Source organism: Pseudomonas sp. GM25 (assembly GCF_000282255.1).
In the GTDB taxonomy this organism is placed as follows: domain Bacteria; phylum Pseudomonadota; class Gammaproteobacteria; order Pseudomonadales; family Pseudomonadaceae; genus Aquipseudomonas; species Aquipseudomonas aphyarum.
Genome location: NZ_AKJQ01000054.1, coordinates 1 through 57,671, shown reverse-complemented (window position 1 = coordinate 57,671; position 57,671 = coordinate 1). Strand labels below are relative to the sequence as shown.

Sequence of the window (57,671 nt, the reverse complement as noted above, 5' to 3'; positions counted from 1 at the left end):
CTTCGCGGGACTCGCGGAGGCGTTCGTCGCACCAACACATTCCGTCCAGAAGTGACACAAATGGTCACTCACCATCCAGTCCATTCCTAAGCATTCGCCATATCGTTATTCGTTAACAGTATTTAAATTCCGCTTCTTATAGCTATAAAGTCAGCCTCCTGCGTACCTGCCGACCAATCGGCGCGCCGCACGACACGAACCAACACGCAATCCAGCGTGAGTTTCTGATCGACGCGCGCGCCCTTGAGCGCGCCGTGCGTGGGAGATTGATTGATGTCCGCAGCTACTGCTACCCCAAGCGCCGCGACTGTCGCGCCGCAAACCTTCGAGATCCGTCCGTTCAGCGGTGCCGTCGGCGCCGAAATCATCGGCCTCGACCTGACCCGTCCGGTCAACGATGAAGACTTCGCCCGCATCCACCGCGCGCACCTCGATCACCACGTCGTGGTGTTCCGCGACCAGCGCATCACCCCGCAACAGCAGATCGATTTCAGCCGCCGCTTCGGCGTGTTGCAGATCCACGTGCTCAAGCAGTTCCTGCTGGCCAATCACCCGGAAATCCTCATCGTTTCCAACATCGTCGAGAACGGCCAGAACATCGGCCTCGGTGATGCCGGCAAATTCTGGCACTCGGATCTTTCCTATAAGGAGCTGCCGAGCCTCGGCTCGATGCTGCACGCTCAGGAGCTGCCGTCCGAAGGCGGCGACACCCTGTTCGCCGACATGCACAAAGCCTGGGACAGCCTGCCCGACGCGCTGCGCAAAGCCGTCGAAGGCCGCTCGGCTGCGCATTCCTACACCGCGCGCTACAGCGAAACCAAATTCGAAGGCAACTGGCGCCCGACCCTGACCCCGGAGCAATTGGCTCAGGTCGCCGAGGTCGTGCACCCGGTGGTCCGCACCCACCCGGAAAACGGCCGCAAGGCGTTGTTCGTCAGCGAAGGCTTTACCACCCGCATCGTCGGCCTGCCGGAAGACGAGAGCAAACAACTGCTCGACGAGCTCTACGCCCACAGCGTGCTGCCGCAGAACATCTACCGCCATCAATGGCAGCCCCACGACATGGTGTTCTGGGACAACCGCTCGCTGATCCACCTTGCCGCCGGCTGCCCCGCGCACCTGCGCCGCAAGCTGTATCGCACCACCATCCAGGGCGACGCGCCTTTCTGATTTGCCGGAGATCCGATCATGTCCAAACGTCTTCCATTCGCGCCGCTGGCAGCGGCCATCGGCCTCGGTTTCAGCCTGATCGCCGGCAGCCTGGTGGCGCCGACCGTGGCCCACGCCGAAGGTGAAATCCGTATCGCCGAACAGTTCGGTATTGTCTATCTGTTGCTCAATGTGGTGCGCGATCAGGGTCTGATCGAGAAGTACGGCAAGCAGGAAGGGCTCGACATCAAGGTCGACTGGACCCAACTGTCCGGCGGCGCGGCGGTCAACGATGCGCTGCTTTCCGGTTCCATCGACATTGCCGGCGCCGGCGTCGGGCCGCTGCTGACGATCTGGGATCGCACCCACGGCAAGCAGAACGTCAAAGCCGTGGCCTCGCTGGGCAACTTCCCGTACTACCTCGTCAGCAACAATCCCAAGGTCAAAACCATCGCCGACTTCACCGAGAAGGACCGCATTGCGGTGCCGGCGGTGGGCGTTTCGGTGCAGTCGCGTTTCCTGCAATACGCGGCGGCCAAGCAGTGGGGTGACAAGGAATTCAATCGCCTCGACAAGTACACCATCGCCGTTCCGCACCCGGACGCCACTGCGGCGTTGATCGCCGGCGGCACCGAGCTGACCGGGCACTTCTCCAACCCACCGTTCCAGGATCAGGCGCTGGAAAATCCGAACGTGCACGTGGTGCTCAACTCCTATGACGTGCTCGGCCCGAACTCGCCGACCGTGCTGTTCGCCACCGAGAAATTCCGCAACGAGAACCCGAAAACCTACAAGGCGTTCGTCGAAGCCCTGACCGAAGCCGCGCAATTTGCGCAGAACGATAAAGGCGCGGCGGCGGACACTTACATCCGCGTGACCAAGGCCAAGATCGACCGCGCCGCGTTGCTGAAAATCATCGACAACCCGCAGTTCGAATTCAGCGTCACGCCGAAAAACACCTACCCGCTCGCCGAATTCCTCTACCGCGTCGGCGCGATCAAGAACAAACCCGAATCGTGGAAGGACTACTTCTTCCAGGACGCCAAACCGCTGCAAGGGAGCTGATCGACATGAACGCCCCTTTGCAAGGCCACGCGGCCAGCAACCCGATCGCCACCGCGCAGGCGCTGCTGGCGGTCGACCAGGTCAGCCTCGAATACCGCACGCCGCAGCGCGTCGTGCGGGCCACCCACCAGGTCAGTTTCGAAGTCGATCAACAGGATCGCTTCGTGCTGCTCGGCCCGTCCGGCTGCGGTAAATCCACGTTGCTCAAAGCCGTCGCCGGGTTCATTGCGCCGTGCGAGGGCGAGATCCGTCTGCAGGGCCAGCGTGTCGACGCGCCGGGGCCAGACCGGATCGTGGTGTTTCAGGAGTTCGATCAGCTGCCACCGTGGAAAACCGTCAAACAGAACGTGATGTTTCCGCTGCTGGCCTCGCGCACGTTGAAGAAAAAGGAAGCCGAAGAGCGCGCGCTGCACTATCTGGAAAAGGTCGGCCTGGCGGCGTTCGCCGATGCCTACCCGCATACCTTGTCCGGCGGCATGAAAGCACGGGTGGCGATTGCCCGGGCGCTGGCGATGCAGCCGAAAATCCTGCTGATGGACGAACCGTTCGCCGCGCTGGACGCCCTGACCCGGCGCAAGATGCAGGAGGAATTGCTGCTGCTCTGGGAGGAGGTGCGTTTCACCTTGCTGTTCGTCACCCACTCGATTGAAGAAGCGCTGGTGGTGGGCAATCGCATCCTGCTGCTGTCGCCGCACCCGGGCCGGGTGAGGGCGGAAGTACACAGCCATCAATACGATCTGCACAGCCTCGGTGGTGTGGCGTTTCAGGAGTCGGCACGGCGTATTCACCGTTTGCTGTTCGATGAAGGGCAGTCGCCGGAAACCGAGCGCGAACTGGATTTCACCGATATCCGCATCGCTTATTGAGCCGCCTGGAGGATTGCCCGATGAGCCATTCATCATCCGTACGTCAAGAATTCGAAAACGATCTGCAACCGCTGACCAGCGTGCCGGTGGAGCGCGAACTGCCGCTCGGCCAGCGCCTGTGGCAACAGGGCTGGCTGCGCAAAAGCGTGATCCTGATTTTGCTCGCCGTGCTCTGGGAGGTGGTGGCCCGGGTGCAGAACAACGACCTGCTGCTGCCGAGCTTTTTGCAGACCAGTCATGCGCTGTATGACGGTCTGCTCAGCGGCGAACTGCTGGGCAAGGTGTGGATTTCGCTGGTGGTGCTGCTCAAGGGCTACCTGATCGGCATCGTCCTGGCCTTCGCCCTGACCACGCTGGCGGTCTCGACCCAATTAGGCCGGGACTTGCTAAGTACGCTGACCTCTATGTTCAACCCGCTGCCAGCGATTGCGCTGTTGCCGCTCGCATTGCTGTGGTTCGGCCTGGGGCAGAACAGCCTGATTTTCGTGCTGGTGCATTCGGTGCTGTGGGCATTGGCGTTGAACACTTACGCCGGGTTTCTCGGCGTCTCGGAAACCCTGCGCATGGCCGGCCGAAACTACGGATTGAAGGGCATGCGCTTCGTGCTGTTCATCCTGATTCCGGCGGCGCTGCCGTCGATCCTCGCCGGGCTGAAAATCGGCTGGGCTTTCGCTTGGCGCACCCTGATCGCCGCCGAACTGGTGTTCGGCGCCACCAGCGGCAAGGGTGGCCTGGGTTGGTACATCTTCCAGAACCGCAACGAGCTGTACACCGACAAAGTGTTTGCCGGTCTGGCCGTGGTGATCCTCATCGGCTTGCTGGTGGAGAACCTGGTGTTCGACACGCTGGAGCGGGTGACGGTGAAACGCTGGGGGATGCAGCGCTGATTTTCTGATCTGCTAGCATTGCGTGCGAATCAATCCTGATTGGTCATGAGTGCTCAGCATGCAACTCCCGGACATGAACCTGTTGGTCGCCCTCGACGCCTTGCTCGACGAGGGCAGCGTGGTCGGCGCCGCACGGCGGATGAATCTCAGTTCGGCGGCCATGAGCCGCACGTTGACGCGGATTCGCGAAGCCATTGGCGATCCGATTCTGGTGCGTGCCGGTCGCGGTCTGGTGCCGACGCCCAAGGCGCTGGAGTTGCGCGAGCAGGTGCGCGATGTGGTCGAGCAGGCGGCGCTGCTGTTTCGCTCAGCCGATGCGGTGGAACTGGGGACGTTGCGCCGGCGCTTCAGCATTCGCGCCAACGACTTCTTCGTTGGCGTGTACGGCGGCAAGCTGTTCGACACCCTCGATCAACTGGCGCCGCACTGTGAGTTGCGTTTCGTTCCCGAAGGCGACGGCGACGATGAAGCCTTGCGTGAAGGGCGGATCGATCTGAGTGTCAGCAACACCCGCCCGGTGACCCCGGAAGTCAAAATACAGAACCTGTTTTCCACCCACTTCGTCGGCCTGGTGCGCGAGGATCATCCGCTACTGGATGGCGAGATCACCGCCGAACGTTACGCCGGTTTTTCCCACATCAGCATGTCCCGCCGGGGCATTGCCCGTGGGCCTATCGACACCGCGTTGAATGCGCTGGGCCTGGAGCGGCGGGTAGCGGTGATCGCGCCGAGTTTCCATGCGGCGATGTTCGCCCTGCCGGACTCCGATCTGATCCTGCCGGTACCCAAGGAAGCGTTGCTCAGTGTACGGCGGCTGGGCTTGAAGCTGCGCTCGTTCGACCTGCCGATCCCGCTGCCGACGCTGATGCTGACCCAGGCCTGGCACCCGCGTTTCGACAAGGATCCGGCCCACCGCTGGCTGCGCGAAACCCTCAAGACCTGCTGCGACGAAACCTGGCTGGCAGCCCAACCCTGAGGATTGCGTCTGGCGCAACTATAAGCTGCCGACAAGTCAATTTTCGTCAGCCGTAAGCCTGACTAAGATGCTCCGGTATTTTTCCCTCCGGAGTTTGCTTGCATGACATCCTTGACGGTCACGGCACCGATTGCCGCTGCCGCTCCGATGGCAGCCGCGCCACCGGTGTTCGGGGCGCGGATCATCATCGGTCTGGTCGGCGTGCTGCTGGCGGTGCTGGTGTCGGGTCTCAACGAGATGGTGACCAAGGTCGCCCTGGCCGACATTCGCGGCGCCCTGAGCATCGGCTACGACGAAGGCACCTGGCTGGTCGCCAGCTACACCGCGACCTCGGTGGCGGCCATGGCGTTCGCGCCGTGGTGCTCGGTGACCTTTTCCCTGCGTCGTTTCACTCTGTGCGCCATCGGCGTGTTCACCCTGCTCGGGGTGCTTTGCCCGTTCGCCCCGAACTACGAAAGCCTGCTGCTGATGCGCATCCTGCAAGGTCTGGCCGGCGGCGCGTTGCCGCCGATGCTGATGACCGTTGCGCTGCGGTTTCTGCCGGCCAACGTCAAGCTTTACGGTCTGGCCGGTTACGCCCTGACCGCCACCTTCGGCCCCGGTCTCGGTACGCCGCTGGCCGGGTTGTGGACCGAATACTTCGGCTGGCAGTGGACGTTCTGGCAAATCATCGTGCCGTGCCTGATCGCCATGGCCGCTGTTGCGTACGGCTTGCCGCAGGATCCGTTGCGTCTGGAACGCCTCAAGTCGTTCAACTGGAAAGGCCTGCTGCTGGGCTTTCCGGCGATCTGCATGCTGGTGATCGGCCTGTTGCAGGGCAATCGCCTGGACTGGTTCGAGTCGAACCTGATCTGCGCTTTGCTCGGCGCCGGTTCGCTGTTGCTGGTGGCGTTTCTGATCAATGAATGGTCGCAGCCGATTCCGTTTTTCAAGCTACAGATGCTCGGCATTCGCAACCTGTCGTTCGCGTTGATGACGTTGGCCGGCGTGCTGGTGGTGCTGCTGGCGGTGGTACTGATTCCGTCGAGTTACCTGGCTCAGGTGCAGGGTTACCGCCCGGTACAGACCGCGCCGATCATGCTGATCGCGGCATTGCCGCAGTTGATCGCGCTGCCGCTGGTGGCGGCGTTGTGCAACTTGCGTTGGGTCGATTGCCGCTGGGTGCTCGGCATCGGTTTGAGCATGTTGACGCTGTCGTGTCTGGGTGGTTCGCAGCTGACCTCGGAATGGATTCGCGACGACTTCTATGTCCTGCAATGGCTGCAGATTTTCGGCCAGCCGATGGCGGTGTTGCCGTTGCTGATGCTGTCGACCGGCAGCATCCAGCCGCAGGACGGGCCGTTCGCTTCGGCGTGGTTCAACACCGTGAAAGGCCTGGCGGCGGTGGTCGCCACTGGCGTGATCGAGGCGCTGACCACTTCGCGCCTGCATTTTCACTCGACGATGCTGGTCGATCGCCTCGGCAACTCGCCGCTGGCCGCGAGCAACGACCCCGGCCTCGCCCATCGCCTGCACGAACAGGCGGTGGTGCTGACTTCTTCGGATCTTTATCTGTGCATGGCTGGCGTCGCGGTGGCGCTGATCCTGCTGATTTTCTGGCTGCCGACGCGGATCTTTCCGCCGCGCGCGCCGACCTGACTGGAACAGAAGGTTTTTATGACGACTCAAGCAAAGCAAAAACTCGCGGTGGCTGTGGCCGCTGCGCTGGCGGTCGGTGTGCTGGTGTATCTGGCGATGCCGGGCCTGTTCGGCAAGCGCACCCAGCAGAACACCAACGATGCATTCGTTTCTGCCGACTTCACCCTGGTGGTGCCGCGTGTGGCGGGGTTCATCAAAGAAGTGCTGGTGGAAGACAACCAGCAGGTCAAGGCCGGGCAGTTGCTGGCGCTGATCGATGACCGCGACTTGCGCGCTGCTGCCGAGGCCGCCGACGCGCAAACCCTGGTGGCCCGCGCGCAGTTGCAGAACGCCAAAGCCACCCTGGAGCGCCAGACTTCGGTGATCGCTCAGGCGCAGGCTTCGGTGGTTTCGGCCAAGGCTGAAATGGCCTTCGCCCAGCAGGAATTGAACCGCTATAACCACCTCGCAGGCGTCGGTGCCGGCACCGTGCAGAACGCGCAACAGGCGCGCACCCGGATCGATCAGGCCTCTGCGCGGCTGGACACGGCCACGGCAAAACTGGCAGCGGAACGTAAGCAGGTCGAGATTCTGACGGCGCAGCGCGATGCCGCCGAAGGCAGTTTGAAACACGCTCAGGCCGCGCTGGAAATCGCCAGTTTCGAGCTGTCCTACACGCGCATCACCGCGCCCCAGGACGGCATGATCGGCGAGCGCGCCGTGCGGGTTGGCGCCTATGTGACGCCGGGCAGCAAACTGCTGGCGGTGGTGCCGTTGAAGCAGGCCTATGTGGTCGCCAACTTCCAGGAAACCCAGCTCACCGACGTACAGCCGGGGCAGGACGTTATCGTGCGGGTCGACAGCCTTGGCGGCGAAGCCCTCACCGGCCGCGTCGAGAGTATTGCCCCGGCCACCGGCGTGACCTTCGCGGCGGTCAAACCGGACAACGCCACCGGCAACTTCACCAAGGTTGTGCAGCGGATTCCGGTGAAGGTTTTGCTGGATCCGGGCCAGCCATTGGCCGAACGCTTGCGGGTGGGGATGTCGGTGGAGGCGAGCATCGACACCGAAAGCTCGATGACGTCGGTGCGTGAGGTGACGCAGCGATGAAGCGCTTTCAGTCCATGACGGTTGTCCTGAGTCTGTCGGCGTTGGCGGCCTGCACCGTCGGCCCGGATTTCCAGAAACCCGAAGCCACGCAGATTGCCGGGTGGGCCAAACCGTCAAAAAGCGCACCCAGCCAAGCCGTCAGCGAACCCTTGAACGAGCGCTGGTGGGAAGTCTTTCACGACGCGCAACTCTCGGCCCTGACCCAGCGCGCCTTGCGCAGCAACCTTGACCTGCAACTGGCCAGCAGCCGCCTGCAACAAAGCCGCGCCGCCCGTCAGGTGATCACCGCCGACCGTTATCCGGCGACCGCCGCCACCGGCAGCTACGCCCGCAAGCGCAACAGCGGCGAAGGCCTGAACGATCCGTCCGGGCACAACGGCGATTCTGCCTTCAACCTGTGGGATGCCGGTTTCTCCGCTTCCTGGGAACTGGACTTCTGGGGCCGCGTGCGCCGGGAAACCGAAGCCGCCGATGCCAACCTCGAAGTCGCGGAAAATGATCGTCGCGGCGTGCTGTTGGCGGTACTCGCGGATACCGCGCAGAACTACATTCAGCTGCGCGGCGTGCAGAACACCCGCGCCGTCACCGAGCAGAACCTCGATGTCGCACGGCACAGCCTGAAGCTCTCGCAACTGCGCCTCAACGACGGCGTGGCCACCGATCTCGACGTCGCCGAAGCGGCCGCGCAAGTGGCAGCCATCGAATCACGGTTGCCGGCACTGGAACAACGTCAGGCGCAACTGATCAACGCCATCAGCCTGTTGATGGGCGAACCGCCGCAGGCGCTGGCGAAAGAGTTATCCACAGACGCGCCAGTGCCGCAGTCGCCGCTGACCGTCGCCATCGGCCTGCCGTCGCAACTCGCCGAGCGCCGGCCGGACATCCGCCAGGCCGAAGCCCGGTTGCATGCCGCCACCGCCAACATCGGCGTGGCCAAGGGCGATTTCTATCCGCGTATCACCCTGTCCGGCAATCTCGGCTCGCAAGCCATGCAGCTCAGTGATTTCGGTTCCTGGGGCTCTCGCGCCTTCGGCATCGGCCCGCAATTCAGCCTGCCGCTGTTCGACGGCGGCCGCCTGCGCGGCGTGCTGCAACTGCGCGAAGCCCAACAGCAGGAAGCGGCAATCGGTTATCAACAGACCGTCCTGCGCGCCTGGCACGAAATCGACGACCAACTGACCGCCTACAACGCCAGCCAGCGCCGCCGCGACAGCCTCGCCGAAGCCGTGCGCCAGAACCAGATCGCCCTGCGCACCGCGCAACAGCAATACGTCGAAGGCGTGGTCGACTTCGTCAACGTCCTCACCGTGCAAGGCGCACTGCTCGCCACCCAGGAACAATGGGTGGAAAGCTCCACCGGCGTTTCACTGGCGATGGTCGGGTTGTACCGGGCGTTGGGCGGGGGATGGGAGTCGGTGTATCCGGTGGGGGAGATGGCGCAGCGTTGAGTGTATGAGCGCAAAAAATAAAAAAACCGGCCGAGGCCGGTTTCTTTACCCCAACTGCCAGCGAACTGAATCGCTACGTATGGGGTTGAGTGCGGCGAGAGTAAGCAACGAACGATAAATCGGCAATAACGGCCCTTTGGAAAGACGCGTAGGAAACTTCCCTAAAGTTTGTAAGCGACGAAAGCGCCCACCTCGAGACGAATGATGGCCTTTCGCTTGACGCTAATCCCCGCTGTCGTAGACTCCGAGCATCCGTCAGGGAGTAACGGTTATGCGGCGTTTTCGTGATTGGGTTGTCGGATTGACCTTTGTAACGTGTGCAGTTCAGGCTCAAACGCCCGCGCCAGACGATCCGCTGCTGGATAGCGGCGGGGCGGCGAATGCGTCGGCCAGCAGTGAAGCGCGCGGTGTGTTGCGGGCGCGGGATCAGGCGACGCTGGCCAGCGAGTTGTCGGGGCGAATTGTCGAGTTGCCGTTCAGCGAGGGCGAGTCGTTCAAGAAGGGCGATACGCTGGCGCGGTTCGACTGTTCGGCCTATCAGGCCCAGTTGAATGCCGCGCAGGCCGCCAGCCGTGGCGCCGGTGAAGAGCTGGCGCACAACCGGCAACTGGCGGCGCTCAATTCCGTCGGGCGTTTCGAAGTGGCCCGGGCCGAGGCCAAGGTCAGCGAGACCCAGGCGCAATCCCAGGTTTATCAAGTCCAGGTCAAACGCTGCAGCGTGGTCGCGCCGTTCGACGGGCAAGTGGTCGAACGCAAGGTGCAGCGTTATGAAAGCGTGCCGGCCGGTGCGCCGCTGCTCGATGTGGTCGACAACCGCACCCTGGAAATCCATCTGTTGGTGCCGTCGCGCTGGATGGCCAGGCTCAAGCCCGGTCAGTCGTTCAGCTTCGTGCCCGATGAAACCGGTCAGCCGATCGACGCCACGGTCAAACGCCTCGGTGCGCGGATCGATGAAGGCAGCCAGACCCTGTTGCTGGTCGCCACACTCCCCGAAGCCAAAGGCCTGCTCGCCGGCATGAGCGGCACCGCGCGCTTTCCGGAGCTTAAGTGAACGCCCCGGTGAGCGGCGCCGCCGAGCAAGTATTCGCGCGGTTTCTCGATCTCGAACGGCAGACCCGCGCCGCCCAAGACATTTCGCAACTGGCCTACAGCCTGGTCAATGACGGCCAGTCGCTGTTCGGTTTCCGCCATGCGGCGCTGTTGATCGCCGGCAAGGTGCAGGCGGTGACCGGGGTCAGCGCGGTGGAGCCGAATGCGCCGTTCGTTGCGTTCGTCGAGCAGGCTGTGGCGCAGTTGTTCAAGCAGGATGTGCTGAAACAGGCGCGGGTGATCTCGACGGAAATGGTCGGCGAATCGATCCAGGCCGACTGGCGCAGTCTGTCGGCCATGCAAGTGTTCTGGCTGCCGTTGATCGACCGTCAGGGTCAGGTGTTCGGCGGTTTGTGGCTGGCCCGTGATCTGCCGTGGAACCCTTCTGAACAAGTGTTGCTGTCGCAATTGGGCGACACCTACAGCCATGCCTGGCTGGCGTTGCAGCCGCGCAAGCCATGGCGGCTGCGCTGGACCCGCAAACGTCAGGTGGCGCTGGTCGCGGTGTTGTTGCTCGGGCTGTTGATCCCGGTGCGCCAGTCGGTGCTGGCGCCCGCCGAAGTGGTGCCTCAGGGCGGGCGCGTTGTCGCCGCACCGCTGGACGGGGTGATCGCCGAGTTTCTGGTCAAACCCAACCAGAGCGTGAAAACCGGTGATTTGTTGCTGCGCTTTGAAAGCACGACGCTGAAGGCTCAGGCCGATGTTGCCGAGCGTGCGCTCGGGGTCGCCGAAGCGGAACTCAAAGCCAATTCCCAGCGCTCGTTCGTTGATGCTGAATCCAGCTCCCGGGTCGATCTGCTGGCCGCCCGCGCCGAACAGAAGCGCGCCGAACGCGACTACGCCCGCGAACTGCTCAACCGCAGCGAAGTGCGCGCCGAGCGTGACGGCATTGCGGTGTTCGCCGATGCCGAGCGCTGGACCGGCAAACCGGTGCAGACCGGCGAACGGCTGATGGAAATCGCCGACCCGAGCCAGGCCGAACTGCGTATCGAGCTGGCCGTGGGCGACGCCATCTCACTGGAGCCGGGCGCCGAAGTCGCGCTGTTTCTCGACAGCGATCCGCTGCAACGCCACCTCGCCACCCTCGAACGTTCGGCCTACGAGGCGCAGCCCACCGCCGGCGGGCAATTGGCCTATCGGCTGGACGCCAATTTCGCCGACGCCCCGCCGCGTATCGGCCTGCGCGGCACCGCCAAAATTTTCGGCGACCGCGCGCCGCTGGCCTTGTACCTGCTGCGGCGTCCGCTCGCCGGGCTGCGTCAGAGCGTAGGCCTGTAAATGACCCTGCCGAGCCTGCGTGCCGACCTGCAATTGTCGCCCGCGGCGCCTGCATTGGACGGTTCGCCGCGCTGGACCCTGGCCGACCCGGTGCGCGGGCGCTACTTCAAACTCGGCGCGGCGGCCATGCGCCTGTTGCGCCACTGGTCGCTGGGCGATCCCGAACAAGTGCTGCGCGCCGCCAACCGTGAACCGGGTTTGCCTCTGGACGGCAACGAGCTGGCGCAACTGCTGGAGTTCCTGCGCGGTCACGACCTGATCAGTGCCCTCGACGAGCAACAGCGCGCCAGTTATCGGCTCAAGGCCCTCGTACAACGCCAGAGCCTGTGGAAAATCCTGCTGCATCAATACCTGTTCTTCCGCATTCCACTGTGGCGCCCGGACGCTTTTCTCAACCGTGCCTGGCCGTGGCTGGAACGCTTCGGTCCCAAGGTTTTGCGCTACGGCCTGCCGGCGACGCTGGCACTCGGGGTGTTTCTGGTGTCGCGGGACTGGCAGCGGTTCGTCGGCACCTTTCCGCATCTGTTCAGCCTGGGCGGCGCGATCGCGTTCGGCATCGCGCTGTTCTTCGCCAAGCTCTGTCACGAGTTCGGTCATGCGTTCATGGCCAAGCGCGCCGGGTGTCGGGTGCAAAGCATGGGCGTGGCGTTCATGGTCTTGCTGCCGATGTTCTACACCGATGTCAGCGATGCCTGGCGAGTCAATGACCGACGTGCGCGACTGCTGATCGGTGCCGGTGGCGTGCTGGCGGAATTGTTGCTGGCGAGCCTTGCGCTGCTGGTCTGGTCGTTCCTGCCGGACGGGCCCGGTCGCACGGCGGCGTTCATGCTCGCCAGCGCGACGTGGATCACCACGCTGGTGGTCAATCTGAACCCGTTCATGCGCTTCGATGGTTACTTTCTGCTCAGCGACTTATGGGAAGTCGACAACCTGCAGGGCCGGGCGTTTGCCCTGTGTCGCTGGCGGTTGCGGGAGTTTCTGTTCGGCTATGGCGCTCCGGCGCCGGAGCCTTGGTCGCCGACGATGCAGCGGCGTTTGCTGATCTGGGGGTATGGCTCGTGGTTATGGCGTGCGGCGTTGTTTTTCGGGATCGCGCTGGCGGTCTATCACTTGTTCTTCAAGGTGTTGGGGATCTTCCTGATGCTGGTGGAACTGGTGTGGTTCATCTTTCTGCCGATCATGAGTGAGTGGCGCCAGTGGTGGAGCCGCCGCGAACAGGCTCACGGTCCCCGGGTATTGCTCAGCAGTCTGGCGGTACTCGGCCTGTTGCTGGTGCTGATCGTGCCGTGGCGCAGCTCGGTGGAATTGCCGACGATGCTCGAGGGCGGTCGCGCCAGTGCCTTGCACGCGCCGACGGCGGCGCGGGTCAAAGCCGTGAAGGTGGCGGATGGTCAGACCGTGGCTCAGGGCGACGTGCTGATCGAGCTGGAATCACCCGATCTCGATTCGCGGCAGGCCATCGTCCGCCGGGAAATCCGCATCCAGCAATTGCTGATGCGCCGTCAGGCTGGCCGCAGTGAGACCGCTGCCGACGCCGGCATCGTCGAGCAACGCCTTGCCGAAGCGGTGGCGGAATACAGTGGCCTGACTGCTCAACGTGAACGCCTTTTGTTGCGCGCACCTCATGCCGGCACCGTGCGTGACCTGCTGCCGAACCTGACGTCGGGCCGCTGGCTGTCGAGCAAGGACGCGCTGGCGCGGGTGGTCGAGGACGGCACGCGACTGCGCGGTTACCTGCCCGAAGCCGAACTGTGGCGGGTCAAGCCCGGCGCCACCGGGCGGTTTATCGCCGACGACCCGATGCATGCCGCCATCGCGGTGCAACTCAATGAAATCGACACCAACGGTGTGGCCTATGTCGATCAGGAAGCGCTGACTTCCGATCACCACGGGCCGATTGCCGTGCGCCGCGATCAGCAGCAACGGGCAGAACCGGTGCAGGCGCAATACGGCGTGCGTTTGACTACGCTGGATCAGGCACCGACCCCGGTGCAGCCGCTGCGCGGCGTGGTGGTGTTGCAGGGCAGCGGCGAATCGGTGCTCGGCGTGGCCTGGCGCCGGATGGCGGCGCTGGGGGTCAGGGAAAGCGGTTTCTAGGGAGCATGAAGATGACGGAAAACCTGGCGGCGGACGGATTGGTGGTGCGGCCTTCGCGGGCGACTGACGGCCCCTTTCTGCACAGCCTGTATCAATCGGCGCGGCCGGATCTGCAATGGATCGACGGCGAGCAGGAACAGGTGCAGCAAATCGTTGCCCAGCAGTTTCAGGTGCAGGAGCAGGGCATGGGTGAAAATCATCCGAATGCCATGCACTACATCGTGGAAAAACTCGGCACATCCATCGGCGCACTCAGCACCGATTTCGGCGTCAATGAAATCCGCGTGTTATACCTCGCCTTCATTCCCCAGGCCCGGGGCAAGGGTTACGGACGAACCGTGTTGCAAGGCGTGCAAAAAGCCGCGCAGCAAGTGCGCTGCCCGGTGGCGACGGTGGTCTGGGCCAACAACCCCCATGCGCGCCAGCATTACCTGGCGCTGGGGTTTGCCGTGGAAGAGCGCAATCCGGCGGCGGAGCGGTTGGTGTGGTACCCGCAGTGAGGCGGGATCTCAGTTGAAGGAAATGCAGAAATAACCCAGTTGCGGATCCCGGCCCATCGCCGGCACCCGCGACACGAAAATGTCCTCCACCCGGCCGAGTTCCGGCAGCTCCAGCGCGCATAAACCGTCGACGAACCCGGTCGGCACCAGGCTGTTGAATTCGAGACAGAAGGGCATGCGTTCGCTGTAGCGGGTTTTCGCGGCGGGGACCTCATCAAGGTGCTCGATCCGAATCGGCAATGCCGTGCCATCGGGCAGGTGCAGCGTGCGTTGTTGTCCGAGCAACGGCTGGACGTGTTGAATCTGAACCGCTTGCAGCATGGTCTGACTCCAGTGAAAAAAGAACGGCCGGGGGCGGTGAAGCCCCCGGCGTTTGATCAGTTGCGCGACGGGAACAGGCCGTTCAGGGCAACGCTGAAGTTGAGGACCAGGGCCGGGTTCAAGACTTGCAGTGGCTGACTGCCGCCGGTGGAGGAAATGTCCCCGGTGACGGTGGTGGTCACGCCCTTGAGTGGCACCGGTGTGGCGCCTTGGGCGTCGGAGTAAATGTTCGCCGAACCAGGGCCGCCGCCGGACGCGCCGAGGTACGAGTTGGTGGCGGTCGGCACCGTCGCCGGATTGCTGGCGGGTACGGCCAGCGACAAGGCCGTGTTGGCCGTGAGCCCGGTCATCGCGTGAGTGTGGTTGGGCATGTTGGCGATGGTGGCGGTGACGCTTTCGGTGCCGTACACCTGACCGATGACGCGCGGTGTCAGGCCCAGTCCGGTGCCTTGTGCGACGGCCACGCGACCTTGCAGGTTGGGCAGTTGAAAGTTGGTCGTGCCATTGCCGCCGTAGTAAGTGCCCAGCAAGGCGAACAGCGCCTGGTATTGCGAGATGCCCAGGATTTGCCCGTTGCACAAGGCCCAGCCACTCGGGGCGAAGTTGAAGGCGAACGGTTGAATCGTACCCATAAAGACTTCCATGGTTCCTCATCCTTCTGTTGTGTGGTCGGCGCGCCGCGCGGTCGCCCTTGTTGTCGGGCCGGTCGAAACGTTTTGCTGACTCCTTCCTTTTGCGCGGGCAGGTCACGCCAAGCCGTAGCGTAGACCCGGATCGACGGACTTGCCGGACGTCGTCACGGCCGCGCGTCGACTTCGGCGCTGGCCTACAGTGTTCGCAGTCAATGACGCAAATCGAGTTCGCAAAAAACGCTGAGGGGAGGTTGATGGAGGTCCTTCGCGAGACACCGCTGGGGGATACCCAGGACCCGTTCGCTGCACCGAATGCCGGTGTCCGGCGCCTGTTGCGCTGGGCGCGCGAGCACTGGTTGATACCGATCCTGTTGCTGGCCACCGTGGTGCGCTTTTATGACCTGACCGCTGCCGCGATCTGGGGCGATGAAGGTTCGAGCCTGCTGCTGGCGCGCTATTCGCTGGGCGGGATCTGGACACACGCCGCGTTCGACGTGCACCCGCCGCTGTATTTCATGCTGCTGCACGGCTGGATCGGCGTGTTCGGCGACGGCCTGCTGGCCATTCGCAGTTTCAGTGCGCTGGCCGGCATCGCCACGGTCGGGCTCGGCGTGAGCCTGGTCGACCGGCTGGCCACCCGCCGCGCCGCAATCATCGCCGGGGTGTTGCTGGCGCTGCTGCCGACGGCGGTGCGCTACAGCCAGGAAGTGCGCATGTATGCGTTGCTTGGCTTGCTGCTGATCGGCGCGACGCTGGTGCTGGTCAAGTGGATCCGGCGCCCGCAGCGTCACCGCTATCTGTTGATCTACGCGCTGCTGATGACGGCGGCGTTGTACACCCACTATTTCGCCGTGCTGGCGGCGCTGAGCCATTGGCTGTATCTGGGGCTGATCCGGCTGTTGCCGGGTTATCGCCTGAAGCATCTCCAGCGCAAAGACTGGTGGCTGGCCAATCTGGCCATCGTCGTGCTCTACCTGCCGTGGTTGCCGAACCTGATTGACCTGCTGCAACACATGGACGCGCTCAAGGCCGGCGGCGATGTGGGCTGGGAAGATCCGGTGACCCTGTCTTCGCTGCCGTCGATGATCTGGCTGTGGCTGATCCAGGATGAGGGCGAGCAGTTGCCGTTGCTGCTGTTCGGCGGTGTGCCGCTGGCCTTGCTGGTGCTGGCGGCTGTCGCCGTCGCCCGGGATCGCAGCGTGAACCATGGCAGCGTCCTGCTGGCGGTCTACACCGGCGTGCCGTTGTTGCTGGTGTTCGCCGTGTCCTTCGTCACGCCGGTGTTCATCGAGCGTTACCTGACCGCCTACGCGCTGGGCCTGCCGATGCTGGCAGCGCTGGCCATCGACCGGCTCTACACCAGCGTGCGCGTGATGGCGGTGGCGGTGCTGCTGTCGCTGGTCGGGGTCGAGATGATCGGGTTGAACAACAACGCCACGGTCGATCGCAACGATCAGTTCAACGTCATGGTCGATTACGTCAACCGCCACTTCACCAGCGGCGACCGGATCGTTACCAGCGACATGCTCTGGTACCTCAGTTACGTCTATTACAACCGTACAGACGCTCAAGTCCGGCTGTTTACGCCGCCCACCGTCGAGGGGCGCTCGACCCGCCCGAACCACTACGGCTTTGGCACGCTGGTGTCCGATGGGGTTTATCTGGATCGGTTGGGAGACCTGCCGAAGGACAGTGCCCGGGTCTGGTTGATTGGTGATCTGGACGTGGAAGTACCCGATCCATTTCTGCCCCTGCCTGCGACCTGGCAGCTGCGGGACCAGGTGCAGGCGGGCGGGGCGAAAGCGCGACTTTTTTCGTTGCAGGCGCCCAATGGATCGGGAGAAAACTGACTTAAACGCTTCACCATTTTATTCGCGATAAATACGAGGTTTTTAAGTCCGTTTTGCTCTGTTTTGATATCAAAACACTACTAGTCGAAAGGGTATTGTTGGACTACGCTCGTGGGACAAAAGGACTTACAAATACGGTGAAGGGATTGCAGCAGTTCCACTTTATCTCCGGCTTGCCGCGCTCAGGTTCTACCCTCCTTTCTGCAATCCTCCTGCAGAACCCGCGCTTTCATGCCGGCATGACCAGTCCGGTTGGCGCGCTGTTCGCCGGGGTCCTTGAACAATGCAGTGCCGGCAGTGAATTCGGCGCGGTGATCGACACCGACATGCGCCGCCGCCTGTTGCGCGGCCTGTTCGATTCCTACTACGCCGACAAGGCCGCCAAACCGGTGGTGTTCGACACAAACCGCCAGTGGTCCGCGCGACTGCCGGCCATCAACGACCTGTTCCCTCAAGCCAAGGTCATCGCCTGTGTGCGCAACGTCGCCTGGGTGATGGACAGCCTCGAGCGGCTGTACCGCGCCAATCCTTTTGAAAACACCAAACTGTTCGGCGATGCGGTCGAGCGCAACACTGTCTACAGCCGCTGCGAGACTTTGGCTCAGCGCAATCGTTTGGTGGGTTTCGCCTGGGCGGCGCTCAAGGAAGCCTATTACGGCGAGCACGCCGATTCGCTGCTGATCGTCGATTACGACCTGCTGACCCAGGCCCCGGAGCGGGTGCTGCGGCTGGTCTACGACTTCATCGGCGAACCCTGGTTCGAGCACGATTTCGAGCACCTGGCCTATGACGCGCCGGAGTTCGACCAGGCCCTGGGCGTGGCCGGCCTGCACAAGGTCAAGCCCAAGGTCGCCCTTGAGTCGCGGCGCACGATTCTGCCGCCGGACCTGTTCAAGCAATACGCCGATTTGTCCTTCTGGCTCGATGGCTCAGCCAGCGCTGCCAATGTCATTCGTATGAAGTCCGACGCCGCGATCAGCTGATCGCGGCGTTTTTCATTGATGCGTCAACAACTGTGTTCGAGTCCGGGTGAGCAACATGTGGTGGAGCAAGCAGAAGTCGCGGGTTACCGAAGGCCAACGGACGCTGGCGGCGCCCATGATCATGTCGCTGGAACCGCGCATGCTGTTCGACGGCGCTGTCGCGGCCACCGTGGCCGACACCGCCGCCCAGGCTGACAGCCATGCCACCGCCGATGCCGCGAAAGCGCCGGCCGCCGATCACCCGAGCGCCAGCAAGGACACCCACGGCCAGGCTGATGCCACGCCCGCCGCCAGCCCGGTCGCGGTGCCGGGGCAGAGCGTGGTGTTCGTCGATTCCCGAGTCAAGGATGCCGACAGCCTGCTCAAGGGCGTGGCCCCCGGCACGCAAGTGGTCAAGCTCGATGCGGGCAAGGATGGTTTGCAGCAGATCGCCGATTACCTCGACCAGCATCAGGGCGTCAGCTCGGTGCAGATCATCGCCCACGGCAACGCCGGTGACCTGTGGCTGGGCAACAGTTATCTGTCGGCCGACAACGTCGCCCAGCGCAGCGCGATCCTGGCGGAAATCGGCAAAGACATGAACGTCGGCGGCGACATCCTGATCTACGGTTGCTACACCGCCGAAGGCGATCGTGGCCTGAGCTTCGTCGACTCGCTGGCGCAATTGACCGGCCGCGATGTGGCCGCCTCGAACAACCGCACCGGCGTGGGCGGCGACTGGGATCTGGAGATCGCCACCGGCAACATCGAAAGCGCCAACGTGCTGTCGACCCGGGCGATGAGCGAATACCAGTGGGGCCTGGCCACCTGGACCGCCACCAACAATGCCAACACCGGAGTCGGCTCGCTGCGCGCAGCGCTGGCGTCGGCGCAGAACGGCGACATCGTGACCTTCAGCAGCGGCATGACGGTGCAGCTCACCTCGGAATTGCTGATCAACAAGAACATCACCGTCGATGGCGACCTGAACAACGACGGTGTCGCGGACGTTACGCTCGATGGCCAATACCGGACCCGAGTGGTGGAAATCACCTCCGGTAGCACGGTGACCCTGGATGGTCTGGTCATCACCCGGGGCCTGGTCTCGGGCAACGGTGGCAATGGCGGCTACGGCGCAACCGGCGCCATGGGCGGCGGGATCTTCAACGCCGGCATCCTGACCCTGAACAACGTTTCGGTCACCGGCAACGCGGCGGCCGGCGGTGGTGGCGGCGGTGGTGTCACCGGTGCGTTTTACGGCGGTGGCGGCGGCGGTGGCGGTGGTCTTGGCGGTCAGAGCGGCGGTCATGGCGGCACGGCCGGGCCGGGCACCGGTACGCTGGGCGGCCAGGCCGGCAGCGGCGGTGTCGGCGGTTACGGCGGTGGCTACGACGCGACGCACATGGGCGGGCGCGGCGGCTCGACCACGGGCGGCGCGGGCGGTGTGGGCGTGTCCTATTACAGCAACGGCGGCAATGGCGGCACGGCCAGCAACGGCACGATTTCCATTGGCGGCGGTGGTGGCGGCGCTGGCTGGGACAAGGTTGGCGGCGTCGGCGGCAATGCAGCCGGCGGCATTTACAACGCTTCCACCGGCACGCTGAAAATCGTCGGCACCTCGGTCATCAGCAACAACATCGGTGCGGGTGGCGGTGGTGGTGGCGGCAGCGGCCAGGGCAGCAACAACCTGAACGGCGGCGACGGTGGACGGGGTGTCGGCGCGATCTGGAACCAGGGCGGCACGGTACTGATCACCGCTGCCAACTTCAGCGCCATCAGCGGCAACGCGGCCGGCAGCGGTTCCGGCGGCGCAGAACTGGGTGGTGGCGTGACGGGCTCTGTACCGCTGGCCTTCGCGGCGATCTACAACAACGGCGGCACACTCAACACCGCCTATGTGGAACCGCCGACCGCGACCATCGTGATGGCCGACACGGCTCTGAAAATCGGCGAAACCTCGCTGGTGACCATCACCTTCAGCCGGGCAGTCACCGGGTTTACCAACGCCGACCTGACCATCGCCAACGGCACGCTGACATCGGTCAGCAGCAGCGATGGCGGCCTGACCTGGACCGCGACTTTCACGCCGACCAACAACATTACCGACAGCACCAACCTGATCACCCTCGACAACACCGGAGTGACCGCCATCAGCGACGGCGTGGCGGGCGTCGGCACGACCAGCTCGGTCAATTACGCGATCGACACCGCACGGCCGACCGTGACTATCGTGATGTCCGACACGGCGTTGAAGATCGGCGATACCTCGCTGGTGACCTTTACTTTCAGCGAGGCGGTGACCGGCTTCACCAACGCCGACCTGACCATCGCCAACGGCACGCTGAGCGCCGTGAGCAGCAGCGACGGCGGCATCACCTGGACCGGAACGTTCACCCCGACGGCCAGCATCACCGACACCACCAACCTGATCTCCCTGGACAAGACCGGTATCGCTGACCTTGCCGGCAACGCCGGCAGCGGCACCACCGATTCGGCCAATTACGTGATCGATACCGTGCGGCCGACCGCGACCATTGTTGTGGCCGACACCAATCTGGCAGTGGGTGAAACGTCGCTGGTGACCATCACCTTCAGCGAAGCGGTCAGCGGCTTCACCACCGCCGACATGACAGTGGCCAACGGCACCCTGACCGGCCTGAGCAGCAGTGACGGCGGCATCACCTGGACCGCCACGCTGACGCCGACCACCAACATTACCGACACCACCAACCTGGTCACCCTGGATAACACCGGGGTCGTCGATCTGGCCGGCAACGCCGGCAGTGGCACCACCAATTCCAACAATTACGCGATCGACACCGCGCGTCCGACCGCGACCATCGTGGTGGCGGACAACGCGCTGAAAATTGGCGAAACCTCGCTGGTGACCATCACCTTCAGCGAAGCGATCACCGGTTTCACCAACGCCGACCTGACGATTGCCAACGGCACGTTGACGGCGGTCAGCAGCAGCGACGGCGGCATTACCTGGACAGCAACCTTCACGCCGACCGCCAGCATCACCGACGCGACCAACCTGATCACGCTGAACAACACCGGCATCGCGGATATGAACGGCAACGCCGGCAGCGGCACCACCGACTCCAACAACTACGCCATCGATACCGTGCGCCCGACCGCGACCATCGTGGTGGCCGACAACAACCTGCGGATCGGTGAAACCTCGCTGGTGACCATCACTTTCAGTGAAGCGATCAGCGGTTTCACCAACGCCGACCTGACGGTCGCCAACGGCACGTTGAGCGCGGTCAGCAGCAGCGACGGCGGCATCACCTGGACCGCGACGTTCACCCCGAGCGCCAGCATCACTGACACCACCAACCTGATCACCCTGGACAACACCGGCATCGTCGACCTGTCGGGCAACGCCGGCAGCGGTACTACCGATTCCAACAATTATGCGATCGATACGGTGCGGCCAACCGCGACCATCGTGGTCGCCGACAGCAACCTCACTGCCGGCGAAACCTCGCTGGTGACCATCACCTTCAGCGAAGCGGTCAGCGGCTTCACCAACGCCGACCTGATCATCGCCAACGGCACGTTGACGGCGGTAAGCAGCAGCGACGGCGGCATCACCTGGACGGCGACGTTCACGCCGAACGTAGGCGTCAACGACGCGACGAACCTGATCGTGCTGGCCAATACCGGCATCGCCGACCTTTCGGGCAACGCCGGCAGCGGCACGACCAACTCCAACAACTACACCATCGACACTGTGGTGCCGACCGCGACCATCATCATTGCCGACAACGCGCTGAAAATCGGCGAGTCCTCGCTGGTGACCATCACCTTCAGCGAGGCGGTGACCGGTTTCACCAACGCCGACCTGACGATTGCCAACGGCACGCTCAGCGCGGTCAGCAGCAGCGACGGCGGGATCACCTGGACGGCGACCTTCACACCGACCACCAACATCACCGACGCCACCAACCTGATCACGCTGGACAACTCTGGCATCCAGAACCTGTCGGGCAACGCCGGCAGCGGTACCACCGATTCGAACAACTATTCGATCGATACCGTGCGTCCGACCGCCACCATCGTGGTCGCCGACACCGCACTCGGCGTCGGCCAGACCAGCCTGGTGACCATCACCTTCAGCGAAGCGGTGACCGGCTTCACCAATGCCGACCTGATCATCGCCAACGGTACGCTGAGCGCGGTGAGCAGCAGCGACGGCGGCATCACCTGGACGGCGACGTTCACGCCGGCGGCGGGCATCACCGATACCACCAACCTGATCACCCTGGACAACACCGGCATCTCCGATCTGGCGGGCAACGCTGGCAGCGGCACTACCGACTCCAACAACTATGCGGTCGACAGTCAGCGCCCGACGGCGACCATCGTCATGACCGACAGCGACCTGCGGCCCGGCGAAAACGCGCTGGTGACCATCACCTTCAGCGAGGCGGTCACCGGTTTCGACAACTCCGACCTGAGCGTTGCCAACGGCACCCTGAGCAACGTTTCGTCGAGCGACGGCGGCATCACCTGGACGGCCACCTTCACGCCGAACATCGGCGTTACCGATCTGACCAACCTGATCGTCCTGAACAACACCGGCATCACCGACCTGGCCGGCAACACCGGCACCGGCACCACCAGTTCGGCCAACTATCAGGTGCAGACTCAGGTGCCGACCGCCACCATCGTGGTTGCCGACACTTCGCTGAAGGCCGGGGAAACTTCGCTGGTGACCATCACCTTCAACGAAGCGGTCAGCGGTTTCGACAACAGCGACCTGACCATCGCCAACGGCACGTTGAGCAACGTCAGCAGCAGCGACGGCGGTATCACCTGGACCGCGACCTTCACGCCCACCAACAACATCACCGACAGCAGCAACCTGATCACCCTGAACAACGCCGGGGTGGCCAACCTGTCGGGCAACAGTGGCGTCGGCACCACCGATTCCAATAACTTCGCGATCGACACCGCGCTGCCGACCGCCACCATCGTGGTCGCCGACAATCGCCTGGGCATCGGTGAAACCACCACCGTGACCATTACTTTCAGCGAAGCAGTGAGCGGTTTCGACCTGTCGGACATCAGCGTCGCCAACGGTTCGCTGTCGAACCTGACCAGCAGCGACGGCGGCGTGACCTGGACCGCGACCTTCACGCCGACAGCCAACGTCAACGACCCGACCAACCTGATCCTGATCGACACCGCCGGCGTCCAGGATCTGGCCGGCAACCTCGGGGCGAGCATCGCCATCTCCAACAACTACATCCTCGATGCGACCCGGCCGACGGTAAACATCGTGGTCGCCAATCCAAATCTGGGCATCGGCCAGAGCACCACGGTGACCTTCAGCTTCAGCGAGGCGGTGAGCAATTTCGACCTGTCCGACCTGAGCGTGACCAACGGCGACCTGAGCAATCTGAGCAGCAGCGACGGCGGCAAGACCTGGACCGCGACCTTCACGCCGACCGCGAATGTCACTGACCCGAGCAACTTCATTGCGCTGGACACCAGCAACGTCACCGACCTTGCAGGCAATGCCGGCAGCACGGTGGCGGTGTCGAACAACTACGCCCTCGACAGCGAACGGCCGACCGCCACGGTGGTGATCGCCAATCCGAACCTGGGCGTCGGTCAGACTTCGCAGGTAATCATCACCTTCAATGAAGCGGTGAGCGGTTTCGACCTGTCGGACCTCAGCGTGGCCAACGGCACCTTGTCCAACCTGAGCAGCAGCGACGGCGGCAAGACCTGGACCGCGACCCTGACGCCGAATGCCAACGTCAACAGCGCCAGCAATGCGATCAGCATCAACACCGCCGGGGTCAGCGACCTGTCGGGCAACAGTGGCAGCAGTGTCAGCAGCTCCGGCAATTACGTGATCAACACGGTGCCGGTGGTGCCTGTGCCTCCTGTGACACCGACTTCTCCGCTGATCGTGGTAACGCCGGATCCGGAATTCCGCAGCAGCGATCCGGTCGCGCCGCCACCACCGCCGAATGTTCCGCTGCAACCGATCGTCTTCACGCCGCCCACGGGCGACCTCGGTTCACCGCTGACTTTCGCGCCGTTGTTCGAGCAGCGGGTGATCGGCAACGGTATCCGTCCGCTGGGGGATATTTTCATCAACCGCGGTGCATTGAGCCCGAGCTTCATTGCCCAGGTTTTCAGCAGCAGCGACAACCTGGGTGACGGTTCCGGTCATGGCTTCCTCGGGTTTGGTGGCGGCGATGGCGGGGTGTTCGGCAGCAGCACGCTGTCGAGCCTGTTCAATCAGGACAGCAGCGCCGAGCGCGATTCGCTGAATGCCTTCGGCAGCCAGTCGATCAAGGGCGGCGATATTTCCCAGGGCCTGCGCGGTGTGTTCGGCGCGCCGACCCTGGGCCAGCAACTGCAACAGATCAAGGACAGCGAGCAGCACCGGGTCGACAACCTGGCGGCAGCACTGCAACAGGTCGGCATCAGCGAAATGCCGGCCTGACAACACACAACAACTCACATATGTGCGGGACCTAGGGGCGATCCAGGGATGAAGAAAAGTCAGAAGTTGTTCGGCGCCAGCCTGCTGGCGCTGGCGATCAGCGGATGTGCAGTGACCAGTGAACCGATCGAACGCAGTGTCAGTGAACAAAGGGCCCGGGCCGACCTGCAAAGCATGTACAAGGGCCAGGAACCGCTGAGCGGTCCGCTGACCCTGCACCAGGCCATGGCCCGCGCGGTGAAATACAACCTCGAAGGCCGCTTGAAAATCATGGAGGAAGCGCTGGCCAAGCGGCAGCTCGACCTCGCCAGTTTCGACATGCTGCCGCGCATGGCGCTGGACGCCGGTTACGTCGGACGTAACAACGTCAGCGCCTCCAGCAGCCAGAGTGTGCGCACCGGCACCCAGTCCCTGGAACCGTCGACCTCTCAGGACCGCGACCGCGACGTTGCGGACCTGACCATGGTCTGGAACGTCCTCGATTTCGGCGTCAGCTACATCAGCGCCAAGCAGCAGGGCGACCAGCGTCTGATCGTTCAGGAACGCCGGCGCAAGGTGATCAACACCATCGTTCAGGACGTGCGCTCGGCCTATTGGCGGGCAATGGCCGCCGAACGTCTGCTCAAGCAGATCGACAGCCTGATGGCGCGGGTCGACACCGCCCGCCGCAACAGCGAAAGCATGAGCGAACAGCGCATCGGCGATCCGGTGCAATCGCTCGGTTATCAGCGTTCGCTGATCGAGGCGACCCGGCAACTGGAAGAGCAACGCCGCGCGCTGTCGCTGGCGAAAACCGAACTGGCGACCCTGATCAACCTGCCGCTGGGCACCAACCTGACGTTGGCCACCGATGACGGTTATCAGATCCCGGAACTCAAGGTCGATCTGAGCAAACTCGAACAGGAAGCTCTGACCAGCCGTCCGGAATTGCGCGAGCAGGATTACCAGACCCGGATCAGCGCCGCCGAAACCCGCAAGGCCATGCTGCGTCTGCTGCCGGGCCTGGAGTTCTCCGCCGGCGGGCATTACGACAGCAACTCGTTTCTGGTCGAGCAGGGCTGGGCCGACTACGGCGTGAAGGTCACCTGGAACCTGTTCAACGTGATCTCTGCCCCGGCGGCCATCGACGTGGCCAAGGCCGGTGAAGAAGTCGCTGCTGCACGGCGTCAGGCAATGTCGATTGCAGTGCTGGCACAGCTTTACGTGGCCAACGCCAACTATCAGGAGGCGCTGCGCCAGTTCAAGACCAACCAGCAACTGTCGGACATCGACGGGCAAATTGTCGGTCAGTTGCGTAACCGTCGTCAGGCCGACGGCATTGGTGAACTGGACCTGATTCAGGGCGAGCTCAACACCTTGCAGGCCGATCTGCGGCGCGATCTGTCCTACGCCGATCTGCGCAATGCTTATGGCCAGATCTTCGCCAGTGCCGGCCTCGATCCGCTGCCGGATCAGGTGCAGTCGACCGAAGTCCAGTCGATCGCCACCGCGTTGGCCAACCGCGAAGCGGCGTGGGCCTCGGGGAATATTTCGGTGCCGGTGGCCCATGCCTCCGCGCAGTGACGTATTGGCGCCGACCGCCAGTATCAGCCGTGCCCAACGCGAGGCCCGCAACGGCCATCGCGGCACGGCGATGCTGCTGACCGGCCTGCCGGCGGCGGGCAAATCGACCCTTGCCCAGGCGTTGCACGCCGAGTTGTTCAGTCGCGGTCTGCAAAGCGTGGTGCTTGATGGCGATGGGTTGCGGGTCGGGCTCAACCGCGACCTGGGTTTTACCGATGCCGACCGCCTGGAAAACATCCGCCGCGCCAGTGAGCTGGCGGCGTTGCTGGTGGACAACGGGCAGATCGTGATTCTGGCGATGATCGCGCCGTTGGCGGAACTGCGCGAGGTGTTTGCCCGCCGTTTGGGCGAGGACTATCGCGAGGTCTGGTGCAGCGCCGCGCTGGCGGTGTGCGAGCAGCGTGATCCGAAAGGGCATTACGCCCGGGCCCGTCGCGGCGAGCTGGCCGGGTTTACCGGCGTGTCGGCGCCTTACGAGGCGCCGGCCCAGGCTTCGCTGGTGCTCGACACCGGCACGCTGACGGTCGAAGCCTGTCTCGACCGGTTGCTGACCTGGCTCGGCGAAACTGCGGTGTTGCCCAAGGCATGAGCCGGCCGGCGTTCTCACGGTTGCCGGTGACGGTGGACCTGCCGTTGCTGTTGCAGGCGCTGGCGGCGATTGACGACGCTGCCTGGCGCGGTCATTTCAACACCGCTTATTTCGCCGGCGACTGGAGCGGCGTGGCGCTGATTTCCGCCGCCGATGCGCTGACCGAACTGTCCCCCGGCAGCGCCGAACCCGTTCAACGCGCCCCTTGGCTGAATGACCATCGCTGGCAGCACGCCCTGCGGGATCTGCCACTGGACATCGTCAGTGCGCGGTTGTTGCGACTGGGCCCGGGCGGGCAGATTCATGAGCATCGCGACTACGATCTTGAGGGTGCGGACGCCGATTTGCGCCTGCATATTCCACTGCTCAGTCCGCCCGCCGTGGACTTCTGGCTCGACGGCCAGCGGATGCCGATGACGGCGGGTGAATGCTGGTTTCTCGATCTCGCCCGACCGCATCGGGTCGACAATCGCGACAGCACGGTTCGGGTTCATCTGGTGCTCGATTGCCGCCCTGCGCCCTGGCTGGAGCAGATGATTGTTGAGGGGTTGCCGAGCACTCCGCAGCCTGGTGGCGCGGAGACGGCGCTGCAGCGATTTCAGCGGTTGCTGGTCACGGATCCGTTGCTGTGCGCGACGTTGCAGGCATTGCACGACCCCGAAGCATTCACCGCCCAGACCCTGGCGCTGGCCGCTGAACGCGGTCTGAATTTTTCTCGTGAAGAGCTGCTGGCGGCGATGCGCAACGGTCGTCGATCATGGAACGAACAATGGCGTCTGTGAATTTCGACGGCTGGCTGCCGATCCGCGTCTGGAAAACTGCCGGGCAATGGCAGGTCGACTGGTGCTGGTTTGGCGACACGCCGCTGCATCAACCGTTCTTTCGTGAAGCCGTCGAAGACGCGTTGCGCCTGCCGTTCAATCAGGCGTTCCGCCGGCAAACACCCTTGTCGACGCTCATGGATTGGCAAGCGCTCAGTCCGGGGCTGCCGCCGAGCGCCTTCATCCTGCACGCCTCGCGTTGCGGTTCGACGCTGATCAGTCAGATGCTTGCCCGGCTCGACGATCACATCGTGGTCTCGGAGCCGCCGCCCCTTGATGCCTTGCTGCGTAGCGATCTGCCGGACGAAGAACGCCGTGCGGCCATCGCCGGATTGCTCTCGGCGTACGGTCAGCGTCGGCGCGGCACGGAGCAGTGGCTGGTGATCAAGCTCGACGCCTGGAACATCGGCGAATGGCCGTTGCTGCACGAGTGTTTTCCCGATACGCCGTGGCTGTTTGTGTATCGCGATCCGCTGGAAATCGCCGTCTCGCACCTGCGTCGTCCCGGCCTGCACATGGTGCCGGGTGCGCTCGGTGATTGTGTGCTGGACGATGATTTGCCGTTCGAGGGTCGCGAGGATTTCATCGCCCGGCGGCTGGGGCGCCTGCTGGAGGCGGGGTGGGTGCATTGCCGTGATTCTGCCGGGCTGGCGCTCAATTACAGCGAATTGCCCGACGCGATGAGCGGGCGGCTGGCGCGGTTTTTCAAGCTAAGTGCCGCGCAGTGTGAACAGGCGTTGGCGGCGACGGCGCAGCACGCGAAGCAGCCGTCACAACCCTTTGTCGTCGATGGCGAACACAAGCGCCGCGAGGCATCGGCGCTGTTGCAGGCACGGGTGGAACATTGCGCCCGCGCGCCCTATGCCGCGCTGGAGCGCTTGCGCGCGCTCACGATTTCGCCGACAGATCCGCCATCCCCTTAAGCAATTCGATTGGCAATGGAAAGACGATGGTCGAGCTCTTGTCGCCGGCAATCGAACTCAAGGTCTGCATGTAGCGCAACTGCATGGCGCCGGGCTGGCGGCCGAGCATTTCGGCGGCCTGCATGAGTTTTTCCGAGGCCTGCAATTCGCCTTCGGCGTGGATCACCTTGGCTCGCCGTTCCCGCTCGGCTTCGGCCTGCTTGGCGATGGCGCGCACCATCGACTCGTTGAGGTCGACGTGCTTGATTTCGACGTTGGCGACCTTGATCCCCCAGGCGTCGGTCTGGGCGTCGAGCACTTGCTGGATGTCGATGTTCAGACGTTCGCGCTCGGCCAGCAGTTCGTCCAGCTCATGTTTGCCGAGTACCGCGCGCAGGGTGGTCTGGGCCAGTTGGCTGGTGGCCATGAGGAAATCTTCGACCTGGATGATCGCTTTCTGTGGGTCGAGCACGCGGAAATACAGCACCGCGTTGACCTTCACCGACACGTTGTCGCGGGTGATCACGTCTTGCGGCGGCACGTCGAGGACGATGGTGCGCAGATCGACCCGGACCATTTGCTGCACCACCGGGATCAGCAGGATCAGCCCCGGCCCCTTGACCTGCCAGAAGCGCCCGAGCTGGAACACCACGCCGCGTTCGTATTCGCGCAGGATGCGGAACGTCGAGCCGGCCAGGGCGATCAGCAACAGCAGCAGCGCGACAAAACCGATTTGCAGACCCATGATCACTCTCCGAGCGGTGCCGCGTCAGTCGCGGCCACTTGCAGCAACAGGCCCTTGCGCCCGACCACGCGCACCGGTTGTCCGGTGTGCAGCGGCGTGGCGCTCAGCACCTGCCAGCGTTCTCCTTGTAATTGCACCCAGCCGTTGCGGCTGTCTTCCGGTTGCACCACCGTCACCGCCGTGACACTGCCGAGCAGGCCGGCATCGCCGCTGACCGGTTGGCGCGGTCGGGTTTTCAGGGCACGGATCAGCAATGCGATCAGCAACAGGGCGCTGACCAGCCCGAGGCCGATCATCATCGGCACCGGCAGTTCGGCGTTGCTCAGGATCAGCGCGCCGATCACGAACATGACGATACCGCCGAGGCCGATCACCCCGTAGTTGGGCAGTGCGGCTTCGGCGATCAGAAACGTGATGCCCAGGGTGATCAGCCACAGGCCGACCGGGCTGACGGCGGTAAACGGACTGTCTGCCGCAACCACCGATCCACTCAGCAGCAACAGGGCAAGCGCACAGCAACGGATGTTCACGTGACCCTCCGCGAGAGTCAGGGCTTGTTCTTACAGTCTAGTTGAGGCTGCGGCTGGATGATTTTTGATCAATTCGCCTGTCTCGCCAGTGGGCGGATTTCCCGGTGTTTGCAGCTCGCCGGACTAGACTTTCAAGGACAGCCACAGCGTTTCATTACCGTCCGCCGCGCAGCGTCGGCGGGCACCGAGGTGCATCATGCGTATGGCCAAGAAAGTGCAGAGCAGCCTCAACCGGGCGCAATGCGAATATGACATCGTCACCCACCCGCACTCGTCCAGCAGCCTGGAAACGGCGCGGGTCTCCGGGATTGCCGCAGAACGGGTGGCCAAATCGGTGATCCTGGACGACCGTCACGGGCACTACCTGATGGCGGTGCTGCCCGCCAGCCGCCACCTGGACTTGAGCAAGGTGCGCAGCAGCGGCGAATGGCAAATCACCCGCGAAAGCAATCTGGCGCACATCTTCGACGACTGTGAGCGCGGTGCCGTACCGCCGCTGGGCGATTCCTACGGCCTGGACATGGTCATCGACCCGCTGTTGACCCGGCAAAAAGACATCTACCTGGAAGCCGGCAACCACAACAACCTGCTGCACATGAGCATGCCCGAGTTCCTGAAAATGGTGCCGCATGCGCAGGTGCGGGAGTTGAGTCAGTAGCTTTTTTAGCGTCTGTGCCGACGCCAATCGCGAGCAAGCTCGCTCCCGCAGGTTCTGCGCTAAACCTGTGGGAGCGGGCTTGCTCGCGAAAAATCTTTCACGCCCTACAAATCTCGCAGGAGTTCCGACATGGAAAACCCGACGCACAGCCTCCCATCCCTGTTCAAGCAACTCGGCCTGGACAACGACCCGGTCAGCATCGACCAGTTCATCGCCACCCATTCCCCGCTCAAACCCGAACTGCACCTGTGCGACGCGTTTTTCTGGACCAAGAGTCAGGCGGATTTCCTGCGGGACGAGATTCTTGATGATGCGGATTGGGCGGAGGTGGTGGATCAGCTGGATGTGATGTTGAGGAAGGGGCGGGCGGGGTAGTAGTCATCGCGGTAGCGGCCATAACCGAGCTGTATGAACCAGCGCCAGGATCCAGGCTGCGTTGTCTTCCAATTGGTATACGAGCCGATAGCTTTTATGTGGAATGACTTCTCGCGTGCCGGCAATGATACCGGCTGGGCCGATTTCCGGATTTTGGGAAATTCGGATAACCGCTTCGCTGAAACGGTTATCCATATCTACAGCGGCTTTTGAGTTTACGGAGTGAAGATAATCCCAAATCTTTTCACGATCCTTTGTGGCGGTTTTCGTCCAGATAATCTTCATTCTTGATTGTCTGCCCGCCTGCGCCTTGCGGCGAATTCTGCTTCTACTTCTTCATTCGACAAGCCATCACCGTCGCGTATGGCGGCTCGTGCGATATCTACTTTCCGCTGTAGAAACGCCTCGTACTCGCGAGCCTCGCGTTGAGTCTGGACAAAGTGGCGCATCATTTCCCGAACGATTTGCGAGGCAGGGCGATGCGTTGCTTCAGCTTCAGCCATGAATTGCTCACGCAACTCAGGCTCCAGCTTCATCGTAAAAACGGCTTGTTTTGACATGTGAAACTCCTTCAAAAGAGGCTTGGTACTGAAAAGGTATATACATCGTAAGTTCCACAAATGGAACCAAGTGAACGATCCAGCGACAAGCGGGCAAAGTTGTTTCAAAACTTGACTGAATTTCCCAACCAATGCGATATTGATAGTTAGCAAACTAACAGTGTGTGCATTCCCTCGTGCCGAATAACCTCGACGCTCTCCAGATGAACATCAGCAGTGCCATGGTGGTGGCCGCCAGGCATTGGCGGAAGATCTGCCAGACCACGCTGGTCAACTATGGAATTTCCGAAGCCTGCGCCGTCCCGTTGTTGATGATCGGGCGTTTGGGCGAGGGTGTGCGCCAGGTGCAGGTGGCGCAGGCGGCGGGGATGGAGTCGCCGTCGCTGGTGCGTCTGCTCGATCAGTTGTGTCACGCCGGTTTTGTCTGCCGCACCGAAGATGCCCAGGACCGTCGCGCCAAATGCCTGAGCCTGACCGACACCGGACGTGAGCTGGTGCAAGCGGTGGAGGCGCAACTGGTGCGGCTGCGTCATGAAGTGCTCGAAGGCATCGACCAGCGCGATCTGGAGGCTACGCTTCGGGTACTGAGAGCTTTTGAGGCGGCCACTCCGCCAACGGTGATCAATCCGTGAACGGGTTCTTTTCCGGCATGCCCCCGGCGCGGGACTGGTTCTACGGGATCCGCACGTTCGCGGCCTCGATGATCGCGCTGTACATCGCCTTGCTTATGCAAATGCCGCGTCCTTATTGGGCGATGGCCACGGTGTACATCGTTTCCAGCCCGTTCCTCGGCCCGACCAGTTCCAAGGCGCTGTATCGCGCGATCGGCACGTTTCTCGGTGCGGCGGCGGCAGTGCTGTTCGTGCCGATGTTCGTCCAGAGCCCGTATGTGCTGGTGGTGGTCATCGCCTTGTGGACCGGGATTTTGCTGTTTCTGTCCCTCCATCTGCGCACTGCCAACAACTACGCGCTGATGCTGGCCGGCTACACCTTGCCGCTGATCGCCCTGCCGGTGGTGGATAACCCGCTGGCGGTGTGGGACGTGGCCGAGTCGCGGACCGAAGAGATCTTCCTCGGCATCGCCGTGGCGGCGGTGGTCGGCGCGATGTTCTGGCCACGACGTCTGGCACCGGTGTTCAACGATGCCGTGGGCAAATGGTTCGCCGACGCCACGACCTACAGCCTGAAATTCCTCAGCCGCGACGTGCAGCCTGAAGAAGTCACCGCCCTGCGCATGGCCATGGTTGGCAGTTTCAACAGCCTGGAATTGATGATCGGCCAGTTGCCGCACGAAGGTGCGCGGCCGCAGACGGTGCGCAACACCAAGGAACTGCGCGGGCGGATGATCCATCTGCTGCCGGTGATCGACGCCCTCGAAGATTCGCTGTACGCCCTCGAACGGCGCACGCCGGAACTGGTGGAAAAGTTCGCGCCGCTGCTCACCGCGACCCGCGAATGGCTCGGCCACAAATACGCCGATCTCGACCGCTGGCAAGCCCTGCGGGATCAGCTCGAAGCGCTGCAACCGAGCGCCGAAGCCCTCGAAGATCGCAAACAGTTGCTGTTTTCCAATGCGCTGTACCGCCTCGGCGAATTCATCGATCTGTGGCAGGACTGCCGCAGCCTGCAGGACGCGATCCTGTGCGAGCGCCAGGACAGCTGGCGCGCGGTTTATCGCCACTGGCGGCTGGGTCGCCTGACGCCATTCATCGACCGTGGGCTGATGCTGTATTCGGTGGTCTCGACCATCCTGGCGATCATCGTCGCCTCGGTACTGTGGATCCTGCTGGGCTGGACCGACGGCGGCAGTGCGGTGATTCTGGCGGCGGTGTCGTGCAGTTTCTTCGCCTCGATGGATGACCCGGCGCCGCAGATCTACCGGTTCTTTTTCTGGACCGGGATGTCGGTGCTGTTCGCCAGTCTTTACCTGTTTCTGGTGCTGCCGAACCTGCATGACTTTCCGATGCTGGTGCTGGCGTTCGCGGTGCCGTTCATCTGTGTCGGCACCCTGACGGTGCAGCCACGCTTCTACCTCGGCATGCTGCTGACGCTGGTCAATACCTCGTCGTTCATCAGCATTTCCGGTGCTTACGATGCGGACTTCTTCGCCTTCGTCAATTCCAACCTGGCGGGTCCGATGGGGCTGTTGTTCGCGTTCATCTGGACGCTGATCGCCCGGCCGTTCGGCGCCGAGTTGGCAGCCAAGCGCCTGACCCGCTTCAGCTGGAAAGACATCGTCAACATGACCGAGCCGGCCAACCTCGCCGAGCACCGACAGCTTGGCGTGCAACTGCTCGACCGCCTGATGCAGCACCTGCCGCGTCTGGCGCTGACCGGTCAGGACACCGGCATCGCCATGCGCGAAGTGCGCGTGGGGCTGAACCTGCTCGACCTGCTCGCCTACACGCCGCGAGTGACGGGCGCGCCGAACGCGCTGCTCAAGCAAGTAGTGGCTGAGGTTGGCGAGTATTTCCGGGCCTGTCTCAAGGCCGGCGAACGCCTGCCGGCGCCAAGTGCTTTGCTGATGACCATGGATCGCACCCGCCGTGCGCTCAACGGCCACGGCGATGAAGAAACCCGACTAAACCTGTTGCACGCCTTGAGCGGTTTGCGCCTGGCGCTGCTGCCCGGCGTGGAGTTCGTCTCCAACGCAGAGCCCGAAGAACCGTTGCCCGAAGGAGCGCCCCTATGATCGGTGATCTGGACATCAGCGGCATTTTCCTGCCGACCCTGCTGGTGTTGATGGGCATCACTTATGTGCTGTTTGTTTTGGTACACGGCGTGCTCACACGCCTGCATTTCTACCGTCTGGTCTGGCACCGGGCATTGTTCAACGTGGCTCTCTACGCCGTGATGCTGTACGGCGTGGATTCACTCAGTCGATACCTGATGACATGAAAAAACCGTTTCTGACCCTCGGTCGCGTCGTCCTGACGCTGCTGATCGTGACTTTCGCCGTCGTCGTGGTCTGGCGCATGGTGATGTATTACATGTTCGCGCCCTGGACCCGCGACGGCCACATTCGCGCCGACATCGTGCAGATCGCCCCGGACGTGTCCGGGCTGATCCAGCAGGTCGAAGTGAAGGACAACCAGTTGGTGAAACGCGGCCAGGTGCTGTTCAGCATCGACCAGGACCGTTTCAAACTGGCGTTGCGTCAGGCCAAGGCGGCGGTCGCTGATCGCGAAGAAACCCTCGCTCAGGCCCAGCGTGAAGCCAAGCGTAACCGCGGTCTGGGCAATCTGGTGCCGGCCGAACAGCTGGAAGAAAGCCAGTCGAAAGTGGCCCGCGCCCAATCGGCCCTGGCCGAAGCGCTGGTGGCGGTGGACAGCGCTCAGCTCAACCTCGACCGTTCGGTGATCCGCAGTCCGGTGGACGGCTACGTCAACGACCGTGCACCACGCTCGCAGGAATTCGTCACCGCCGGGCGTCCGGTGCTGTCGGTGGTCGACAGCAATTCGTTCCACATCGACGGCTATTTCGAAGAAACCAAACTCGACGGCATCCACATCGGACAGTCGGTGGATATCCGCGTGATCGGCGACCGCGCCCGCCTGCGCGGGCATGTCGAAAGCATCGTTGCCGGTATCGAAGACCGTGACCGTTCGAGCGGCAGCAACCTGCTGCCCAACGTCAATCCGGCGTTCAGCTGGGTGCGTTTGGCGCAACGGATTCCGGTGCGCATTGCCTTCGACGACGTGCCGGATGACTTCCGCATGATCGCCGGGCGTACCGCTACCGTGTCGATCATCGACGATCAACCGCAGGAGCCCGCCAAATGAGCAGGGCTCTGATGATCGCCGGTTTGGGCATGATGCTGTCGGCCTGCTCGATGGTCGGGCCGGACTATCACGTGCCCGAAGACGCGGCGATCCAGCGCAAGGATTTCCAGGGCGACTTGGCGGTGGCCGGCAAACCGGTGGTGTCGGCCCCGGTGCCGGCGGACTGGTGGCGGCTGTATCAGGATCCGCGTCTGGATCAACTGGTGCAGCAGGCCATGGCGTCCAACACCGATCTGCGGGTGGCGGCGGCGAACCTGTCGCGGGCTCGTGCGCAGGTCGATGAAGCCGAGGCGGCCGGTGGCTGGAGCGGCGGCGTGAAGATGGGCGCCCAGCGCTTGCAGGAGTCCGGCGAGGCATTCCTGCTGCCAGAGAAAGTACCGGTGGCCAACATCGGCGATATCGGTATCAGCGCGTCCTATCAGTTCGACCTGTGGGGCACGTTGCAACGCGGGATCGAAGCGGCAAAGGCCAACGCCGATGCGACCCAGGCCGCTGCCGACACCGCGCGCATCACCCTGGTCGCCGACGTGGTGCGGGCCTACACCCAGGTCTGCGCGGCGAACGAGGAACGGGAAATCGCCCAGCATTCCCTCGACCTGCAATCCCAGAGCACCACCCTGATTCAGCGCCTGCGCGACGCCGGGCGCGGCGACGAAACCCAGGTCACCCGTTCGCAGACCCAGTTCAAATCCCTGCGCGCCGACATGCCGCGCTATGAAGCGGCGCGTCAGGCCGGGTTGTTCCGTCTGTCGATGTTGCTGGCCAAACCAGTCGATCAATTGCCGACCGGCACCGCGACCTGCGCCGAACTGCCGAAAATCGCCCAACTGGTGCCGGTGGGCGATGGCGCTGCGCTGCTCAAGCGTCGGCCGGACATCCGTCAGGCCGAGCGCCGTCTGGCGGCCGCGACGGCTGGAATCGGCATCGCCACCGGCGAGCTGTACCCGGACATCAGTTTCGGCGCGACGATCGGCACCGTCGGCATTCTGGACAACCTTGGCAAACCCTCCACCAACCGCTGGGGCTTCGGCCCGTCGCTGAGCTGGAGCGTGCCGACCAACGGCGCCCGGGCCCGGATCCGCGAAGCCGAAGCGACGACCCAGGGCGCGCTGGCGCATTTCGACGGCGTGGTGCTCAACGCCATCCGCGAAACCCAGACCGGCCTGTCCCAGTACTCCGCGCTGCTGCAACGCCGCGATGCGCTGGCCGATGCCGAGCAGTCGGCGAAACTGGCGGCCGACCAGACGCACCGCTTCTTCCAGGCCGGCCGCGAGTCCTTCCTTGCCGACCTGCAGGCCACCCGCACCTACACCGACGTCACCGCGCAACTGGCCGCCGCCAACACCCAGGTTGCCATGAGCCAGATCGATTTGTTCCTCGCCCTGGGCGGCGGTTGGGAAAGCGGACGAACGCAAGCTTCGATCGCCAGCAAACCCTGAGGCCGTTGCTATGCTTTGAAGTATTGAAAGGGCGCCCCGAACCAGGCGCCTTTTCAGTGCACATCGCTAGCGCAGGTCTAGGGGAAACCAATAATGAAAAACCCTTACGCTCTCGGCTTCTGGTGCGCCCTGGTAGCCCTGGTGCTGCTGTCGGCCACCTATTTCTACGGCATCATGCTGGCCCACCAGATCGACAAGGCAATGGTCTTCCTCGACAGCACCGTGGCGCTGATCGCGGTCATGGCGATCGTGGTCGTGGCGTCGGCCCTGGTGCAAAGCCAGCGACTCAAGAAACGCCAGCTTGAGCAAAGCAAGACGCTGCTACTGATCTGGGACACCAAAGTCGCGCTGCGCAAAGTCGAAACCGTGTTCGACCGCTACTTCTGGGGCAGTTACTGGCAACCGGGGCGGACCTTCGCCGAAGTCATGGGCGAACTCACCGGCACGCCGCTGGAAAAAAGCCTCGAAGCCCTGAAAAAACAATGCCTGGCCCTCGACCGGCAAGTCGCCGACGACGGCTGGCACTGGCTCAACAACGCCCGCGAACTGTCGGACGTCGCCACCGCGATGGCCCGTGAGCGTTATCAGCTGGATTTCTGCGACCCGCGCAGCGACGGGCCGGGCGGGGCAGTGATCGACCGGGATTTCGAAGTGCTGGTGTACACGTGGACCGCGCGGCTGAAAAGCTTCGACCATCAGCTCGATGAGATCGAGGTGCAATATTCCTGATCCCGAAAAGATCGCCGAACCCGGCGATCTTTTTGTTTGTCCATGTCCCGTGGACATTCTTTAACCTTTAAACATTGGGCCGCGTCGCACTGCCAGTGCTAATCTCCACCGCTAAATTCAGCGGAGTCGCGCCACGGCCCGGTCACGGGTTCAGGGAAGACGACCACACTTTCAGCCACGGAAATCGATCAGGTCATTCATGAATAAATCAGCAGGCGTGCTTCTCGGAATTGTTGTGGCCATCGGCGCCATCAGCGTAGGCGGGGCCTGGTACACCGGCACCAAAATCGAAGGCGTGCTGAACAATGCCGTCGCCAACGCCAACAGCGAGTTGCAGACCGCCATGGCCGGCTCCAACGGCAGTGCGTCGCTGGAACTGGTATCGCTTGAGCGCAACACATTCAGCAGCACCGCGCACTATCGCCTGAAGGGCGAGGGTGAAATGTTCGGCGAGGCGCCGGTCGAGTTGCTGTTCGTCGACCATATTGAACACGGCCCGCTGCCGTTCTCGCGTCTGGTGTCGCTGAAGTGGCTGCCGGTCATGGCCACCAGTCACTACGAACTGGAAAAGACCCCGATCACCGAAAAATGGTTTGCCGCCACCAAGGGCGCCGCGCCGCTCAAAGGCGTGGTCAACATCGGTTACGACCAATCCACTACCGGCAACCTCGAACTGCTGCCGCTGGAAGCTGCGCTGGACGACAAGTCGAGCCTGAAGTTTTCCGGCCTGAACATGGACATTTCCGCCAGTGCCCAGGCGCAGAAGGTCAAGGCCAACGGCTACATGGACAGCCTGCACCTGACCACGGTCGCCGAAGATCAGGCGCCGGTGCAGATCGAACTCAACGGCCTGACCCTGGCCAGCAACCTCGCCAAGAGCACCTACGGCTATTACACCGGCGAGAACACCCTGGAACTGACCAGCAGCAAGACCACCTTCGGCGTCAAACAATCGGTGCTGGGCGTGAAGAACTTCGAGATGAAGAACCGCACCGAAGAGAACGGCAGCAACGCTTCCGGCCGTGCTGACTACAAGGTCGGTGAAGTAACCCTCAACGACAAGAAAATCGGTTCGGCCAACCTGGCCATGAGCCTGAAAAACCTCGACATCCCGTCGGCCATGTCGCTGATGCAGATCTACCAGACCAAGCTGCAGCCTTACGAGAAGGCCGCTGCCGAAGCCACCGCCGCCGGCCTGCCGGCACCGGAGCTGAACCTGACCGAGGCCGAGTCCACCCAGGTCAAGGCCGACCTGCAGAAACTGCTGGCAGCCGGGCCGCAACTGGCGCTGGAAGACCTGTCGCTGAAAACCGCCAACGGCGAGAGCCGCGCGAGTCTGGTGCTCGATCTGGCCAAGCCACAGTCGATGGACCTGCCACCGGATCAACTGGGCAAACAGCTGATCGCGCTGCTTGACGTGAATGTGCTGGTGTCCAAGCCGATGCTGGTCGATCTGCTCAGCGTGCAGGCGCAGATCGACGGTCAGACCGATGCCAAAGCCATCGTTGACCAGGCCAGCGCTGGCGCCGATATGTTCGCCGGCATGGCCGTCGGTACGCAGCTGGCAACGCTGGACGGCACCAACGTTGTCACCAAACTGCATTACGCCGCCAATCAGGTGGAATTCAACGGCCAGAAGATGACCGTCGAGCAGTTCGTCGGCTTCCTGATGAGCAAGTTCGGCAGTATCGAACAGCCTCAGTAGACGCCCCGCGCGACAACGAAACGCCCGGCCTCTGCACCCGCAGACGCCGGGCGTTTTGCTGTCTGGCGTCCGGGTTTGCGACGGGTCGGGAAATCCATCGTCACGAATCTGAACAATTATTGTGTTCTGAATATTGGTCTACGCTTGCGTGCAAGACTGCTTGGATAAGCTTGGCTGAGCGTTTATTGCTTGGCCTCCGTTACGAAATGGGCAAGGGGGGGCGTTGCTACCCGGCTGGCCATGTAAGGATGCTGACGAATGCCGCGTATTGATGTTCCCGTATTACATCGTGGTTTACGCCCTTTGTTTCGAGTCGCGCTGTGCAGCCAGTTGCTCTGGCCGGCGTTCGCGTTGGCCGATACGGCCTACGATCAAATGGTGCTCGACGCCCGGGCAGGGCATTACACGCCCGCGCTGACCGCTTTGCGTCAGGTGCCGCCAGCCCAGGCCACCACCGGCCAGGTCAGCGATCACCTGCAAATCGCCGGCTGGGCCGGGCTCGACGCTGAAGTGGTGCAGGTCTACGAGACCCAGGGTCGTGGCCGGGCATTGCCGGTTCAGGCGCTGACCGCCACCGCCCGGGCCTATCGCAATCTCAAGCGCTGGGATCAGGCGATCCAGGTCTACAACAAGGCCCTGACGCTGGAGCCGGACAACGCCGACCTGCAACTCGGTCTGGCGCTGACCCAGGCCGATTCCGGCAAGCCTGACGAAGGGGTGATCCGCGCCCGTTCGCTGGTCGCCGCCAAACCCGATGATCCTTCCCGCCGACTGGCGCTGGGCTACGCGCTTAATCGCGCCGGCAAGCCGTACGACGCGCTGTTCGAATACGACCAGGCTTTCGTTCGCGCCGGCAATAAACCGGAGGTCGCCCGCGAATACGTGGTCGCCCTGCAAAAGGCGCGTCTGCCGGAGCCGGCGCTGCGTCTGGCGAAGCAGCGTCCGGGGCTGATCGATCCCGTCACCTTGCGACGTCTGGAAGGCGATCTGGCTGCCGAACGCGTGCGCCTCGCCGAACTGGCCACCCGCAGCGAAAAAGAACGCTACGTGATCGCCGATCGTGCCTTGGCCGACTACGATCAGTTGCTCGCCACCTGGACCCCGGACGCCACTGCCCACGACGACGTGACCCGCTGGCGCATCGACCGCATGGGCGCGCTCAAGGCCCGGGCGCGCACTGCCGAGGTCATCAGCGAATACCAGAAGCTGCAAGCCGAAGGCGTGAAGATTCCGACCTACGCCCTGCGCTGGGTGGCGGCGTCCTATCTGGATCAGCGCCAGCCGGAAATCGCCACCGATCTTTACCGTCAGGTGCTGGCGGCGCCGGACGCCGATGTCGGCGACCGACTCGAAGACACCACGGCGCTGTATTACTCGCTGCTGGAAAGCGACCGCGCCGAAGAGGCGCGCAAGGTCGCCGAAGATCAGGCGAAGACACAGAAACCACGCATCGAACTCAAAGGCCTGCCGATCGGCAACCCCAACGACGAATGGATGGACGCCCAGCAACTGGCAGCGCAGGCCGGCACCTACGGCTCCGACCTGCCTCACGGCGAAGAGCGCTTGCAGACCTTGGTGGATCAGGCGCCGGGCAACATCGGCCTGCGCCTGGCCCAGGCCGATCTGTACCTGGCCCGTAACTGGCCGCGTCGCGCGGAAAACCAGCTCAAGGAAACCGAGAACATCGCGCCGCGCGACATGGGTCTGGAGGTCGCGCAGGCCCGTACCGCCATGGACCTGCAGGAATGGCGGCAGATGGATGCACTGACCGATGACGTGGTGGCGCGTTTCCCCGACAACCGTCAGGTCCAGCGTCTGGCCCGTGAGCGCGAAGTGCACGACATGTCCGAGCTGCGCGTCGAAGCCTACGGCGGCAAGGCCAACGGCGGCAACGGTGGCGATGCCGGCGCGGTTACCGGCAGCCGGGATTTCGGCATCCAGACCACCCTCTACAGCCCGCCGATCGATGAAGACTGGCGAGTGTTCGCCGGGGCCGGATACGCCACTGGCGATTTCGCCGAAGGCACCGGCCACCATCGCTTCCAGCGTGTCGGTCTGGAGCGTCGCACCCGCGACATGACCCTCGAAGCCGAGGTGTCGAACCATTCCTATGGTTTCGGCGACAAGCAGGGCGCGCGTCTGGCGATTGCCCGCGACATCGACGATCACTGGCAATACGGCGGCAGCCTCGAATACCTGTCGGCCGAGACCCCGCTGCGGGCATTGAACAGCGACATCAAGGCCAACGGCGGCAGCGGTTTCATCCGCTGGCGCGCCAACGAGAGCCGCGAGTGGCGGCTGTCGGTCAGCCCGTCGCACTTCAGCGACGGCAACAACCGCGTCGAAGCCTTGCTGACCGGAAAAGAGGGCGTCTACAGCGCGCCGAACCTGCAAGTCGACGCGGGCCTGGAAGTGGGCACCAGCCACAACTCCAAGTCCGATGACGTGCCGTACTTCAACCCGAAGTCGGACTTCAGCATCATGCCGCTGCTGAACGTCAATCACGTGCTGTACCACCGTTACGAAACCGTCTGGAGCCAGCAATTCCAGGCCGGTGCGGGTACTTACAGCCAGCGTGATCACGGCACCGGCGGCATGGCATTGCTCGGTTACGGCCAGCGCTACGCCTGGAACGACGTGTTCGAGGTGGGCGGTTTGTTCAGCGTGATCAACCGGCCCTACGACGGTGACCGGGAAACCGATCTGCGTCTGCTCGTCGACCTCACTTTCCGCTTCTAGAAGAGTTTGAAGATGCCTTTGATTTCGCGTTTCATCCTTCTGCTGGGAGTGCTGCTGGTCAGCGCCTGCGCCCAGCAAGCCCCGGCCTTCGTGCCGCCGTCCGAGCGACCGGTGGCAGCCAATGAAAAGCCCTGGCCGAAAAACCACGTGCTGGGCATTGCCTACCACGACGTTGAAGACCGTGATCCCGATCAGGCGGTGGTGGCGGTGCGCACCGAGCGCCTGCTCGAACAGCTCGCTTGGCTGCGAGAAAACAACTACAAACCGGTGACAGTCGACCAGATCATGGCCGCGCGTAAAGGCGGGCCGGAACTGCCACCCAAGGCGATCCTGCTCAGCTTCGACGACGGTTATGCAAGCTTCTACACCCGCGTGTTGCCGGTGTTGCGCGCCTACAACTGGCATGCGCTGCTGGCGCCGGTGGGCACCTGGATCGATACGCCGCTGAACCAGCCGGTGGATTTCGCCGGCACGCCGCGTCCGCGTTCCGACTTCCTGACCTGGGCTCAGGTGCGGGAAATCTCCCAATCGGGCCTGGTGGAAATCGCCGCCCACACCGACGCCAGCCACAAAGGCATCCTCGCCAACCCGCAAGGCAACCTGCAGCCGGCGGCCGCGACCCGGCGCTACGATCCGGTGAGCAAACGCTACGAGTCCGAAGCCGATTTCCAGGCGCGGATCCGCGCCGACGTGCAGGCGATCTCGGAGAAAATCCGCAAGAACACCGGTAAAAAACCGCGCATCTGGGTCTGGCCTTACGGGACGGCGGATGGCACGTCGCTGACCGTGGTCAGCGAAGAGGGCTATGAAATGGCCCTGACCCTCGATGACGGCCTCGATGCCCTCGACAACCTGATGAGCGGGCCGCGTTTCCTGGTGGCTTCCGACCCTGACGGCGAGCACTTCGCCAACAGCGTGGTCGGCGTGCAATCGGATTTCACCATGCGTGTGGTGCATGTGGATCTGGATAACGTCTACGACCCGGACCCGGCGCAGCAGGAAATCAACCTCGGCAAACTGATCCAGCGCATGGCCGACATGGGCGCCAACACCGTGTTCCTGCAAGCGTTCGCCGATCCGAAGGGCGATGGCCTGGTGCATTCGCTGTACTTCCCCAACCGTCATCTGCCGATGCGCGCCGACCTGTTCGACCGTGTCGCCTGGCAATTGCGCACCCGGGCTCACGTGAAGGTCTTTGCGTGGATGCCGGTGCTGAGTTTCGAACTGGATTCGAAGCTGCCACGGGTGACGCGCTGGGATCCGAAGACCGGCACGACCGCTGTCGACCCGGATCAATACAAACGCCTGTCGCCGTTCGACCCCGAGGTGCGGCGGATCATCGGCGAGATCTACGAAGACGTGGCGCGCCTGACTTCGGTCGACGGCATTCTCTACCACGACGACGCGGTGCTTTCGGACTTCGAAGACGCCGGCCCCCAGGCGCTGAAGGCCTATGCCGCGAACGGCTTGCCTGGCTCGATCGCCGCTCTGCGTGACGATCCGGCGGCGATGCAGCGCTGGACGCGCTTCAAGAGCCGCTACCTGATCGACTTCACCAACGAGCTGACTGCCAAAGTGCGCGCGATTCGTGGCCCGCAAGTGCTCACTGCACGCAATATCTTCGCCGAGCCGGTGCTCAATCCGCACAGCGAAGCGTGGTTCGCGCAGAACCTCGACGACTTCCTCGTGAGCTACGACTGGACGGCGCCGATGGCCATGCCGCTCATGGAAAAACAGACTCATGCGCAATCCGGCCCGTGGCTCGAAGAGCTGGTGGCGAAGATCAAACAGCGCCCCGGTGCGCTGGATCGCACAGTGTTCGAATTGCAGGCCCGGGACTGGACGAAAAAGGACCAGGCCGACATCGACGGCGCACAACTGGCCGACTGGATGGGCCGCCTCAAGCGTCAGGGCGCCACCAGTTTCGGCTACTACCCGGACAACTTCCTCGAGAACCTGCCGGACATGAAAACCGTGCGGCCTGCGCTCTCCAACAAATGGAACCCATGACATGCTGGATAGACTGCTGGCCCTGCTTGTTCTGGCGATCGTCCTCGGCGTCCCGCTGGGGCTGATCTTCCTGGTCACCGGGCAATTCCTGATGGACTTCGTGTTCTTCTACCCGCTGTTCATGTCCGGGTTGTGGATTTCCGGTGGCCTGTATTTCTGGCTGCACTGGGAACGGCACTGGCCGTGGAAGGACGACACCCTGCCGCCACCGCTGGAAGGCGAACCGCTGATTTCGATCCTGATCCCTTGCTACAACGAGGGCGACAACGCCGCCGATACCATCCACGCGGCGCTGGCGCAGCATTACCCGAACATCGAAGTCATCGCGATCAACGACGGCTCCAAGGACAACACTGCCGAAGTGCTGGATGCGCTGGCCAAGGAAGATCCGCGACTGCGGGTGCTGCACCTGGCGGAAAACCAGGGCAAGGCCGTGGCCCTGCGCATGGGCGCCATCGCTGCGCGCAGCGAATATCTGGTGTGCATCGACGGTGACGCGCTGCTGGCGCCGAACACCGCCGCTTACCTTGTGGCGCCGATGCTCGACAACGCACGACTGGGCGCGGTGACCGGCAACCCACGGATCCGCACGCGTTCGACTCTGGTCGGGCGGGTTCAGGTGGGCGAGTTCTCGTCGATCATCGGGCTGATCAAGCGCACTCAGCGGGTGTTCGGGCGGATCTTCACCGTGTCCGGTGTGATCGTCGCGTTCCGTCGCACCGCGCTGAACCGGGTCGGCTACTGGAGCCCGGACATGATCACCGAAGACATCGACATCAGCTGGAAGCTGCAACTGGACCACTGGAGCATCTTTTACGAGCCCCGTGCCCTGTGCTGGATCCTGATGCCGGAAACCCTGCGCGGTCTGTGGAAACAGCGCCTGCGCTGGGCCCAAGGCGGCGCCGAGGTGCTGTTCAAGAACATTCGCGGGATCTGGCAGTACCGTCACCGTTACCTGTGGCCGCTGCTGTTCGAATACTGCCTGTCGACCGGTTGGGCGTTCACCTTCCTGTTGTCGGTGATCTTCTGGGGCGTCGGCAAGTTCGTGGTCATGCCGGAAGCCATTGCCGTCGATCACCTCATGCCGCCGGCGTTTACCGGGTTGCTGCTGGCGTTTGTCTGCCTGGTGCAGTTCGCGGTCAGCATCATCATTGACCGGCGTTACGAGCCGGGCCTGGGCAAGACCATGTTCTGGGTGGTGTGGTACCCGATTGCGTTCTGGTTCGTCAGCCTGCTGACCACGCTGGTCAGTTTCCCCAAAGTACTGTTCGGCCAACACCAGAAGCGTGCGCGCTGGGTCAGTCCCGACCGGGGTATCAAACCGATCGGGGACGACGAAGAGGAGGTTATCAAATGAAAATCATCCGGACCCGCCAACGGCCGTTTCTGGTGGTGGTCGATGCGTTCTTCACGGTGCTGGCCTGGATCGGTCTGCTGTATCTGCTGGCGCGCGGTTTATGGCCGCTGATCGAGACCCACGAAGGCGGGCCGCGCATCGACAACTCGGCGTTCGAAGCCCTCGGCACCTTGCAGATTTATCTGTGGGTGGCGCTGGTCAACGCGGTGATCCTGATCGGCTGGGCGCGCTATCAGCAACGCAAGAGCCGAAGCTTCGCCCAGCGTCGCCTGCCGTCCCCGGTGGTCGACGATGAAGGGCTGAGCCGCAGCTTCAAGCTGTGCGACGAGCGCTTTCAGAAACTGCGCGGGCCGGGCGTGATGACCATCCACAACGATCAGGACGGTGACGTCAGTCACGTGGTGCCGCATCTGTGGCCGGTCCACCCCGAAGAGCTGCCGCCACCGCTGGCGCCACTGGAACATCCTCGGGTGATTTTTCTGCACGCCGAGGACGACGACAACCGCGAGCCGCTGAACCGGATCACCTGACGGCGCGAATCAGTCGCCAGGCTTCCTCCATCGTCAGCGGTTGCTTCATGCGTTCGGCGAGCAGGGCCATCGCTCGTTCCTCTTCGCAGGCGACTGCTGCCACAACCACGCCCTTGCTCCCGAACAGCCCGATAAACGGCGGCTGTTCGGGTTCGCCGATAAATTCGACCGCATCCCACGCCTCAGCGTGGCCGAGATAGTCGTAGTTGCGGCCGAAATGCCAGGTCCAGAAATACGGCACGTCGAGGTAATGCTCATCGCCACCGAGCAGGTTGGCGGCGGCGATCCGCGCGTGCTGCTGGGCCAGGCGCCAGTGTTCGATGCGTTGTGGTTTGCCGTTCAACGGGAAGGTGGCGATATCGCCAATCGCCCACAGGTTGTCGGTGACGCGCAGGCTGGCATCGACCAACAGTGATTGATCGTCCTCGCGCGGCAAGTCGCCGAACGCTTCGGTGGCCGGATGTACGCCGATTCCCGCCAATACCAGATCCGCCGACAGGCGCAGGCCGTTGTCGAGCAACACTGCCTCGACCTTGCCGTCGCCGGTGATCTCCCTGGCTTCGTGATCGGTGATGAATTTCACGCCGTTTTCTTCGTGCAGTGCCCGGATCGCCTTGCCGACGGCTTCACCGAATTGCGCCGCGAAGGGAATCGCATGGCGCGCCAGCACCGTCACCTCGAGACCGTGCTGGCGCAGGGCCGAAGCGCATTCGAGCGCAATGAAACTGTCACCGATGATCACCGCGCGTTGGCCGGGTCGGGCGGCGTCCATGATGGATTGCGCCTGAGCTTTGGAGCGCAGGACAAACACCTGGGGCAGGTCGGCGCCGGGCAGTTTCAGCGCGTTTGGCATTGCGCCGGTGGCCAGCACCGCCGCGTTGTAATGCAGTGTGCGGCCATCGCTCAGGTGAAGGGTTTTGGTATCGACGTCGAGCCCGCTGACCTCGCCTGAAACCCGGTTGATGTGCTGTTCGCGGTAAAAATCGTCATCGCGCAGCGGCGGGGTTTCCGCCGGCGGCATTTCCCCGGACAGCACGAATTTGCTCAGCACCGTGCGGTCGTAGCCGGCGTCCGGCTCGCGGTCGATCAGCACGATCCGCCCGCCGAAGCCTTTTTCCCGCAGAGCAGCAGCGCAGGCCGTTCCCCCGGCACCGGCGCCGACGATGACAAAGGTGCGCGGATCGTCCTGCGGCGGGGTGTGCGGATCCGGCAGCGGCTGGTCATCGACCCACACTTCGTCGCCGCGCAGTTCCAGCGGATAGCGCTTGAGGCTGTCCAGCGCCGGAGGTTCGCACAGGGCGCCATCTTCGGCGCGAAAGGCTGCCTTGTGCCACGGGCAGATCAAGCGGCCATGGCACAACGCGCCTTCCGCCAGCGGCGCGCCGGCGTGCGGGCATTCCCCCTGAAAGGCGCGCAACTGGCCGGCGGCGCGCAGCAGGACGATCTTGCAGTCGCCGATTTGCACCTCCAGCCCACGGTCTTCAGGCACATCGGCGAAACGGGCGACACGGTGCAGGGTCATGGTCGTGCTCCTCACAGGCATTTCTCTTACGAGTTTGGGCTGCATTGCGAGGTTCAGCCATTTCCCACTGCCACGGCACGAACGGTACGGCTATAGTTTGCAAGCCGACGAAGGCCCAACTGCACAAGGTGCTCCCGGAATGACCCGATTGACCTCTCTCAACCCTTGGCTGGCGGCCGTTGCCGTCGCCCTTTGCGTGCAGTTTCCGGCGCAGGCCCAGGAGCGTTTCACCCTCAGCATTCCCGGTGTGTCGGATAACCGCCTGTTCACCTCGGCGGCGGCGAGCGATGCGGCCGGCTGCGGCGGCAAGAACCAGTCGCCGGCCCTGAGCTGGAATGCCGGCCCGAGCGGAACCCTGAGCTACGCCATTGTCATGCACGATCCGGACGGCCAGAAAGGCGCGGGCGTCGATCACTGGGTTCACTACGGGATCAAGGCCACGACCCGGCAGATTCCGGCCGGTGTCGGCGCCAAATCGGCCCTTGAAGGCGTCGGTGGCACCAACAGCAAAGGCACCACCAGCTACATCGGCCCATGCCCGCCGGTTGGCGACAGCGCGCACCACTACATCATCCAGATCTACGCTCTGGATCTGGCCCCGGACGCCTTGCCTGCCGGCCTGACCCGCGCCCAGCTGATGGAAAAAATCAAAGGCCACGTGCTGCGCAACAGCAGTGCGGTGCGGCGTTATCACCGCTGAAAAAATTTTCGGCGAGGTTTAACCCGAACTGACAGGGCTGCCCGTCTCAGGGGATGAATGGATCAATTCTTCCCCGAGGTCAGCCCCCATGTCCCTTCCTTCGACGCTTCTGCGCCCCCTTGCTGCCAGTGTGTTGCTGGTGGTTGCCGGTTGCGGTGTTTCCTCCAGCCCGGAAACCACCGTCGCGCCGCCTCCGGCGCAGACCGAACTGAAATCCTCCGTGCAGCCCGAAGCGGTCATGGTCGATAGCGCGCTGGCCAAGCGCAGTGCATTGGCGGCGCCGATCGCCAGTTTTGCACCGATGCCGGCCGGTGAAAGTTATCCACAAGGCTATCGCGACGAACAGCGCGAGCAGTACGCCAAGCTGGCCGACAACCCGATCCACAGCGTCGCCGAAACTCCGGTCTCGACCTTCAGCGCCGACGTCGACACCGGCGCCTACGCCAATGTGCGGCGCCTGCTCAATCAGGGTCGACTGCCGCCGGAAGGCGCGGTGCGGCTGGAGGAGATGGTCAATTACTTTCCCTACAACTACGCGTTGCCGAGCGATGGCTCGCCCTTCGGCGTGACCACCGAACTGGCCGCCTCACCGTGGAACCCGCACACCCGCTTGCTGCGAATCGGCATCAAGGCGTCCGACCGCGCGGTGGCGGAACTGGCCCCGGCGAACCTGGTGTTTCTGGTGGATGTGTCCGGCTCGATGGACCGTCGAGAAGGCTTGCCGCTGGTCAAAAGCACCCTGAAATTGTTGGTCGATCAATTGCGCGAGCAGGATCGGGTGTCGCTGGTGGTGTATGCCGGCGAATCCAGAGTGGTGCTGGAGCCGACTTCCGGACGGGAAAAGGCGAAAATTCGCACAGCCATCGAGCAGTTGACCGCCGGTGGCTCAACCGCCGGCGCTTCAGGCATCGAGCTGGCTTATCAGATGGCGCAGCAGGCGTTCATCCCCAAAGGCATCAACCGCATCCTGTTGGCCACCGACGGTGACTTCAACGTCGGCATCAGCGACTTCGACAGCCTGAAACAAATGGCTGTGGATAAACGCAAGACCGGGATTTCCCTGACCACCCTGGGTTTCGGTGTGGATAACTACAATGAACACCTGATGGAACAACTGGCCGATGCCGGTGACGGCAACTACGCCTACATCGACAACCTGCGCGAAGCGCGCAAGGTGCTGGTGGATCAACTCGGTTCGACCCTCGCCGTGGTGGCGAAAGACGTCAAGTTGCAGGTCGAGTTCAACCCGGCGCAGGTCAGCGAATACCGGCTGCTCGGCTACGAAAACCGCGCGTTGAAGCGTGAGGATTTCAGCAATGACAAGGTCGATGCCGGTGAAATCGGTGCAGGCCATACGGTGACGGCGTTGTATGAAATTGTCCCGACAGGCGAGAAGGGCTGGCTGGAACCGCTGCGTTACGGAAAAACCGACGCGGTTGTTTCCGAGAAGAAAGGAGAATTGGCAATGTTGCGCGTGCGATATCAAAAGCCTGAGGGTGGGAAAAGTCTGCTGATCGAGCGGCCGATTGCCAATCAGGTTGCGCCGGCCAGTGAAGACCTGCGTTTTGCTGCCGCCGTCGCCGCGTTTTCCCAGCAACTCAAGGACGGCCGCTACACCGGCGAGTTCAGCCTCAAGGACACCGAAGCCCTGGCCCGAGGTGCCCGTGGCGATGACCGCTTCGGCCTGCGCAACGAGTTCGTGCAACTGGTTGAACTGGCGCAAAGCCTGCGTACCTCCACCGCCTCCAACGTAATCTCCACTGAGCGACGGATTGAATAGTGAGCCGCCTCAAAGGCTTCATCACACAGCTGTTTGCTTCTGCAGACAGCCTTGAGGCCAGCAGCGACGAATCGCTGCTGGCCCGTTATCGCGAGGGTGACGGCAAGGCGTTCGAGATACTGTACGCCCGTCATCGCCAGAGTCTTTACCGGTTTCTGCTCGGTTTGAGTGGCAAAACTGAACTGGCCGACGAGGTTTTCCAGGAGACCTGGCTGAGCCTGATCCGCAGTGCCAGTCAGCCACAAGGCCGGGCGACCTTTCGTACGTGGTTGTTCCAGATTGCCCGCAATCGCCTGATCGACCACTGGCGCAAACACGGCGCCCGGCAACCCCTGCATGACAGTTACGACGAGCAAACCCACGCCGTCAGCGACGACGCGTCCGATCCCGAACAATTGCTCAACCTCAGCCGCGACAGCGAGCGCCTGGAGAGCGCCCTGCAATCCTTGCCCGCCGACCAGCGCGAAGTGTTCCTGCTGCGCGCCCACGGCGACCTCGACCTGGCGCAAATCGCCAGTCTCACCGAAACACCGCTGGAAACCGTCAAGAGCCGTTTGCGCTACGCCCAGCAAAAACTGCGTCGGCTGCTGGCCGAGGAGGTACTGACATGACGGACGCCCGCCCGACACCCGAAGAGCAAGTGCTCAAGCACGTGCGCGAACAGCACAACGCCGAGCCGCCGGCTCATCTCGATGCGCTGATCCTCGACGCCGCCCGCCGTGAAACCCCGGCACCACGGCAGAGCCTGTGGCAACGCTGGCTCAAGGCCTGCCAGCAACCGCGCTACCAGGTGGCTTTTGCCAGTCTGGTCGGCATCGCGCTGATGCTGTCGCTGGTGCAGCGCACGCCGGAACCCGTGGCTCAATACGATTTCGCCCCTGCTGCCAAATCGGCCGCGCCTGTGGTCCGTCAGGAGGCCCGATCGTTGTCGGCTCCCGCCGGCGCACTTTCCGCGCCGGCTCCCGCAATGGCTCCCGCGCCGATGGCGGAAATGGCTGCACCGATGCAGAGCGAATCGATCAGCGCCGACTCGGCGGACGAAGCCAAGGTCAGCAAGCGCGCCGCCGCCCCGGTCAACGGTCTCGACGAGCAACTGCGCGAAGTCCTGCGCCTGCGCGAGTCCGGCCAGTCGCAAGCGGCCGACAGCCTGTTCAACAACCTGCACAAGCGCTACCCGAACGTGAATCTCGACCTGCGACTGGAAAAAATCCGCAAGAACTGACCGTATCAGCCATCCGCCATTTGGCATTGACCCGCAAAAACGCGCACTATCGGGTCGTTGCCGATGCGCTGGAGGATGCCGTGGCCCAAAAAATCGACCGCATCGCCCAAATGCTCAACTGCCCGGTGAAGGGTGAGGAACTGCGGCGGGCAGTGACGGAGAGTCGCAAGGAGTTTCTTCTGGCCAAGCAGGCTGAAGACGATCTGGAGGAAGACGTTCTCGATGATGAGTTGATCGAGGACGAAGAAGACGATGATGAATACGACGAGTTTGACTGGACGACGGAGTGAGTCGCCAGCCAGCAGACAAAAAAAGCCCCGGACCTTGCAGTCCGGGGCTTTTTCGTTTTGTTCATGGCGCACCAGGCGGGATTCGAACCCACGACCCCTGCCTTCGGAGGGCAGTACTCTATCCAGCTGAGCTACTGGTGCAGCGGGCGACATCATACCTAGGTCGGCTCGGGGCGTCCATGCCGGGTTTGGGCGTGGATTGTCAGCATGCATGTCGGTAAGAAAACCCTGCATTCCATAAAGCTGTAACGTCCTGCAAAAGGCTCGCTTGGCGCTTTGGGGAGGCTGTTCTATGGTTTCCATGCGATCGGGGCTGTTGGTACGTTGATCTGAAATGTTCAGCAAAAGCGGCGTTTTTGTTCTTTTTTTCGAACGCCCTATTGTCCTTCAACCCCTTTGAACCTAGGATTCGTTTGAGATTTCAAACGCTCCTTATCCAGGTGCTGAGCCGCACGCGTTTTGAGTCGTGCGCTATTTATGTGCCAGCCCGGTAAATGATTTCCCTGACGGCAGCCTTGCGAGGCGCCTTTCTACAATCATAATTTTGCTCCGCGCCTTGCGCGGTGCTGTTAAGGAAAGCCGACATGCAGCTTAAAGACACCCAGTTGTTCCGCCAGCAAGCCTTCATCGATGGCGCATGGGTCGATGCGGACAACGGTCAGACGATCAAGGTCAACAACCCGGCCACCGGCGAGATTCTGGGCACCGTGCCGAAAATGGGCGCTGCCGAAACCCGCCGTGCCATCGAAGCCGCCGACAAGGCGCTGCCGGCCTGGCGTGCACTGACCGCCAAGGAGCGTGCAGGCAAACTGCGTCGCTGGTTCGAGCTGATGATCGAGAACCAGGACGACCTCGCTCGCCTGATGACCCTCGAGCAGGGCAAACCACTGGCCGAAGCCAAGGGCGAAATCGTTTACGCCGCTTCGTTCATCGAGTGGTTCGCCGAAGAAGCCAAGCGCATCTACGGTGACGTGATTCCGGGCCACCAGCCTGACAAGCGCCTGATCGTGATCAAGCAACCGATCGGCGTGACCGCTGCCATCACCCCGTGGAACTTCCCGGCGGCGATGATCACCCGTAAGGCAGGTCCTGCGCTGGCCGCCGGTTGCACCATGGTGCTCAAGCCTGCTTCGCAAACCCCGTTCTCCGCATTCGCTCTGGCCGAACTGGCCCAGCGCGCCGGCATCCCTAAAGGCGTGTTCAGCGTGGTGTCCGGCAGCGCCGGCGACATCGGCAGCGAGCTGACCAGCAACCCGATCGTGCGCAAACTGTCCTTCACCGGTTCGACCGAAATCGGTCGTCAGCTGATGTCGGAATGCGCCAAGGACATCAAGAAAGTTTCCCTGGAACTGGGCGGCAACGCGCCATTCATCGTGTTCGACGACGCGGACCTGGATAAGGCCGTCGAAGGCGCGATCATTTCCAAGTACCGCAACAACGGCCAGACCTGCGTCTGCGCCAACCGTCTGTACATTCAGGATTCGGTCTACGACGCGTTCGCCGAGAAGCTGAAAGTGGCAGTCGCCAAGCTGAAGATCGGCAACGGTCTCGAAGACGGCACCACCACGGGCCCGCTGATCGACGAGAAAGCTGTGGCCAAGGTTCAAGAGCACATCGCTGACGCCGTTGCCAAAGGCGCAACCGTGTTGGCCGGTGGCAAGCCGATGGAAGGCAACTTCTTCGAACCGACCATCCTGACCAACGTGCCGAAAGACGCGGCTGTGGCCAAGGAAGAAACCTTCGGTCCGCTGGCGCCGCTGTTCCGCTTCAAAGACGAAGCCGACGTGATCGCGATGTCGAACGACACCGAGTTCGGTCTGGCCTCGTACTTCTACGCTCGCGACCTGGGCCGTGTGTTCCGTGTGGCGGAAGCTCTGGAATACGGCATGGTCGGCGTCAACACCGGGCTGATCTCCAACGAAGTCGCGCCGTTCGGCGGCATCAAGGCCTCGGGCCTGGGCCGTGAAGGCTCCAAGTACGGCATCGAAGATTACCTGGAAATCAAATACCTCTGCCTGGGCATCTAAGCCTCGGTAGAAGATCGCTGTAAACGCAAAGGGCACGAGAGCGCTGTCCCTTTGCGTCGTTTCAAACCGGAATTTTCTCTGCGGCCGGGAACGCCGTGGCAGTCGATCATCGCATGCTGCCACCGCCGATTCCTCCCGCTTTATCCTTGAACCACGCCGCCCGATGAGCGGCGAATGAGGACTGTAATGAGCAAGACTAACGCTGAACTGATGGCCCGTCGTACCGCAGCTGTTCCACGTGGTGTTGGCCAGATTCACCCGATCTTCGCCGAGTCCGCGAAGAACGCGACCGTGACCGACGTTGAAGGTCGTGAATTCATCGACTTCGCCGGCGGTATCGCCGTACTGAACACCGGCCACGTGCACCCGAAAATCATCGCCGCCGTGACCGAGCAGCTGAACAAGCTGACCCACACCTGCTTCCAGGTGCTGGCCTACGAGCCGTACGTCGAGCTGTGCGAGAAAATCAACGCTCGCGTACCGGGCGACTTCGCCAAGAAAACCCTGCTGGTGACCACCGGTTCCGAAGCCGTTGAAAACGCCGTGAAGATCGCTCGTGCCGCCACCGGCCGCGCTGGCGTGATCGCCTTCACCGGCGCTTACCACGGTCGCACCATGATGACCCTGGGCCTGACCGGTAAAGTCGTGCCTTACTCGGCCGGCATGGGCCTGATGCCAGGCGGCATCTTCCGCGCGCTGTACCCGAACGAACTGCACGGCGTGAGCATCGACGACTCGATCGCTTCCATCGAGCGCATCTTCAAGAACGACGCCGAGCCGAAAGACATCGCCGCGATCATTATCGAGCCTGTACAGGGTGAAGGTGGTTTCTACGTCGCGCCGAAAGAATTCATGAAGCGTCTGCGCGCCCTGTGCGACCAGCACGGCATCCTGCTGATCGCTGACGAAGTGCAGACCGGCGCTGGCCGTACCGGCACGTTCTTCGCCATGGAACAGATGGGCGTTGCTGCCGACCTGACCACTTTCGCCAAATCCATCGCTGGCGGCTTCCCGCTGGCCGGTGTGTGCGGCAAGGCCGAATACATGGACGCCATCGCTCCAGGCGGCCTGGGCGGCACCTACGCCGGTAGCCCGATCGCTTGCGCCGCGGCCCTGGCTGTGATGGAAGTGTTCGAGGAAGAAAAACTGCTGGACCGCTGCAAGGCTGTCGGCGAGCGTCTGGTCACCGGCCTGAAAGCCATCCAGGCCAAGTACCCGGTGATCGGCGAAGTCCGTGCCCTGGGCGCCATGATCGCGGTCGAGCTGTTCGAAAACGGCGACAGCCACAAGCCAAACCCGACCGCCGTCGCGGCTGTCGTGGCCAAGGCGCGTGACAAGGGCCTGATCCTGCTGTCCTGCGGCACCTACGGCAACGTTCTGCGCGTCCTGGTACCGCTGACCTCGCCGGACGAGCAACTGGACAAAGGCCTGGCGATCATCGAAGAGTGCTTCTCGGAGCTGTAATCCGTAGCACCGTGTGATCGGATCGACAAAAAACCCGCTTCGGCGGGTTTTTTCATGCCTGGAGAAACACTTGCGCGGTTTTCAGGTTGTACCGAAACGCCAGCATTGGCTAAGGTTCAAGCATTGCAAGGGAGGGCGAGCATGACTGCCGTCGAATTACCCGCTGTACCCCGAGTGCTGATTGCCGAGGCCGATCCCTGGTCGCGTGACCTGCTCAAACAAGTGTTGCTGAATGTGCGCTGCGACGCGCGGCTGGACCTGTGCGCCGATGGCCAGGAGGCAATGACGCTGCTCAGCGAAGTCCCCTATGACCTGGCGATCGTCGACTGGGAGTTGCCCGGCGTCGATGGCTTGAGCGTGTTGCGCAGTGTCCGCCAGCGCAAACGCAATCCGCCGCTGCCGTTCATTCTGATGAGCAGCCGCAACGACAGCGCCAGCGTGCGCGAAGCCTTGCCGCTGGCGCCCACCGCCTATCTGGCCAAACCCCTGAACATGGAAAGCCTGACCGAGCGTTTGCAGGGGCTGCTGCTGAATGCCGGCGAGGAAGTGTTCTGTGAAGTACCGGCGCTGGCGCCGGGCATGACCCTGTCTGTGTTTCTCGAACGTCGCCGCGAACAGGCCGATGGCGCGCCGCTGATGACCGATGTGCAGGTGGCGGTGAAACGCAGCCTCAATCCCAACGGGCTGGACCTGAAGTTGCTGGAAGAGGAAATTCGCACCGATCCGCAGATCACCGCCGTGTTGATTGCAGCGTCGAACAGCGCCGCTCAGCATCATGGCGCGCCAGTGCAGACTCTGGCGCAGGCGCTGCATCGCTTGGGCACCGGGCAGAGCATGAATCTGATTCTTGGCCTTGCACTCAAACGCAGCGCCCGACTCAGCGACCCATGCCTGGCGGATTACGCCGAGCGTTATTGGGGCCTGTCGCTGCACACCGCCGAGTACGCCCGCACCTTGGCGCGGCTGCTCGATCTGGATCAGGAGCGCTGCTACTGCGCCGGGATGCTCCATCGCCTCGGTGATCTGGCGTTGCTGCGTTGTCTGCAAGAGTGGAAGCAGGCCGGCGGCGAGCTGGATGAACTGGAGGAAGTCGGCGATGCGCTGGCGGAATTCGGTGCGGCGTACGGCTCGGCGCTACGCACCCGCTGGCGCCTGCCGCTGGAGCTGCGCGAGCTGATTGCCTCGGTCTACCAGCTCGGTGGCGGGGTGTATTCCCGCGAGGCGCTGGTGATGAACATGGCGGCGCAGATGGCCCGGCTGACCGAGCATGAGGGCGTTGAGGAACTGGCGAAGAGCCGCACGGCGCGGTTGCTCAAGATCGGCTTGCCGGAGCTGATGCGGATGCGCAAATAGCGGCTTGATTGCGCATCCGGTCTGGAATCAGGCGGAAATGATCCGGTTCTTGCCCTGCCGTTTGGCCTCGTACATCGCCGCGTCCGCGCGGGCGAACAGGGTGTCGAGGCTTTCGTCTTCCGGGGTGAGGCTGGTCAGGCCCTGGCTGACGGTGATGCCGAACGTCTGATCGGCGTGATTGAAGCTCAGCCGCTGGATTTCCCGTTGCAGCCGTTCGGCCACCTGCATCGCCATGTCCGGCGCACAGCCTGGAAAAACCGCAGCAAATTCCTCACCTCCAATCCGTCCGAACAGGTCTCCCCGGCGTAACGAAGCACGACCGCATTCGGCAATTCGTTGCAGCACGTTGTCGCCTTCCGGGTGGCCGTAGGTGTCGTTGATCACTTTGAAGTCATCGATGTCCAGCAGCAGGAACGCCAGTGGCGCACCCTGCAGGCGGGCGTCTTCGAATTCGCGGTGGGCGCATTCGAAGAAGTGCCGGCGATTGCTGCTCTGGGTCAGCACGTCGGTGGTGGCCAGGCGTTGCAGCTCGGTTTCCATCTGCTTCTTGTCGGTGATGTCTTCGGCGATGCCGACGATGATCACCGGTTGCCCCGGTTCGTCCTGACGGTTGATGAAGCACTTGTCGCTGATCCAGCGCACCTGGCCGTCGGCGGCGATGATCCGGTATTCGCGGTCTTCCACGGCGCCTTTGTGCAGCACTTCGGCGAGGCTGCGTTCGGCGTATTCCAGATCGTCCGGGTAAATGCTGTCGCGCCACTGGTTGTAGTCGGCCAGCAGCAGGGCGGCGGAGCGGCCGAAAATCCGTTCGTAGGCGGGGCTGACATACAGCACCTGACGGGTTTCCCAGTTGAAGGCCCAAAGCACGGCGTTGACGCTGACCAGCAGTGAGCTGAACAGCTGTTCACGTTCGCTCAGCCGGGCGACTTCGCCCTGGGCGTGCATCAATGCCATCAGGGTTTGCGCGGCCTCGGGCCACTGGGGAGGGGATGAGTCTTTTTGATTGTTGTTGACCATCGACACGAATCTCAAAGGGCGTGCCGGGAAGTCGACAACGGCCACGGGAAAGCCCGCCGGGGGTGGCGAAGTGTCTTTGAGATAGGGGATCGGGGGTGAAGTTCCGAAGGGTGCGCCCGGGAATGGGGCGCACCGATCAACGGCATCAGACGGCGGCAGGGCGCAGCGAGTAGGTTTTCAACTGGTCGGCGAATTCACGCAGGGACTGAATGCCACTGGCCTCGGCCTCGTGTACCCATTCCTTGATGGCGGCGAGCATGTCGTGGCCATTTGCGCTGGTCTTGACCCAGATCTGCTGCAGGGCCAGGCGTTTCTCGTAGATTACTTTCAGCGCCTGGCTGTGCTCGAGCATGTTCTGGATGCGCGCGTGGTGGCGATCTTCCAGCAGGCTGGTTTCCCGCGACAGCAGGCGTTTGGCCCGGTGGAACTGGTGACGTACCGAATGATCGACCTTGGCCAGTTCCTGCTTCACCAGCGGCCCGATCACCAGCTTGCGGTACTGGGCCATGATCTGGAAGCGGTTGTTGAGGATCGCCATGGCGGTGTCCATGTCCAGGTTGCCCTTGCCTTCGACGCGGTGGGCGATCGGGGCAACACGCTGAACCTTGGCCAGACGCAGGAAGCTGAAGACCTGGATCCAGGCCCAGCCGAGGTCGAACTCCCACTTCTTGACCGACAGCTTGGCCGAGTTGGGGTAGGTGTGATGGTTGTTGTGCAGTTCTTCGCCGCCGATCAGGATGCCCCAAGGCACCAGATTGGTCGCCGCGTCGCGGCATTCGAAGTTGCGGTAGCCGACGGCATGGCCGAGACCGTTGACCACACCAGCGGCCCAGACCGGGATCCACATCATCTGGATCGCCCAGATGGTGATGCCGATGGTGCCGAACAGCAGCAGGTCGACGACGGCCATGATCGCCACGCCCAGCAGCCGGTAGCGGCTGGG

At 63.0% G+C, this 57,671-nt stretch carries 49 protein-coding genes and 1 tRNA gene; 40 read left to right on the top strand and 10 right to left on the bottom strand.

Annotation, left to right across the window (positions count from 1 at the left end; all coding sequences use genetic code 11):
* Nucleotides 1-273 precede the first annotated feature (273 nt).
* The 12 genes from PMI24_RS21740 to PMI24_RS21685 all read left to right on the top strand — a co-directional run bounded on the left by PMI24_RS21740 (nt 274) and on the right by PMI24_RS21685 (nt 14,082).
* Nucleotides 274-1,170: a TauD/TfdA dioxygenase family protein gene (locus PMI24_RS21740; RefSeq protein WP_007957724.1), complete on the top strand. Its 897-nt coding sequence runs from the start codon at nt 274-276 to the stop codon at nt 1,168-1,170.
* An 18-nt stretch (nt 1,171-1,188) separates the two neighbouring features.
* Entirely contained in the window at nt 1,189-2,214 is a 1,026-nt protein-coding gene (locus PMI24_RS21735; protein WP_007957722.1) for an ABC transporter substrate-binding protein, read from the top strand.
* 5 nt (nt 2,215-2,219) lie between these two features.
* Nucleotides 2,220-3,080: an ABC transporter ATP-binding protein gene (locus tag PMI24_RS21730; RefSeq protein WP_007957720.1), complete on the top strand. Its 861-nt coding sequence runs from the start codon at nt 2,220-2,222 to the stop codon at nt 3,078-3,080.
* Nucleotides 3,081-3,100: 20 nt separating this feature from the next.
* Nucleotides 3,101-3,967: an ABC transporter permease gene (locus PMI24_RS21725; protein WP_007957718.1), complete on the top strand. Its 867-nt coding sequence runs from the start codon at nt 3,101-3,103 to the stop codon at nt 3,965-3,967.
* Between the two features lie 58 nt (nt 3,968-4,025).
* Nucleotides 4,026-4,943 (top strand): LysR family transcriptional regulator, encoded by a 918-nt coding sequence (locus PMI24_RS21720; protein WP_007957716.1) that lies wholly within the window; start codon nt 4,026-4,028, stop codon nt 4,941-4,943.
* Between the two features lie 102 nt (nt 4,944-5,045).
* Entirely contained in the window at nt 5,046-6,581 is a 1,536-nt protein-coding gene (locus tag PMI24_RS21715) for an MFS transporter (protein WP_007957705.1), read from the top strand.
* A gap of 18 nt (nt 6,582-6,599) precedes the next feature.
* Nucleotides 6,600-7,670: an HlyD family secretion protein gene (locus PMI24_RS21710; protein WP_007957704.1), complete on the top strand. Its 1,071-nt coding sequence runs from the start codon at nt 6,600-6,602 to the stop codon at nt 7,668-7,670.
* Nucleotides 7,667-9,118 carry an efflux transporter outer membrane subunit gene (locus PMI24_RS21705; protein ID WP_007957703.1) on the top strand — a complete coding sequence of 484 codons (1,452 nt, stop codon included), beginning with the start codon at nt 7,667-7,669 and terminating at the stop codon, nt 9,116-9,118. The genes PMI24_RS21710 and PMI24_RS21705 overlap by 4 nt, the downstream gene beginning before the upstream one ends.
* A gap of 271 nt (nt 9,119-9,389) precedes the next feature.
* The gene (locus PMI24_RS21700) at nt 9,390-10,169 is read left to right on the top strand and encodes an efflux RND transporter periplasmic adaptor subunit (protein ID WP_007957702.1); all 780 of its coding nucleotides are present in this window, start codon (nt 9,390-9,392) and stop codon (nt 10,167-10,169) included.
* On the top strand, nt 10,166-11,485 hold the full coding sequence (locus tag PMI24_RS21695; protein WP_007957701.1) for an efflux RND transporter periplasmic adaptor subunit: 1,320 nt from the start codon (nt 10,166-10,168) through the stop codon (nt 11,483-11,485). The genes PMI24_RS21700 and PMI24_RS21695 overlap by 4 nt, the downstream gene beginning before the upstream one ends.
* Nucleotides 11,486-13,582 (top strand): HlyD family efflux transporter periplasmic adaptor subunit, encoded by a 2,097-nt coding sequence (locus PMI24_RS21690; protein WP_007957700.1) that lies wholly within the window; start codon nt 11,486-11,488, stop codon nt 13,580-13,582. It abuts the gene before it with no gap.
* Nucleotides 13,583-13,593: 11 nt separating this feature from the next.
* A complete protein-coding gene (locus tag PMI24_RS21685) occupies nt 13,594-14,082 on the top strand; it encodes a GNAT family N-acetyltransferase (RefSeq protein WP_007957698.1) in 489 nt (162 codons plus the stop codon).
* A gap of 9 nt (nt 14,083-14,091) precedes the next feature.
* On the opposite strand, the gene PMI24_RS21680 is transcribed toward PMI24_RS21685, so the two are convergent.
* Both PMI24_RS21680 and PMI24_RS21675 read right to left on the bottom strand, forming a co-directional pair.
* Complete coding sequence (locus PMI24_RS21680; protein WP_007957696.1) at nt 14,092-14,403, bottom strand: DUF6916 family protein; 312 nt, start codon at nt 14,401-14,403, stop codon at nt 14,092-14,094.
* Nucleotides 14,404-14,459: 56 nt separating this feature from the next.
* Nucleotides 14,460-15,047, bottom strand: a complete 588-nt coding sequence (locus tag PMI24_RS21675; protein ID WP_007957694.1) for a phage tail protein — start codon at nt 15,045-15,047, stop codon at nt 14,460-14,462.
* 242 nt (nt 15,048-15,289) lie between these two features.
* Between PMI24_RS21675 and PMI24_RS21670 the strand changes: the two genes are divergently transcribed.
* From PMI24_RS21670 to PMI24_RS21640, 7 genes are all read left to right on the top strand, one after another.
* Nucleotides 15,290-16,885, top strand: a complete 1,596-nt coding sequence (locus tag PMI24_RS21670) for a glycosyltransferase family 39 protein (protein ID WP_007957687.1) — start codon at nt 15,290-15,292, stop codon at nt 16,883-16,885.
* Between the two features lie 137 nt (nt 16,886-17,022).
* Entirely contained in the window at nt 17,023-17,868 is an 846-nt protein-coding gene (locus tag PMI24_RS21665; RefSeq protein WP_007957686.1) for a sulfotransferase family protein, read from the top strand.
* Nucleotides 17,869-17,923: 55 nt separating this feature from the next.
* On the top strand, nt 17,924-24,319 hold the full coding sequence (locus PMI24_RS21660; RefSeq protein WP_007957683.1) for an Ig-like domain-containing protein: 6,396 nt from the start codon (nt 17,924-17,926) through the stop codon (nt 24,317-24,319).
* 48 nt (nt 24,320-24,367) lie between these two features.
* Nucleotides 24,368-25,882, top strand: a complete 1,515-nt coding sequence (locus PMI24_RS21655; RefSeq protein ID WP_007957681.1) for a TolC family protein — start codon at nt 24,368-24,370, stop codon at nt 25,880-25,882.
* Complete coding sequence (gene cysC, locus PMI24_RS21650; RefSeq protein WP_007957679.1) at nt 25,866-26,471, top strand: adenylyl-sulfate kinase; 606 nt, start codon at nt 25,866-25,868, stop codon at nt 26,469-26,471. The genes PMI24_RS21655 and cysC overlap by 17 nt, the downstream gene beginning before the upstream one ends.
* Nucleotides 26,468-27,253, top strand: coding sequence for an aspartyl/asparaginyl beta-hydroxylase domain-containing protein (locus PMI24_RS21645; protein WP_007957677.1), 786 nt, complete (start codon nt 26,468-26,470; stop codon nt 27,251-27,253). Before cysC ends, PMI24_RS21645 begins: the two co-directional genes overlap by 4 nt.
* Nucleotides 27,241-28,215, top strand: coding sequence for a sulfotransferase family protein (locus PMI24_RS21640; protein WP_007957675.1), 975 nt, complete (start codon nt 27,241-27,243; stop codon nt 28,213-28,215). The genes PMI24_RS21645 and PMI24_RS21640 overlap by 13 nt, the downstream gene beginning before the upstream one ends.
* Here PMI24_RS21640 and PMI24_RS21635 read toward each other — a convergent pair.
* Both PMI24_RS21635 and PMI24_RS21630 read right to left on the bottom strand, forming a co-directional pair.
* On the bottom strand, nt 28,181-28,939 hold the full coding sequence (locus PMI24_RS21635; protein WP_007957673.1) for a slipin family protein: 759 nt from the start codon (nt 28,937-28,939) through the stop codon (nt 28,181-28,183). The two genes, PMI24_RS21640 and PMI24_RS21635, sit on opposite strands and share 35 nt — an antisense overlap.
* Nucleotides 28,940-28,941: 2 nt before the next feature.
* Nucleotides 28,942-29,469: an NfeD family protein gene (locus PMI24_RS21630; protein ID WP_007957671.1), complete on the bottom strand. Its 528-nt coding sequence runs from the start codon at nt 29,467-29,469 to the stop codon at nt 28,942-28,944.
* Nucleotides 29,470-29,665: 196 nt separating this feature from the next.
* On the opposite strand from PMI24_RS21630, the gene PMI24_RS21625 reads away from it, so the two are divergent.
* Nucleotides 29,666-30,127, top strand: coding sequence for an aminoacyl-tRNA deacylase (locus PMI24_RS21625; RefSeq protein WP_007957669.1), 462 nt, complete (start codon nt 29,666-29,668; stop codon nt 30,125-30,127).
* Nucleotides 30,128-30,256: 129 nt separating this feature from the next.
* A complete protein-coding gene (locus PMI24_RS21620; protein ID WP_007957668.1) occupies nt 30,257-30,502 on the top strand; it encodes a DUF2789 domain-containing protein in 246 nt (81 codons plus the stop codon).
* Nucleotides 30,503-30,505: 3 nt separating this feature from the next.
* Here PMI24_RS21620 and PMI24_RS28980 read toward each other — a convergent pair whose 3' ends face one another.
* Together PMI24_RS28980 and PMI24_RS21610 are read right to left on the bottom strand one after the other, a co-directional pair.
* Complete coding sequence (locus PMI24_RS28980; RefSeq protein ID WP_081493583.1) at nt 30,506-30,787, bottom strand: type II toxin-antitoxin system RelE/ParE family toxin; 282 nt, start codon at nt 30,785-30,787, stop codon at nt 30,506-30,508.
* Entirely contained in the window at nt 30,784-31,062 is a 279-nt protein-coding gene (locus PMI24_RS21610) for a hypothetical protein (RefSeq protein ID WP_007957667.1), read from the bottom strand. The genes PMI24_RS28980 and PMI24_RS21610 overlap by 4 nt, the downstream gene beginning before the upstream one ends.
* A 203-nt stretch (nt 31,063-31,265) precedes the next feature.
* On the opposite strand from PMI24_RS21610, the gene PMI24_RS21605 reads away from it, so the two are divergent.
* From PMI24_RS21605 to pgaD, 11 genes are all read left to right on the top strand, one after another.
* Nucleotides 31,266-31,694 (top strand): MarR family winged helix-turn-helix transcriptional regulator, encoded by a 429-nt coding sequence (locus tag PMI24_RS21605; RefSeq protein WP_011331882.1) that lies wholly within the window; start codon nt 31,266-31,268, stop codon nt 31,692-31,694.
* Nucleotides 31,691-33,754, top strand: a complete 2,064-nt coding sequence (locus PMI24_RS21600) for an FUSC family protein (RefSeq protein ID WP_007957664.1) — start codon at nt 31,691-31,693, stop codon at nt 33,752-33,754. The genes PMI24_RS21605 and PMI24_RS21600 overlap by 4 nt, the downstream gene beginning before the upstream one ends.
* Entirely contained in the window at nt 33,751-33,960 is a 210-nt protein-coding gene (locus PMI24_RS21595; RefSeq protein ID WP_007957657.1) for a DUF1656 domain-containing protein, read from the top strand. Before PMI24_RS21600 ends, PMI24_RS21595 begins: the two co-directional genes overlap by 4 nt.
* Entirely contained in the window at nt 33,957-34,844 is an 888-nt protein-coding gene (locus PMI24_RS21590; RefSeq protein ID WP_007957655.1) for an efflux RND transporter periplasmic adaptor subunit, read from the top strand. The genes PMI24_RS21595 and PMI24_RS21590 overlap by 4 nt, the downstream gene beginning before the upstream one ends.
* Complete coding sequence (locus tag PMI24_RS21585) at nt 34,841-36,283, top strand: efflux transporter outer membrane subunit (protein ID WP_007957653.1); 1,443 nt, start codon at nt 34,841-34,843, stop codon at nt 36,281-36,283. The genes PMI24_RS21590 and PMI24_RS21585 overlap by 4 nt, the downstream gene beginning before the upstream one ends.
* A 93-nt stretch (nt 36,284-36,376) precedes the next feature.
* Nucleotides 36,377-37,012 (top strand): hypothetical protein, encoded by a 636-nt coding sequence (locus tag PMI24_RS21580; RefSeq protein ID WP_007957651.1) that lies wholly within the window; start codon nt 36,377-36,379, stop codon nt 37,010-37,012.
* Nucleotides 37,013-37,211: 199 nt separating this feature from the next.
* Complete coding sequence (locus tag PMI24_RS21575; RefSeq protein WP_007957649.1) at nt 37,212-38,717, top strand: YdgA family protein; 1,506 nt, start codon at nt 37,212-37,214, stop codon at nt 38,715-38,717.
* 258 nt (nt 38,718-38,975) lie between these two features.
* Nucleotides 38,976-41,456 carry a poly-beta-1,6 N-acetyl-D-glucosamine export porin PgaA gene (gene pgaA / locus PMI24_RS21570; protein ID WP_007957647.1) on the top strand — a complete coding sequence of 827 codons (2,481 nt, stop codon included), beginning with the start codon at nt 38,976-38,978 and terminating at the stop codon, nt 41,454-41,456.
* A 12-nt stretch (nt 41,457-41,468) separates the two neighbouring features.
* Nucleotides 41,469-43,466, top strand: coding sequence for a poly-beta-1,6-N-acetyl-D-glucosamine N-deacetylase PgaB (gene pgaB, locus PMI24_RS21565; RefSeq protein WP_007957646.1), 1,998 nt, complete (start codon nt 41,469-41,471; stop codon nt 43,464-43,466).
* Nucleotide 43,467: 1 nt separating this feature from the next.
* Nucleotides 43,468-44,823, top strand: a complete 1,356-nt coding sequence (pgaC, locus tag PMI24_RS21560) for a poly-beta-1,6-N-acetyl-D-glucosamine synthase (protein WP_007957644.1) — start codon at nt 43,468-43,470, stop codon at nt 44,821-44,823.
* On the top strand, nt 44,820-45,353 hold the full coding sequence (gene pgaD, locus PMI24_RS21555) for a poly-beta-1,6-N-acetyl-D-glucosamine biosynthesis protein PgaD (RefSeq protein WP_007957642.1): 534 nt from the start codon (nt 44,820-44,822) through the stop codon (nt 45,351-45,353). The genes pgaC and pgaD overlap by 4 nt, the downstream gene beginning before the upstream one ends.
* Here the strand turns inward: pgaD and PMI24_RS21550 are convergent.
* Nucleotides 45,346-46,875 carry an FAD-dependent oxidoreductase gene (locus PMI24_RS21550; protein ID WP_007957640.1) on the bottom strand — a complete coding sequence of 510 codons (1,530 nt, stop codon included), beginning with the start codon at nt 46,873-46,875 and terminating at the stop codon, nt 45,346-45,348. The two genes, pgaD and PMI24_RS21550, sit on opposite strands and share 8 nt — an antisense overlap.
* A gap of 139 nt (nt 46,876-47,014) precedes the next feature.
* Here PMI24_RS21550 and PMI24_RS21545 point away from each other — a divergent pair, with 139 nt between their 5' ends.
* From PMI24_RS21545 to PMI24_RS21525, 5 genes are all read left to right on the top strand, one after another.
* Nucleotides 47,015-47,575 (top strand): YbhB/YbcL family Raf kinase inhibitor-like protein, encoded by a 561-nt coding sequence (locus PMI24_RS21545; RefSeq protein ID WP_007957638.1) that lies wholly within the window; start codon nt 47,015-47,017, stop codon nt 47,573-47,575.
* Between the two features lie 88 nt (nt 47,576-47,663).
* Complete coding sequence (locus PMI24_RS21540; RefSeq protein WP_007957636.1) at nt 47,664-49,355, top strand: vWA domain-containing protein; 1,692 nt, start codon at nt 47,664-47,666, stop codon at nt 49,353-49,355.
* 29 nt (nt 49,356-49,384) lie between these two features.
* Nucleotides 49,385-49,966, top strand: a complete 582-nt coding sequence (locus PMI24_RS21535; protein WP_045121846.1) for an RNA polymerase sigma factor — start codon at nt 49,385-49,387, stop codon at nt 49,964-49,966.
* Entirely contained in the window at nt 49,963-50,577 is a 615-nt protein-coding gene (locus PMI24_RS21530) for a hypothetical protein (RefSeq protein ID WP_007957616.1), read from the top strand. The genes PMI24_RS21535 and PMI24_RS21530 overlap by 4 nt, the downstream gene beginning before the upstream one ends.
* A gap of 20 nt (nt 50,578-50,597) precedes the next feature.
* Nucleotides 50,598-50,867 carry a hypothetical protein gene (locus PMI24_RS21525; RefSeq protein WP_238553853.1) on the top strand — a complete coding sequence of 90 codons (270 nt, stop codon included), beginning with the start codon at nt 50,598-50,600 and terminating at the stop codon, nt 50,865-50,867.
* A gap of 64 nt (nt 50,868-50,931) precedes the next feature.
* Here the strand turns inward: PMI24_RS21525 and PMI24_RS21520 are convergent.
* Nucleotides 50,932-51,008: transfer RNA gene (locus PMI24_RS21520), tRNA-Arg, on the bottom strand.
* A gap of 443 nt (nt 51,009-51,451) precedes the next feature.
* On the opposite strand from PMI24_RS21520, the gene gabD reads away from it, so the two are divergent.
* From gabD to PMI24_RS21505, 3 genes are all read left to right on the top strand, one after another.
* A complete protein-coding gene (gene gabD, locus PMI24_RS21515; RefSeq protein ID WP_007957614.1) occupies nt 51,452-52,894 on the top strand; it encodes an NADP-dependent succinate-semialdehyde dehydrogenase in 1,443 nt (480 codons plus the stop codon).
* 186 nt (nt 52,895-53,080) lie between these two features.
* Nucleotides 53,081-54,358: a 4-aminobutyrate--2-oxoglutarate transaminase gene (gabT, locus tag PMI24_RS21510; protein WP_007957613.1), complete on the top strand. Its 1,278-nt coding sequence runs from the start codon at nt 53,081-53,083 to the stop codon at nt 54,356-54,358.
* A gap of 141 nt (nt 54,359-54,499) precedes the next feature.
* On the top strand, nt 54,500-55,711 hold the full coding sequence (locus PMI24_RS21505) for a response regulator (protein ID WP_007957612.1): 1,212 nt from the start codon (nt 54,500-54,502) through the stop codon (nt 55,709-55,711).
* A 27-nt stretch (nt 55,712-55,738) separates the two neighbouring features.
* On the opposite strand, the gene PMI24_RS21500 is transcribed toward PMI24_RS21505, so the two are convergent.
* Nucleotides 55,739-56,728, bottom strand: a complete 990-nt coding sequence (locus tag PMI24_RS21500; protein ID WP_007957611.1) for a GGDEF domain-containing protein — start codon at nt 56,726-56,728, stop codon at nt 55,739-55,741.
* A 145-nt stretch (nt 56,729-56,873) separates the two neighbouring features.
* The coding region (gene desA / locus PMI24_RS21495) for a delta-9 fatty acid desaturase DesA (protein ID WP_007957610.1) at nt 56,874-57,671 on the bottom strand (798 nt) is incomplete at its 5' end.

Excerpts from the sequence above, each read along its gene's own strand:
- PMI24_RS21740 (WP_007957724.1), top strand. The coding sequence starts at position 274 with ATGTCCGCAGCTACTGCTACCCCAAGCGCCGCGACTGTCGCGCCGCAA.
- PMI24_RS21735 (WP_007957722.1), top strand. The coding sequence starts at position 1,189 with ATGTCCAAACGTCTTCCATTCGCGCCGCTGGCAGCGGCCATCGGCCTC.
- PMI24_RS21730 (WP_007957720.1), top strand. The coding sequence starts at position 2,220 with ATGAACGCCCCTTTGCAAGGCCACGCGGCCAGCAACCCGATCGCCACC.
- PMI24_RS21725 (WP_007957718.1), top strand. The coding sequence starts at position 3,101 with ATGAGCCATTCATCATCCGTACGTCAAGAATTCGAAAACGATCTGCAA.
- PMI24_RS21720 (WP_007957716.1), top strand. The coding sequence starts at position 4,026 with ATGCAACTCCCGGACATGAACCTGTTGGTCGCCCTCGACGCCTTGCTC.
- PMI24_RS21715 (WP_007957705.1), top strand. The coding sequence starts at position 5,046 with ATGACATCCTTGACGGTCACGGCACCGATTGCCGCTGCCGCTCCGATG.
- PMI24_RS21710 (WP_007957704.1), top strand. The coding sequence starts at position 6,600 with ATGACGACTCAAGCAAAGCAAAAACTCGCGGTGGCTGTGGCCGCTGCG.
- PMI24_RS21705 (WP_007957703.1), top strand. The coding sequence starts at position 7,667 with ATGAAGCGCTTTCAGTCCATGACGGTTGTCCTGAGTCTGTCGGCGTTG.
- PMI24_RS21700 (WP_007957702.1), top strand. The coding sequence starts at position 9,390 with ATGCGGCGTTTTCGTGATTGGGTTGTCGGATTGACCTTTGTAACGTGT.
- PMI24_RS21690 (WP_007957700.1), top strand. The coding sequence starts at position 11,486 with ATGACCCTGCCGAGCCTGCGTGCCGACCTGCAATTGTCGCCCGCGGCG.
- PMI24_RS21685 (WP_007957698.1), top strand. The coding sequence starts at position 13,594 with ATGACGGAAAACCTGGCGGCGGACGGATTGGTGGTGCGGCCTTCGCGG.
- PMI24_RS21680 (WP_007957696.1), bottom strand. The coding sequence starts at position 14,403 with ATGCTGCAAGCGGTTCAGATTCAACACGTCCAGCCGTTGCTCGGACAA.
- PMI24_RS21675 (WP_007957694.1), bottom strand. The coding sequence starts at position 15,047 with ATGGAAGTCTTTATGGGTACGATTCAACCGTTCGCCTTCAACTTCGCC.
- PMI24_RS21670 (WP_007957687.1), top strand. The coding sequence starts at position 15,290 with ATGGAGGTCCTTCGCGAGACACCGCTGGGGGATACCCAGGACCCGTTC.
- PMI24_RS21660 (WP_007957683.1), top strand. The coding sequence starts at position 17,924 with ATGTGGTGGAGCAAGCAGAAGTCGCGGGTTACCGAAGGCCAACGGACG.
- PMI24_RS21655 (WP_007957681.1), top strand. The coding sequence starts at position 24,368 with ATGAAGAAAAGTCAGAAGTTGTTCGGCGCCAGCCTGCTGGCGCTGGCG.
- cysC (WP_007957679.1), top strand. The coding sequence starts at position 25,866 with ATGCCTCCGCGCAGTGACGTATTGGCGCCGACCGCCAGTATCAGCCGT.
- PMI24_RS21645 (WP_007957677.1), top strand. The coding sequence starts at position 26,468 with ATGAGCCGGCCGGCGTTCTCACGGTTGCCGGTGACGGTGGACCTGCCG.
- PMI24_RS21640 (WP_007957675.1), top strand. The coding sequence starts at position 27,241 with ATGGCGTCTGTGAATTTCGACGGCTGGCTGCCGATCCGCGTCTGGAAA.
- PMI24_RS21635 (WP_007957673.1), bottom strand. The coding sequence starts at position 28,939 with ATGGGTCTGCAAATCGGTTTTGTCGCGCTGCTGCTGTTGCTGATCGCC.
- PMI24_RS21625 (WP_007957669.1), top strand. The coding sequence starts at position 29,666 with ATGCGTATGGCCAAGAAAGTGCAGAGCAGCCTCAACCGGGCGCAATGC.
- PMI24_RS21620 (WP_007957668.1), top strand. The coding sequence starts at position 30,257 with ATGGAAAACCCGACGCACAGCCTCCCATCCCTGTTCAAGCAACTCGGC.
- PMI24_RS28980 (WP_081493583.1), bottom strand. The coding sequence starts at position 30,787 with ATGAAGATTATCTGGACGAAAACCGCCACAAAGGATCGTGAAAAGATT.
- PMI24_RS21610 (WP_007957667.1), bottom strand. The coding sequence starts at position 31,062 with ATGTCAAAACAAGCCGTTTTTACGATGAAGCTGGAGCCTGAGTTGCGT.
- PMI24_RS21605 (WP_011331882.1), top strand. The coding sequence starts at position 31,266 with ATGAACATCAGCAGTGCCATGGTGGTGGCCGCCAGGCATTGGCGGAAG.
- PMI24_RS21595 (WP_007957657.1), top strand. The coding sequence starts at position 33,751 with ATGATCGGTGATCTGGACATCAGCGGCATTTTCCTGCCGACCCTGCTG.
- PMI24_RS21590 (WP_007957655.1), top strand. The coding sequence starts at position 33,957 with ATGAAAAAACCGTTTCTGACCCTCGGTCGCGTCGTCCTGACGCTGCTG.
- PMI24_RS21585 (WP_007957653.1), top strand. The coding sequence starts at position 34,841 with ATGAGCAGGGCTCTGATGATCGCCGGTTTGGGCATGATGCTGTCGGCC.
- PMI24_RS21580 (WP_007957651.1), top strand. The coding sequence starts at position 36,377 with ATGAAAAACCCTTACGCTCTCGGCTTCTGGTGCGCCCTGGTAGCCCTG.
- PMI24_RS21575 (WP_007957649.1), top strand. The coding sequence starts at position 37,212 with ATGAATAAATCAGCAGGCGTGCTTCTCGGAATTGTTGTGGCCATCGGC.
- pgaA (WP_007957647.1), top strand. The coding sequence starts at position 38,976 with ATGCCGCGTATTGATGTTCCCGTATTACATCGTGGTTTACGCCCTTTG.
- pgaB (WP_007957646.1), top strand. The coding sequence starts at position 41,469 with ATGCCTTTGATTTCGCGTTTCATCCTTCTGCTGGGAGTGCTGCTGGTC.
- pgaC (WP_007957644.1), top strand. The coding sequence starts at position 43,468 with ATGCTGGATAGACTGCTGGCCCTGCTTGTTCTGGCGATCGTCCTCGGC.
- pgaD (WP_007957642.1), top strand. The coding sequence starts at position 44,820 with ATGAAAATCATCCGGACCCGCCAACGGCCGTTTCTGGTGGTGGTCGAT.
- PMI24_RS21550 (WP_007957640.1), bottom strand. The coding sequence starts at position 46,875 with ATGACCCTGCACCGTGTCGCCCGTTTCGCCGATGTGCCTGAAGACCGT.
- PMI24_RS21545 (WP_007957638.1), top strand. The coding sequence starts at position 47,015 with ATGACCCGATTGACCTCTCTCAACCCTTGGCTGGCGGCCGTTGCCGTC.
- PMI24_RS21540 (WP_007957636.1), top strand. The coding sequence starts at position 47,664 with ATGTCCCTTCCTTCGACGCTTCTGCGCCCCCTTGCTGCCAGTGTGTTG.
- PMI24_RS21530 (WP_007957616.1), top strand. The coding sequence starts at position 49,963 with ATGACGGACGCCCGCCCGACACCCGAAGAGCAAGTGCTCAAGCACGTG.
- gabD (WP_007957614.1), top strand. The coding sequence starts at position 51,452 with ATGCAGCTTAAAGACACCCAGTTGTTCCGCCAGCAAGCCTTCATCGAT.
- gabT (WP_007957613.1), top strand. The coding sequence starts at position 53,081 with ATGAGCAAGACTAACGCTGAACTGATGGCCCGTCGTACCGCAGCTGTT.
- PMI24_RS21505 (WP_007957612.1), top strand. The coding sequence starts at position 54,500 with ATGACTGCCGTCGAATTACCCGCTGTACCCCGAGTGCTGATTGCCGAG.
- PMI24_RS21500 (WP_007957611.1), bottom strand. The coding sequence starts at position 56,728 with ATGGTCAACAACAATCAAAAAGACTCATCCCCTCCCCAGTGGCCCGAG.